Raw genomic sequence first — 55,132 nt, forward strand, 5'->3', positions numbered from 1 at the left:
GATCGGGGTCTACGGTCATGTAGTCCGAGCAATAGATCTCGATCCGATGCCCGTCAGGGTCGCGGACATAAAGGAAAAACGCGTTGGAAATCCCGTGCCGCCCCGGCCCGCGCTCGATATTGGGCAGGTAGCCGGTGGTCGACATCAGATCGAGCAGGTCGATGATGTTCAACGGCGTCGGCACCCAGAAGGCCGTGTGATGCAGCCGCGGGCCGGTGCCGTTGGTAAAGGCCACGTCATGCACGCCGCCCTTGCGGTGCAGCCACGCCGCCCAGACTTTCCCGCTCTCGCTGTCCTCGGTGTATTCGGTCACCCGGAAGCCGATCGAATTATAGAACGCGACCGACGCATCGACGTCCGACGAGAACATGTTGAAATGGTCGATCCTGAGCGGCTTCACGCCCCGGTACAGCTTGTATTGCTGATGAATCGGCGCCAACCGGTCCATGCGGCAGTAAAATTCCAGCGGAATGCCAAAGGGATCGCGGGTGCGGAACGCCCGGCCGATGAACGGCCGCTTCACCCATTCGACCGGCAGGTCTTGTGCTGCGAACCACGCGGCGGCCTTGTCCAGCTCCTCCTCGTCGAACACCTTGAAACCCAACCCGCCGACCGAGGCTTCCTCGGCCTTCAGCAGCGCGATGCAATGATGCCCACGTTCCTCCATCGCCCGAAGATAGATGATCGAGTCATCTTCATCCGTGACCTGCAGGCCCAGCGTATCGACATAAAACGCGCGCGAAGCGGCAAGATCGGTCACGCGGTATTCGACATGGCTGAGCCGGACGATGTTGAACGGCGGGTACAGGTTCGGTGCCGGAATGGGCATGGCGGTTCCTCTCGGACGAAAAACTAGGGGGGAGGCGAGGGCTTACGCCCCCAGCCGCTGGATCTTGTGCTGGCCCAGCGCAAAGGCGGTGTTCTTGGTTTCCATGTAGAAATCGAACGACCAGTCGCCGCCATCGCGGCCCACGCCGCTGGCCTTGACCCCGCCAAAGGGCGACGGCAGGTGGCGCACGTTGTCGCTGTTGACCCAGATCATCCCGGCCTCCAGCGCCTCCGAGAACCGCAGCGCGCGGGTCAGATCATTGGTCCACAGATAGCCAGTCAGCCCGTATGCCACCCCATTGGCGATGCGCAGCGCCTCGTCCTCATCCTTGAAGGTGATCGAGGTCAGGAAGGGCCCGAACACCTCCTCCTGCGCGATGCGCATGTCGGGCGTGGCACCGGTGAACAGGGTCGGCGTGACGAACCAGCCTTTGTCGCCCAGCCGCTCGCCCCCGGCGCGGCAGACAGCACCCTCGTCCTTGCCGATGCCGACATAGGACATGACCTTGTCAAAGTGGGTCTTGTGAATCAGCGGCCCGACCTCGGTTGCCGGGTCCAGCGGATGCCCGACCTTGATGCGCTTGATGCGCGCGGCCAGCTTTTCGTGGAACTCTTCGGCAATCGACTCCTGCACCAGCAGACGCGAAGACGAGGTGCAACGCTCGCCGTTGAGCGAGTAGATCATGAAGATCACCGCATCCAGCGCGCGCTCCAGATCGGCGTCTTCAAACACGATCACCGGGTTCTTCCCGCCCAGCTCGAAATGCACACGCTTCAGGGTGTCAGCACCCTGTTTCATGATCATCGAGCCGGTCTTCGACTCGCCGACAAAGGCGATCGCCTTGATGTCGGGATGTTCGGTCAGGGCTTTGCCCGCATCCTCGCCAAAGCCGTTGACGAGGTTCAGCACCCCATCCGGCAGACCGGCATCGCGGCAGATCTCGGCCAGCAGTCGCGCGGTCAGCGGGCTGAACTCGGCGGGCTTGTGTACCACCGTGCAGCCCGAGGCCAGCGCCGGCGCGATTTTCCAGGTCGACAGCATGAAGGGCGTGTTCCACGGCGTGATGACGCCGACCGGCCCGATGGGATTGCGACTGGTCATGTTCAGCTGACCGGGGGCCTGCAGCGTCTGGCCGTCCCGGGCGCCGGGCGCCATGTCGGCGAAATAGCGAAAGTTTTCGGCGGCGCGCAGCGCGGCCTTGGACATGAAACGCCAGGCCTGACCGGTGTCCCAGCATTCGCACAGCGCGATTTCGTCAGCGCGGGCGACGATTGCATCCGCGATCTTGTGCAACAACGCCTTACGCTCTTTACCCGGCATCGCGGCCCATGCGGGGAAAGCGGCTTTCGCGGCCCTGGCGGCAGTGTCCACATCCGCGGCGGTCGAGCGCGAGACCGAGCAGATCAGCGAATTGTCCACCGGAGAATGGGTGTCAAAGCTGCCCCCCGAGCCGGGCACATCCTGTCCGTTGATCAGATTGACGATCCCGGCATCGCGGAACCGGGCGAGATGGCTGTCGAGCTGGGCGAGGCGGGTGGCGAGATCGGTCATGCTTGCATGTCTCCGGGCAGGAAGCGGCGGATGGAGCTGGTCTTGGGGCTGAGCGCGGGGTCGATGTCACGCATTTCCAGCGAGAGCATCAGCGAGTTGGCGGCGAGGTCGTCGGCGCAGAACGCCTCGGCAGCGGCAAAAACTGCGGCGGTGGCGCGGGCCTTGTCCTCAGGGCTGCGACCGCCCCGCAGACGGATGCCGATGTCGATGAAAGCGTGATCGGATTGGCCATCGGCGATCAGGACATGATCGGCGGCGAAGGCGCGCACCCGGATACCGGCAGGCGGGAAGACGCCGGTCTGCACCGCCGCATCCCGCACCACGCGCAGAAAGCCGGGCATATCGAGCCGCGCCTCCAGATTGCGCGAGTATTCGATCGAGATATGGGGCACGGTTCCTCCTCCGTTATTAATTGCTTTGTTAAGTTATTGCGCGCCCTCTGTCAAGCCTGCAGCAAAATGCTTGATTTGTTCAGCGCGATCCGCCAGAGCAGCGCCATGAGCAAGACGCCCCTGCGCCAGACCTCCCGTTCTCTGCCCATCGCGCTCTTGCGGGCGCGCGAAACCGTCATGGGTCCAGTGCGTGAAATGCTGTCCGCCAGCGGCGTGAACGAGCAGAAATGGCGCGTGCTGCGCGTGCTCGATGAATCAGGCCCGCTGGATCAGAGCCTGCTGGCAGAAAAAGCCTGCCTGCAACTGCCCTCGCTGACCCGGATTCTGAAGGCGATGGACGAACAGGCGCTGGTCACACGGGCCACGGATCCTGATGACAGACGCCGCTCGATCGTAACCCTGTCCGAGGCCGGACGACAGGTCATCGAAGACCATGTCGACGCCAACCGCGCGCTGTTTCAGCGTCTTGAAGCCGCCTTCGGTGCTGAGCGGATGGAAACTTTGCTCGACCTGCTGGAAGACCTCAACCGGACCGACCTCAAAGGGTGAGCAAGGGAAGGGCGGCGCTCGGCCCCATCGAGGGGTCTCGCGCCGCTCGGGGGCGCTGCCCCCGCCGGGCCGTTCCGGCCCGCCCCCGGGATATTTAGAGACAGAAAATGGGGGCGTTTACGTTTGGTTAACCGCCCCCATTTTCTGTCTTCAAATATCCTCGGGGGGTGAATTCGCTGAAAGCGAAGAGGGGGGCAGAAAGCCCCCTTAGAACGCACAGAAAGCAACGCGCGCGGGCGTGCCCGCGCGCTCCGCTGGAATCGTCAGGCAACTTTTTGCAAGGCCACTGTCGGCGTCACACCCAGCGCGTGGCACACGTCGCGGGTAAGGTGCGCGTGGTTCAGCGTGTAGAAATGGAGGGCATCCACGCCCTCGCCCAGCAGCGCGTCGCAAAGTTCGGTGCACAGCGCTGTTGCCAGAAGCTGCTCGCGCCCGTCGCGTGCCGCCTTCTCGAACGCGTCGTCCATCCAGCCCGGCACCGTTGCCCCGGTGGCCAGCGCAAAACGGCGGATGCCGTGCCAGTTCTCGATCGGGATGATCCCCGGCAGGATCTTGTCGCCATCGATCCCCGCCTTTTCCGCCTTGTCGCGAAAGCGCAGGAAGGTTTCCGCCTCAAAGAAGAACTGGGTGATCGCGCTATCCGCCCCCGCCTCGAACTTGCGCTTGAGCCAGGCGATATCCGCGTCGTCATTCCCGGCTTCGGGGTGGCGCTCGGGATACGCGCCGACACGCAGGGTGAAATCACCCTCGGCCTTCAGCGCCTCAATCAATTCCAGCGAGCTGGCGAACCCGTCCTCGCGCGGCTGGAACCGACCCTGACCCTTCGGCGGATCGCCGCGAAGCGCGACGATCTCGCTGACCCCCGCCGCCGCATAGGCCCGCGCGATCTCGAGCGTTTCGGCCCGCGAGGCGTCGACGCAGGTCAGATGCGCCGCCACGTTCAGCCCGAACGAGCGCCCGATGGTGGTGACCGCCTCATGCGTCAGCTGGCGCGTGGTGCCGCCCGCGCCATAGGTGACCGACACGAAGTCGGGGCGCAGCGGGGCCAGCATGCGCGTGGTCTCCCACAGCCGAAAGCTGGCATCCAGCGTTTTGGGCGGGAAGAACTCGAACGAAATGCGCGGTGCGGGCATGGCAAACTCCTGTGTTGCCCTCTTGTTGCATGCGCTCCATTGTGAGACAAATTCATTGTTTTCATCATCTCCATGAGGCTGAGCGCATAATGCATCTGGAATTCCGGCACCTGCGCACCATCCGCGCGATCCATCAGGCGGGCGGCGTCGGGCGCGCGGCCGATATCCTCAACATCACCCAATCGGCGCTCAGCCATCAACTCAAAGGCCTTGAAGAGCAGGCCGGGGTCGAGCTTTTTGTACGCCGGACCAAGCCCTTGCGCCTGTCCGCCGCCGGAATGAAGATGCTGCGGCTGGCCGAAGAAGTGTTGCCGCGGATCGAGGCGCTCGAGGAAGAATTCCGCGCGCTGATCTCGGGCAAGTCGGGCCGTCTGCACATCGCCATCGAGTGCCACGCCTGTTTCGAATGGCTGTTCCCGGTGCTCGAACGCTTCCGACATGCCTTTCCCGATGTGGATGTCGATATCCGCCCCGGCCTTGCCTTCTCGGCACTGCCCGCGCTGGCGCGCGAAGAGGTGGATGTGGTGATTTCGTCGGACCCGGAGTCGCTGGACGGCGTCACCTTTACCCCGCTCTTTGATTACGAGCCGCGTTTCATCGCAGCGTCCAGCCATCCGCTGGCGCAAAAGCCCTTTGTCGTGGCCGAGGATTTCCGCGACGAGGTGCTGATCACCTATCCGATGGACCGCACGCGGCTGGACATTTTCACCGGCCTGCTCAACCCCGCGCGTGTCGAACCGCGCCTTGTGCGTCCGGTCGAGCTGACGGCGGTGATCCTGTTGCTGGTTGCCTCGGGGCGGGGCGTGTCGGTGCTGCCCGACTGGGTGCTGCGCGAGGTCAAGCATTCGGCCGATTACGTGACCCTGCCGGTGACCGAGCACGGGCTGACCAAACGGCTCTACGCCGCCACCCGCGCCGATGAAGTGACCAAGCCCTATATGGCGCAATTCCTGCGGCTGGCGCGCACCGAGCCGGTCAAGCTGCAACGGGGGTGAGCGATGCGGATCGTCATTCTGACCGGCGCGGGGATCTCGGCGGAAAGCGGGCTGGGGACGTTTCGCGATGTCGACGGGCTGTGGACGCGTTATGATCTCAACGACGTCGCTACGCCCGAAGGGTTTGCACGCAACCCGCAGCTTGTGACGGATTTCTACAACGCCCGCCGCGCCAATTGCGCCGCCGCTGAGCCGAACGCAGCGCATGTCGCCTTGGCGAAGCTGGAAGCGGCGCTGCCAGGCGAGGTGCTGATCGTCACGCAGAATGTCGACGATCTGCACCAGCGCGCCGGGTCGCAAGCGGTCATCCAGATGCACGGCGCTCTGATGTCGGCGCTCTGCGCGGGCTGCGGGCACCGCTGGCCCGCGCCGCCACAGATGGCGTTGACGGACCTGTGCCCGGCCTGCGGAAAGGCCCGGACCCGGCCCGATGTCGTCTGGTTCGGCGAGATCCCCTACCACATGGACGCCATCGTTGACGCCGTCACCGGCTGCGAGATTTTCGCCGCTATCGGCACCTCGGGGCAGGTCTATCCCGCTGCCGGTCTGGCGGCTGAGGCCCGCCGGGCGGGGGCAAAGTGCGTTGAACTCAATCTTGAGCGCTCCGAGGTCTCAAGCGCCTTCCATGAGCGCCATTTCGGCCCGGCGACCCTTGTCGTGCCCGAGTGGGTGGATAGGCTGCTGGCTCAATCCTGAGCGAGGAACCTTTCCATGTCCACCGTCCCCCTGCTGACCGACGCCGACGCCAGCCCCGAGGCGCGCGCTGTCTTCGACGACATCCGCGCCAAACGCCACACTGACTACGTCAACAACTTCTGGCGCGCGCTGGCGCATGATCCGGCGCAGCTGTCGGCAACATGGGAGCGCCTGCAACAGGTGATGGGGCCGGGCGCGCTGGACCCGCTGGTCAAGGAGCTGATCTATGTCGCGGTCAGTGTGGCGAATGGCTGCAGCTATTGCGTTCATTCCCACACGGCAGCGGCCAAGGCCAAGGGCATGACCCCCGAAATGCATGGCGAACTGCTGTCCGTCATCGCCATGGCGTCGCAGACCAACGCCCTCGCCACCGCCCTGCAAGTCCCGACAGACGACCGCTTCACCGCCTGACGCGCGATCATCTGTCTCTAAATATCCACGGGGGGTTTCCAAAGGGGGGAGCGTGCTCTCCCCTTTGGGCAGGGGTGCGGGGGCGGCAGCCCCCGCCACCGACTCACACCGTCAGGATCGTGGACCCCGTCGTCTTGCGCGCTTCCAGCGCGCGGTGCGCGTCCTGCACCTGATCGAGCGGGAAGCGCTGGTCGATCTGGATCTTCACATCGCCTGCCAGCACCTTGCCAAACAGTTGTTTGGCCATCGCCTGACAATCCTCATGCCTGGCAATATGCACAAAGAGCGTCGGACGGGTGATCTGCAGCGAGCCTTTGGCGGCCAGTTTGCCCAGATCAAACGGCGGCACCGGGCCGGAGGCATTGCCGAACGAGATCATCATGCCCACCGGCCGCAGGCAGTCGAGCGAGCCTTCAAAGGTCGAGGCGCCGATGGAATCCATCACCACATCCACGCCGCGCCCGTCGGTCAGTTCGCGCACGCGCTTGGCGAAGTCCTCGGTGGTGTAGTTGATCGCGTGGGTCGCGCCATGCTCCAGTGCCATCTGGCATTTCGCGTCCGACCCGGCGGTGGCGATCAGCGTGATGCCTTCGCTCTTTGCCCATTGGCAGGCGATCAGCCCGACGCCCCCGGCGGCCGCGTGGAAGAGCACGGTGTCCCCGGCTTTCAGCGGCACGGTGCGGTGGAAAAGGTATTGCACGGTCATGCCCTTGAGCATCATCGCCGCCCCTTCCTCGAACGAGATGCCGTCGGGCAGCGGGCAGACCTGGGCTGCGGGCATCACGCGGGCTTCTGTATAGGCACCCGGCGGCTGGCAGGCATAGGCGGCGCGGTCGCCGGGTTTGAGATGGGTCACACCCTCACCAACCGCTTCAACCACGCCCGCCGCTTCCATCCCCAGCGCATGCGGCAACGCCATCTTGTAGAGGCCCGAGCGCTGGTAGCAGTCGATGAAATTGAGCCCGACGGCGTGGTGACGGATGCGGATTTCGCCTGGTCCCGGTTCGCCCACGGGGCGGTCGGTGACGGTCAGGACCTCGGGTCCGCCTTGCGTTTTGATGATGACGGTTTTGACCATGGTGCTCTCCCTGTGATGGGGGGAAGATGGTCTGGGCTACCGCTGGTGGCAAGGGGCAAGCCGGGGGGCTGCCGCCCCCCGGACCCCCTGCCCAGAGGAGGGGGCACGCCCCCTCCTCTGGACTCCTCCCGTGGATATTTGCGGACAGATGATGTCAGAGCGGCGCGCGTTTGAAGGTGCCGGTGGATTGGGCGATCAGGGTGCCGGTCTCGTTGCGCGCTTCGCCCTCAACAAAGACGGTCTTGAAGCCACCGCCCAGAATGCGGGCGGTGGCGGTGATTGTGCCCAGCGGCATCGGTGCGATGAAGTTGACTGTCATCGAGAGGGTGGAGAAAGGGATCTTGCCCCCCTCGCCACGCTCAAGGCTGGCCGTCGCCCCCATGGCCGTGTCGAGCACGGTCGAGATCAGCCCGCCGTGCATGTTGCCGTGCCGGTTGGTGTGGTCTTGCGTGACGCGCATCGACACCGCCGGGCGTTCGCCGCTGGTGTCAATGCGCAGGCCCAGCAGTTTCGCTGTGCCGGTGGCATCATGCCAGGGACCGCTCATGCACTCAGGCGCATGAAGCGGGCGAGGTGCCAGTCCTCATCGCCAAAGCGGTGATCGACGGCGATCAGACGGCGGGCGATCGGGGCCAGCGCGTATTCCTCGGTCATGGCGATGCCGCCGTGCATCTGGATCGCCTCTTCGGCGACCAGATGCGCGGTGCGGCCCACCAGGTTCTTGGCGGCGCTGACGTGGCGGTCGCGGGTCGGGCCGTGGTCATGCAGGTGACCGGCGAGGTTGATCACCGCCGAGCGTGCCATCTCGATCTCGATCGCGACATCGGCCATGCGGTGCTGCAGCGCCTGAAAGCTGCCAATAGGCCGGCCGAACTGGGTGCGGGTGCGCAGGTAGTCCAGCGTCATCGCCTTGGCGGTTTCCATCGCACCCAGTGCTTCGGCGCAGACCGCCAGCGTGGCGGCGGCGATGCGGGCGTCGAGTGTCTCGGCGCTGCCCAGTTTCTCGGCCTTCGCGCGGTCGAAGGTGATCTCGCTGATCGAGCCGCCCATCAGCGCGGGTGTGGTGTGCAGCGTCACGCCCGGGTCCGCCGGATCGACGGCGAACAGGCAGGGTTTGGCGTCTTCCAGCGCCGTGACCAACAGCAGATCACAGCCCTCGGCATTAGTGACAAAGCTTTTGCGTCCGCTGATCGTGCCGCCGTCCATGCTGGTGGTGATCGGCCCGGTATCATAGCGCAGCCCCGGCTCGGCATAGGCCAGCGCCGGTTTCAGCGCGCCGCTGATCACCGCCTCGACCCGTTCGGACTGGCCGCAATCGGCCAGCAAGCCGCCTGCCAGTCCGGCCTCGATCACCGGGGCGGTGGCACCGGCGCGGCCCAGTTCCTCGAACACCACGGCGATGTCGAAGCCGTTGCCGCCAAAGCCGCCCTCTTCCTCGGTAAACAGCGCGCCCAGCACGCCCAGATCTGCCAGTGCTGCCCAGTCAGCCCCGCGCGTCAGCGTGCGGCGCAGCGAGTCGGCGAGCATCGTGCGCTCTTCGGTATGTTTGAAATCCATGGTCGTTTTCCTCAGAGCCCGAGAATTGCTTTGGTGATGATGCCGCGCTGCACCTCGTTCGAGCCGCCGTAGATCGAGATCTTGCGGTTGTTGAGATACGTGTTCGTGGTGCGGGCGGCGTATTCAGGGCCCGGGTGGTAGAGGTTGGTGTCGTCCAGCCCCTCGGCCACGAAAGGCTGCGCCCAGGGGCCGATCGCCCGGCGGGCCAGATCGTTGATCTGCTGGCGCAGGATCGAGCCCTTGACCTTGAGCATCGAGCTTTCCGCCCCCGGTGCCTTGCCGCCATCCGCCGCTGCAACGACGCGCAGGTTGGTGGTGGCCATGGCCATCAGGTCGATCTCGATCCGGGCAAGGCGCGCGGCAAAGAGCGGGTCTTCGATCAGCGGGCGGCCGTTTTGCAGCTCACTATGCGCCATGCGCTTGAGGGCCTGCAGCCCGGCATTGGCAAAGCCGACGCCCGCGATGCCGGTCCGCTCATGCGTCAGCAGGTATTTGGCATAGGTCCAGCCCTTGTTCTCTTCGCCGACCAGATTCTCGACCGGGACTTTCACGTCGGTGAACCAGACCTCGTTCACCTCATGCACGCCGTCGATCAGGATGATCGGGCGGACCTCGATGCCGGGTGTGTCCATGTCGATCAACAGGAAGCTGATGCCCTGCTGGGCCTTGGCATCGGGGTCGGTGCGGACCAGACAGAAAATCATGTTGGCGAACTGACCCAGCGTGGTCCAGGTCTTCTGGCCGTTGACGATATAATGGTCGCCATCGCGCACGGCGCGGGTCTTGAGCGAGGCCAGATCCGAGCCAGCGCCCGGTTCGGAATAGCCCTGACACCACCAATCCTCACCCGACAGGATGCGGGGCAGGTAATAGTCCTGCTGTTCTTTCGAGCCAAAGGCCTGCAAGACCGGGGCCAGCATCGCCACGCCAAAGGGCACGATGCGCGGCGCATGGGCAAGCGCGCATTCTTCTTCGAAGATATGCTTCTGGACAGCGCTCCATTCCTGCCCGCCAAAGGCCTTGGGCCACGCCCCGGCCAGCCAGCCTTTTTCGTTGAGCCGCCCGTGCCAGAGGTCATATTCGGCCTTGGTCAGGGACTCGCCGTCGCCGACGTGACCGGCGATTTCCGCGGGCAACTGGTCGCGCAGAAAGTCGCGGACTTCTTCGCGAAAGGCGGTATCTTCTGCGGTGTAATTCAGGTCCATCGTCTTCAGTCCCTCAAAAGATTTCAAACAGGCCGGCAGCACCCGCGCCGCCGCCGATGCACATGGTCACCACGCCCCATTTCGCGCCCCGCCGCTTGCCTTCCAGCAGCACATGGCCCGCCATGCGCGCGCCTGACATTCCGTAGGGGTGGCCGATGGCGATGGAACCGCCGTTGACGTTGAACTTCTCGGGGTCGATGCCGAGCTGGTCGCGGCAATAGAGCGCCTGACTGGCGAAGGCCTCGTTCAGCTCCCACAGGTCGATGTCATCGACGATCAGGCCCGCGCGGTCCAGAAGGCGCGGCACGGCATAGATCGGGCCGATGCCCATCTCATCCGGCTCGCAGCCCGCGACGGCAAAGCCGCGGAACGCGCCCAGCGGTTCCAGCCCCAGCTGCGCCGCGTCTCCGGCGTCCATCAGGACCAGCGACGCCGCGCCGTCCGACAGTTGCGAGGCATTGCCGGCGGTGACGAAATTCCCCTCACCGCGCACCGGGGCGAGCGAGGCCAGCCCTTCAAGCGTGGTCGAGGGGCGGTTGCATTCGTCCTGCCGCAGGGTGACGGCCTTCTCGCTGATCTCGCCCGTCGCCTTGTCCTGAACGCCCATCATCACGTCCATCGGCACGATCTCGTCATCGAAGATCCCGTTGGCCTGCGCCGCCGCGATGCGCTGTTGCGAGCGCAGGGCGTATTCGTCCTGCGCCTCGCGGCTCACGCCATAACGCTGGGCGACGATGTCGGCGGTGTCGATCATCGGCAGGTACAGCTCGGGTTTGTTGGCCAGAATCCACGGCTCGGGCGTGTTTCGCGGCGAGGGTTGGTTCAGGCTGATGCTTTCCACCCCGCCGACCAGCATGGCCCGCGCGCTGTCTTGCGTGATCATCTGCGCGCCCATGGCGATGGCTTGCAACCCGCTGGCGCAAAAGCGGTTCACCGTGGTGCCCGCCACGCTGACCGGCAGACCGGCACGGATGACCACCTGACGGCCCATGTTGTTGCCGGTGACGTTTTCCGGGATCGCGCAGCCCCAGATCGAATCCTCGATCATTGCGGGGTCGATCCCCGCCCGCTCGACTGCGTGGCGGGCGGCATGGGCGGCGATGGTAACGCCGTGGGTCTTGTTGAACGCGCCGCGATAGGCTTTGCCGATGGCAGTGCGGGCGGTCGAAACGATGACAGCTTCTCTCATGGCCGGTTCCTTCAGTTCAGGCTGTTGAAATCGCGACCCTCGGCCACGAGCGTTTTGAGCAGATCGGCCGGTTGCCAGAAGAACGCGTCGTCCTTGGCGGCAGCCTCGATCGTGGCCAGCACATTCGCCAGCCCGATGTGATCGGCGTAATGCATCGGGCCACCGCGGAAGCGCGGGAAGCCGTAGCCATAAAGCTTGGTCACATCCACATCGAGCGGACGCAGGGCGATGCCCTCGCTGACCACCTTCGCGCCCTCGTTGATCATCGCGGCCATGTAGCGCTCGACGATCTCTTCGTCGGTAAAGTCGCGGGCGTTGATGCCCTTGGCCTTGCGCTCGGCGGCGATGATTTCTTCAACCTCGGGGTCGGGGCGGCCCTTGGGCGAGGCGTCATCATAGATGTAATGGCCATGCCCGGTTTTGCGACCCAGACGGCCCAGTTCATAGAGCTTGTCGCCCCAGTCGCCCCAGCGCTCGCCTTTCTGACGGGTGGGCAGCAGCCGTTTGCGGGTCAGATAGCCGATGTCGATGCCCGCCAGATCGGCCACGGCATACGGCCCCATCGCAAAGCCGAAATCGACCAGCGCCTTGTCCACCTGAAACGGCGAGGCGCCTTCCAGCACCATGATATCCGCCGCCGTGCGGTAGGTTTTCAGAATGCGGTTGCCGATGAACCCGTCGCAGACCCCGGCGCGCACCGGCACCTTTTTCAGCGCCTTGGCCAGCGCGAAGCCGGTGGCGACCACCTCGGGCGAGGTCTTGGCGGCCACGACGATTTCCAGGAGCCGCATCACATGCGCGGGCGAGAAGAAGTGCAGCCCGATCACATCCTGCGGGCGGCTGGTCATGGCAGCGATCTCGTCCACGTCCAGATAGCTGGTGTTCGAGGCCAGCACAGCACCCGGCTTGGCCACAGCGTCCAGCTTGGTGAACACGGCTTTCTTGACGTCCATCGATTCAAACACCGCTTCGATGATCACATCGGCGGTCGACAGGGCTTCATAGTCATCGGTCGTCACCAGCTTGTCGGCCAAAAGCTGATCGCGGCCCCCGGCGCTCAGCTTGCCACGTTTCACACTGTCGGCCAGCGTGCGGGCGATGCCGGTATGGGCTTTCTCGACCGCCTCGCCATCGCGCTCGATCAGCGTGACCTGCAGACCGTTGAGCAGACAGCTGACCGCGATCCCGCCGCCCATCGTGCCGCCGCCGATCACGCCGACATGGCGGATGCTGCGTGGGGTGACGCCCTTCAGCTCGGGCAGTTGTGCGGTTTTGCGTTCGGAAAAGAAGGCGTGGATCATCGCCTTGCGCTGCGGGGTGGCCATCATCTCAAGGAACACACCGCGTTCCATCAGCATCGCTTCATCGAACGGTTTGTCGGCTCCGGCGACAGCGACGTCGATGGCGCGCAGATGGCAGATATGGCCGGGATTGGCGCGTGCGACCTTCTTTTTCAGCGCGGCGAGCGAGTCGGCATCGGTCGGCGGCACCGACATTTCCGACAGGCGGCGCACCGGCAGGCCTTCGGCCAGCACTTTGCGGGCGAAGGCCATGCCAGCCTCGAACGGATCGGCGTTCGACAGCTCATCCGCGATACCCAGCGCGAAAGCATCCTCGGCGCTGACCTGCCGGGCCGAGGTGAAGATATCCGCCGCCGAGACAATGCCGACCAGACGCGGCAGGCGTTGCGTGCCGCCAGCGCCGGGGATCAGGCCCAGATTGACCTCGGGCAGACCCACCTTCGCGCCGCGCAGCATCACGCGGTAATGGCAGCCCAGTGCCACCTCGAACCCGCCGCCCAGCGCTGTGCCGTGGATCACGCAGACCACCGGCTTTTCTTGCGACTCGAGCGCCATGATCGCGTCGGGCAGGTAGGGCTCTTTCGGCGTCTTGCCAAATTCGGTGATATCCGCCCCGGCGATGAAGGTGCGGCCCTCGGCCATCAGCACGGCGACTTTCTCGGGGCCCTTGGCGAACGCCTCGGCCGCAGCGACCAGCCCCGCCCGCACCGCGTAGCTTGAGGCGTTGACCGGCGGGTTGTCGATGCGGATCACAGCGATCTCGCCGTGGGATTCATAGCGGACAGGATTGGTCATGACGGGTCCTCTCAGGTCTGTCGGACAGCCGCGCCCGGACCGGGCGTGGCAAATAACGCGCCGCCAATACGGCGGCAGGTGGTGGCGATATCCTCGCCGATGGCGTGGCGTGCGGTGGCGTCGATCTGCCCGGCCAATGTAATGGAAGACACGCCGTAGCGGGCGGTTCCTTGTGCATCGGTCACAATCGAGCCAACGACGTCCACGCCGATGTACAGCTCCCCCAGATCGACAGCGTAGCCCAAGCGCGCCGCTTCGGCCACGGAGTCGGCGTAGGAGTCGAAGCTGGGCGGCAATTGCCAGCGCAAGGCGGCGAAGGGCGCGCGCAGCGCGTCGCGCGTCAGGCCACGATGCGCGGCCAGCGCGCGGCCAACGCCGCCGGAATAGGCGGGCAGGCGTTTGCCCATCGGCAGGTCGACGCGGGTGGCGGCGGGGTCATAGGCACGCTCGATCAGCACGATGCGGTCGTCGCCGGTGATGTGCCAAAGGCACATCAGCGCGCTGTGCTGCAAGGACAGGCGTTCCAGCTCGGGCCGGATCATGTCGGCGGGGTTGGCGCCCAGCACGCCGACCGCCAACTCGACCAGACCCAGGCCGGGGCGATAGGTCTTGTCGCGCTCGTCGAAGACCAGCAGCCCCTCGGCCACCAGCGTGCGCAGAAGGTTGAAACAGGTCGAGCCATTCACCCCGGTCGCGCGCGCGATGACACTGACGCCTTCGGGCCGTCCACGCGCCGAAAGATAGCGCAGGATGCTCAGCGCGTGGACCAAGGCGCCCACGGGTCGGGTCTGGGTGATTTCGTCAGTCACCAGCGGCTATTCTCTCACAGGAATGGCATTCCGTATGCAGAATATCCCTAGCCAGCGCAGTCCGTGCTGTCCAGCGTCATATTACACTGGACCTTTGGTGACGTAGCGCTACGTATTTGTGAACGACCGGCCCCACGGCCGGGATGCCAGGGGGAGGCACCGTGCCGGACGACATCATAGGCTCTTTGTTGCAACGCACCGCAACGCAAGACCGCTCTGCCTTTCAGCAACTCTATTCCGAGACCGCGCCGAAACTTTCCGGCGTGCTGTTCCGTATCCTCGGCAATAGAACCGAGGTAGATGACGCCATGCAGGAAGTTTATATCCGCGTCTGGCAACGCGCAGCGCAGTACCGGCCAGACCGGGGGCAGGGGATCAGCTGGCTGATCGCCGTGACCCGCAATCATGCGCTGGACCGGCTGCGCGCCCGCCCCGAACGGGCAGGGATGCGGCAAGAGGTGGCGCGGGACGAAGACGGGCAAGACCCGCTCGATCGCATCGCCGACCCCACCGCCGGGGTCGAGGCCGGGCTGGTGGCCAAGGGCGAGGCGCGACGCGTCGTCAATTGCTTTGACGAGCTGGAAGAAGACCGTGCAGCCGCTGTCAAAGGCGCTTATGTTCAGGGCCTGTCGTATCAGGATCTGGCCGAGCGTCATGGCGTTCCCCTGAACACGATGCGGACCTGGCTGCGCCGGGGCCTGCTGCGGCTGCGGGAGTGCATGGACAGATGAGCGATACATTTGACGCAGGCGCCTGGCCGCCCGAAGATCACGACGACCTCACCGCCGCCGAATACGTGCTGGGCGTGCTGCCGCATCGCGAACGTCAGGCCGCCCAAGAGCGGGCTGAACTGGATGGCGGTTTCTCGCGCCGGGTCTCGCAATGGGAGGGACGGCTGGCCGTCCTGAATGCCGCCTATGAAGACGGGCCGGTGAATGCCGCCGTCTATCCGCGCATTGAGTCCGATCTGTTCGGCGCGCCACAGGCTGCCGCTGCACCCGCGCGCCGTGTCCCGGCGTGGCGCCTGTGGCTGTCGGGCGGGGTGGTCGCCGCGACCGTGGTGCTGGCCGTGATCTTCTGGCCGCAGACCGAGCCACCGCTCAGCGCTCAGCTGACCGGGGAGGCCGTCGCCTTCAACGCCAGCTTCGACGGCGCGGTCCTGCAGATCGCGCGGGCAGGGGATGCGGCTGACGCGGACCACGATTATGAGCTCTGGGCGATTGGTGCCGACGGCGTGCCGCGCTCGCTGGGTCTGCTGCGCGGCGAGAGCGCGCAGATTGCCGCGAGCGATCTGGAGCCGGGCGTAACGCTGGCGGTCAGTCTTGAGCCACTGGGCGGCGCGCCGGATGGGTCGCCGACAGGGCCGGTGCTGGCAGCCGCGGCGCTGGCGGTCAACTGAGCCAAGGCGGAGTGACTTGGGAAACGGCGTCGGGAAACCGGCGCCGTTTCGCGTTGCGGCGGTTGGCGGAAGGTGCGGTGAAACCGCACCCTACGGGCGCTTCACGCGCTGCCCTAAACGCCACCGTAGGGTGCGGTTTCACCGCACCGTTGCAGGCCTCCTGCCTCTCACGCGACCGTGATCGCCAAAAATCGCCGCGCTGAAACTTGCGCACGAATCCTCCCGTTTCTGGAGCATGGGCCAAACAGCCCGACCAACAGATCCAACGGGAGAACCACCATGAAAACCATCCTCGCCGCCGCTGCCCTTGCCGCCACTGCGCTGGGCTCGACCGTCGCCTTCGCCGCCAACCCCAATGTCGGCGGTGCCGCGATGTTCGAGAACCGCAACATCGTCGAGAACGCTGTGAACTCGGCTGACCACACCACGCTGGTCGCTGCCGTTCAGGCCGCCGGTCTGGTTGAAACGCTGCAGGGTGAGGGTCCTTTTACCGTCTTCGCCCCCACCAACGACGCTTTCGCGATGCTGCCCGCCGGTACCGTCGAGGATCTGCTCAAGCCCGAGAACCTCGAGACCCTGCAGACCATCCTGACCTGCCACGTCGTGCCGACCCGCGCGCTGTGGGGTGACATCAACGGCATGATCCGCGCCGATGGTGGCAGCCATGTGATCAACACCGTCGGTGGCTGCGAATTCACCGCGACCAACCGCAACGGCGTGATCACCATCGAAGACGGCCGGGGCACGCTGGCCCATGTGACCATCGCCGACGTGATGCAGTCCAATGGCGTGATCCACGTCATCGACCACGTCCTGCTGCCCGCCATGTAAACGACCCGGCGGAGGCTTCACGGCCCTGTGATCAAAGAAAAAATCAGAGCCTGAAACTTCCGCCCCCAGCCTTTCGTTCTTAACCCATAGGCCACCGAGCCTGATGACCACTAACAGGAGATCTACGATGAAAACCCTTTTTGCCGCTGCCGCCGTTGCGATGACCGCTCTGGGCTCGAGTGTTGCTTTCGCCGAAAACCCGATGGTGGGCGGCGCCGAGATGTTCGCCGACCGCAACATCGTCGAGAACGCCGTGAACTCGGCTGACCACACCACGCTGGTTGCCGCCGTGCAGGCCGCTGGTCTGGTTGACACGCTGTCGGGTGAAGGCCCGTTCACCGTGTTCGCGCCGACCAACGAAGCTTTCGCCATGCTGCCCGAGGGCACCGTCGAATCGCTTCTGCTGCCGGCCAACCTGAGCCAGCTGCAGCAGATCCTGACCTGCCACGTTGTCGCGGGTGACGTCATGAGCGGTGCGATCCGTTCGATGATCGAAAACGATGGCGGCAGCCACCCGTTCACCACCGTTGGCGGCTGTACCTTCACGCTGATCATGGACCCCAACAACACGATCCAGATCCGTGACGGCATGGGCAACATTGCCGACGTGACCATTGCCGACGTCGAGCAGTCGAACGGCGTGATCCACGTGATCGACCACGTCCTGATGCCGCAAATGTAAGCGGCCAAGGATACCCCGAAAGGGTTGGCTGCCTGTCCCCCAATCACAGGTGGTCGATCCCCGGCCCCGGCGCTCTGCGCCGGGGCTTTTTTATTGATCAGAAGTCCCGGCGCTCTGCGCCGGCATTTTTAATGATCACCAGCCCCGGTGCCGGGTGCCGGGGGGAACATCACTGAAAGGGAAAGATGGTGGGTAATGACGGGCTCGAACCGCCGACATTCTCGGTGTAAACGAGACGCTCTACCAACTGAGCTAATCACCCGCGCGGCTCTCTTAGCGCAAGCCGGGTGGGAATCGCAAGACGTGTTGTTGTTAAGTCTGCGTTAACTATCGGTATGCCAAAGTGCCGGTATGCGTCTTGCCCTTGCCCTTGTTGTCCTTCTTGCCGCCTGTGCCTCGCCTGACCGGGCGTTCTGGGGCAGCGAAGAACAGCGCATCACCATCGACGGGCGCGCCTATGCGGTCTTTGTCCGGCGCACGCCGGGCGAATCGCGCCCGCGTGTGCAGGTGATCCGTCTGGGCTATGCCCGTCGCCCCGAACATCCGGCGATCCTGATCGCCATGCGGCAGGCGGCGGAACAGGTCAGTGGTTGCCTGCTGATAGAAGGCAGCGCCGAAGGGGACAGCGGCGTGATGACCGCGCGGCTGGCCTGCGATGCGACAGGCTGAGCGTCACGTTCCTGCAGATACCTGCGGTCTATTTGCGCGAGATCAAGGAAAACTGCGGCTCGCTGGCCTAGTCTGCTGACTGAACGAGGTCAGGGGACAGCAAAATGCTCAGATTGATGATGCTCATCTACTCGATTGCGGGTGCCACCATGGCCGGGATCGGCGTCATCGTCGCAGTGACCCTGAATCTGTATGACTTCCAGTCGATCATCGTCGCTGCAGCGCTGGGCGCACTACTGGCCCTGCCAGTGTCCTGGCTGGTCGCCCGGAAGCTCGAAGGGATCTGAGCGAATACCGCAATAGCGCGGCCGCGCCAACCACATGGCCGTGCTTGGCGCCGGGGACCTGAGGAGGGGCCCCGGCGTTCTTATTTGGCGGCCCCCAGAAACACCCGCAACGACGCTTCGAAATCGCGCGGTTTCTCGGCATGCAGCCAATGGCCGGCGCCGGGAAGCTTGGCCATCCGCGCCTGCGGGAACAGCGCGCGGATCAGGGGGCGGGCCTCGGCCTGCACATAGTCACTGTCGCCGCCGGACAGGAAAAGCACCGGGCCTTCATAGGGGACAGGGTTCTGCAGATCCGGCCAGCCGGTGATCAGATCCATCTGCCGCTCAAGCGCGTCCAGATTGAGCCGCCAGCATGGCGGTTCGGCCTTGAGATCCAGAGACTGCAGCAAGAACGCCCGTACTGACGGGGTGTCGACCTCGGCACTCAGCCGCCTGTCGGCTTCGGCCCGGCTGTCCAGCCCGGTCAGATCCAGCCCTCGCATGGCGGCGATCAGGTGGTTCTGGCTGTGCGGGTAGCGCACCGGCGCGATGTCGGCCACCACCAGCCGGTTCACCAGTTCGGGCCGGGTCAGCGCCAGCAGCATCGACGCCTTGCCGCCCATCGAGTGACCGACGACATCCATCGCGTGGCCCTCGGCCTCGATCACCGCGGCCAGATCTCCGGCCATCGCGGCGTAGGTGTGGGTGTCGTCCCAGAAACTGCCCGCGTGGTTGCGCATGTCGACGGTGATGACCTCGCGGTCATTCGACATCCGCTTGGCGATCGCCCCCCAATTGCGGGCCGAGCCAAAAAGGCCGTGGACGATCATGAGAGGCGGCAGATCGCCGGGTGTGCCAAAACGGATCAAATTCAGCAGGGGCATGGGCACCTCACAGAGAGTCGCGTGTCACAGGCGCGCGCCGGGTCGCGCCGGGCAGGACGATAAGCGCCACCATCAGCGCCACGCACAGGAACAAAAACCACGAGCCCATGGTGGCCAGACTGACCCACTCATAGGTCCGCTGGCCGTCATAGAGCCACGTGCCGGTAATCGTGCCAAGGTTCTCGGCCAGCCAGACGCCCAGCGCTGACAGGAACAGGGACAGCAACATCGGCATCCACCAGCGCCGCCCGGTGAACGGGGTGAACCAGATCCGCGTTCGGGCGAACAGCGCCACGGTGGCGACGAACAGCGCCAGCCGGATATCGACGAAGAAATGCTGGGTGAAGAAGTTCATGTAGATCAGCGCGGCCAGCCCGATGGCGGCCCAACGCGGCGGGAAGGGGGCAAAGACCATCTCGAAGATGCGGATCATGCGCAGCACGCAAACCCCGACCGCGGCATACATCGCCCCGACGAACAGCGGCACATGCGCAATGGCAAAGACGCCTTCCTCAGGATAGGCCCAGTTGCCGGCGGCGGTGTTGTACCACTCCATCCCCAGCCCGAGCACCGAAAAGGCCACCAGCGCGGCGACCTCTTCGCGCGATTCCAGCCGGAACAGCAAGAACAACGCCTGTGCGCTCAGCGCCACCAGAAACAGCGCGTCATAGCGCGCCATCGGCCAGTCGTTGTTCCAGAACACGGTCGACAGGGCGATGGCAACCATCAGCACGCCACCAAAGAGCCCGGCCCACAGGTGCTTGAGCACGAACATGCCCGGCTCTTCGATGGCGGCAGGAAGCCGCGCGCGGACGAAATCGCCCATCGCGCGTTCCAGTTTCCGTGTGGCCTGACCGCCCAGGATCAGAGACCGGGGTAAAGCGGGAAGCGGTCACACAGGGCTTTGACCTTGGCGCGCACGGCTTCTTCCACCGCACCGTTGTCAGCCTCGCCATGCGCAGCCAGCCCGTCGACGACTTCGACGATCCAGTCGGCGATGTCGCGGAACTCGGCCTCGCCGAAGCCACGGGTGGTGCCCGCCGGGGTGCCCAGACGGATGCCCGAGGTCACGAACGGCTTTTCGGGGTCAAACGGCACGCCGTTCTTGTTGCAGGTGATATGCGCGCGACCCAAGGCAGCCTCGGTCGCCTTGCCGGTCACGCCTTTGGGGCGCAGGTCGGCAAGCATCAGGTGGTTGTCGGTCCCGCCCGAGACGATGTCGATGCCACCCTTCATCAGCTGGTCGGCCATCGCTTGCGCGTTCTTGACCACCTGCGCGGCGTAATCCTTGAACGAGGGGTCCAGCGCCTCGCCGAAGGCCACGGCCTTGGCGGCGATGACATGCATCAGCGGGCCGCCCTGCAGGCCGGGGAACACGGCCGAGTTCATCTTCTTGGCGATGGCCTCGTCATTGGTCAGGATCATCCCGCCGCGCGGACCGCGCAGGGATTTATGCGTGGTGGTGGTGACCACATGCGCATGCTCCAGCGGCGAGGGATGCACGCCACCGGCGACCAGACCGGCGATATGTGCCATGTCAACGTGCAGATAGGCGCCGACCTCATCCGCGATCTCGCGGAAGGCTTTCCAGTCCCAGGTCCGGCTATAGGCGGTGCCGCCGGCAAGGATCAGCTTGGGCTTGCATTCCAGCGCCTGCGCGCGGATGGCGTCCATGTCCAGAAGCTGATCCTGCGCGCGCACGCCGTAGGACACCACGTTGAACCACTTGCCCGACATGTTCACCGGCGAGCCATGCGTCAGGTGCCCGCCCGAGTTCAGGTCCAGCCCCATGAACGTGTCGCCCGGTTGCAGCAGAGCCAGGAATACGGCCTGGTTCATCTGGCTGCCCGAGTTGGGCTGCACGTTGGCATAGTTGCAGTTGAACAGCTGCTTGGCGCGCTCGATCGCCAGCTCTTCGGCGATATCGACGAACTGACAGCCGCCGTAATAGCGCTTGCCCGGATAGCCTTCGGCGTATTTGTTGGTCATGACCGAGCCCTGCGCCTGCATCACGGCCTTGGACACGATGTTTTCGCTGGCGATCAGCTCGATCTCGTCGCGCTGGCGACCCAGTTCGAGGTCGATGGCCCGGGCGATCTGCGGATCACGGGTGGCGAGGTCTTCGGTGAAGAAACCGTTCGAGGGGGTCATGCGCGTCTCCGGCGGTTGGACGGGTCGGGATGTCCGGTCTTTATCGCAGCGTGCGCTCTACGAAAAGCGATGAAAACGCCGCATCGGGCATCGGAAGCGAAATGCCCTTTCCGATTGCGAGCCCGGCGCGCATTTGCGAAACCTGTACCACGGAACGCGAAGGAGAGCGGACAGTGCCAGAGCAGCAGCATCCCCTGCGGGGAGCGATCGTCTTTCTGGCCAGCCAGACCGATGCCGCGCAGCAGGCGCGCGCCGAACTGGTCGCGCTTTACGGCGACGCGCCGCTGTCTCAGGCCGGGGTGATCGTCGCGCTGGGTGGCGACGGGTTCATGCTGGAAACCCTGCACGCGACGCAATCGCGCGACGTGCCGGTCTACGGGATGAACCGCGGCACGGTGGGGTTCCTGATGAACTCGTACACCACCGAGGATCTGCCTGAACGGCTGGCGGCAGCGCAGGAGACGGTGCTCAACCCGCTGGCGATGCGCGCGACGGATCGTAAGGGCCATGTCCACGAGGCGCTGGCGATCAACGAGGTCTCCCTGCTGCGCTCGGGACCGCAGGCGGTGCGGCTGCGGATCTCGGTCGACGGGCGCGTGCGGATGGAGGAACTGGTCTGCGACGGCGCGCTGGTCTCCACGCCTGCGGGCTCGACGGCGTATAACTATTCGGCTCACGGCCCGATCCTGCCGATCGAGGCGGATGTGCTGGCGCTGACCGCCATGGCCGCCTTCCGCCCCCGCCGCTGGCGCGGCGCTTTGTTGCCCAAGTCTGCCACCGTACGCTTTGATGTGCTCGACCCCGAGAAGCGCCCCGTGATGGCTGAAGGCGACGGACAATCGGTGCGCGATGTCGTCACCGTCGAGATTCGCTCGGAACCGGCCGTGCGCCACCGGCTGCTGTTCGATCCCGGGCACGGGTTGGAAGAACGCCTGATCCGCGAGCAGTTCTTCTAGGGGCTCCCGCCCGTCGCGACAGGATCAAAGATCCAGCCGCTCCCGTTGGGCCGGGCGCGCCGCTGACGCGGCGCGCAAAGGGGGGCTTTCCGCCCCCCTCTTCGGCTGACGCCGAATTCACCCCCCGAGGATATTTAAGGCATAAAGTTGTACGGTTAACGGAACGTTGCGCTCCAACTTTATGCTTCAAATATCCACGGGGGGTTTCCAAAGGGGGGCGCGTGCGTCCCCCTTTGGCGAGGGGGTGCGGGGGGCGAGCAGCCCCCCGCTTTCCCGCCGTCGCCGAAATTCGACACGGTCGGCGTCGCCTTTGGAAGCGACAGCGCCACCGCTTTGCGGTCCCGTCGCCGTCGGAGGCCCCGATGTTTGAACGTTCCATTCCCGAGTGGCTGCGCCACCCGCCCTCTGCTGCCGCCCACAAACCCGGCGCGCGGGCCTTTGCCACGCTCTCGGGCGTTGAGGCGATGATTCGCGGCAGTTTGCTCTCGGTGTTTCCGCTGGCGATGTATGCCGCCCTTGGCGATGCCGCCACGGTGTCGACCGTTTATTTCGCCGTCGGGCTGACCTCGCTCTGCGTGGGTCTGTTGTTGCCCTGGGTCAATCGGCTGATCCCGCGGCGCTGGCTCTATACGTTGGGTGCCAGCCTGTATGTCGTTGGCGGGATTTGCGGGGCGATGGGCGGGCTGATGGTCATCGCGGCGCTGGTGTGCTGCACGCTGGCGACGGTGACCTGTTTCATCTGCCTGAATGCCTATGTGCTCGACTATGTCGCCAAGAACGATCTGGGCAAGACCGAGACCCTGCGCATGTTCTACTCGGCGCTGGCGTGGAGCGCCGGGCCGGTCAGCGGCGTTGCCCTGATGAAGCTCTGGCCGCCCGCGCCCTTCCTGCTGGCGGCGGTGTTCGCGCTGGTGCAGATCAGCGTGTTCTGGTGGTTGCGGCTGGGCAATGGCAAGCTGATCCAGAAGGCGCGCGACGCGGCCCCCAATCCGGTGGCGTTTCTGGGCCGGTTCTTTGCCCAGCCCCGGCTGATCGCCGGCTGGCTGTTTGCCGTGCTGCGCTCGTGTGGCTGGTGGGGCTATATCGTCTATCTGCCGCTTTATGCGATCGAGAGCGGGCTGAACCCGGAACTGGGCGGTATCCTTGTTTCGACCACCAACGCCTTCCTGTTCATCACGCCGCTGATGCTGCGCTGGGTGCAGCGGCATTCGGTGCGGACGGCTGTGCGGACCGGGTTCTTTTGCGCCTCGGTCGGGTTTCTGCTGGCGGCCCTTTCGCCGGTGCCCGCGCTGGCCGTGGCCTGTCTCTTCGCAGCTTCGGCCTTTCTGGTGTTGCTCGACGTGTCCGGTGGGTTGCCGTTCCTGATGGCCGTCAAACCGTCCGAGCGCACCGAAATGGCCGCCGTTTATTCCAGCTTTCGCGATGTCTCGGGGGTGATGACGCCGGGTCTGGGGGCGGTGATCTTGCTGTTTGCGCCCATTCAGGGGATTTTCGCCGCCGTCGGCCTGGGGCTGGGGGTGATGTATCTGGTGGCCGGGCGGTTGCATCCGGCGCTGGGCGTTGCCCCTTCGGCGCGGGTGCGGCGGGCGGCCTGATCAGGCGCCCATGGCCACCAGCGCCGCCGCGCAATCCTTGATCGCGGTCTCGACCGGGACAAAGCGCATCCCCAGTTCTTGCTGTGCGCGGCTGGTGTCCAGCACGCGCCGCTCGCCAAGCATGGCTGCGCTCTCGCGCACATCGGCATCGACCAGACCCAGCAACCGGATCACCCAGTTCGGGGCCTCGCGCCGCACCAGTTTGCGGTCGGGATAGGTCTGTTGCAGCAGCCGCGCGATGTCGATCAGCCAGAGCGAGCCCGAAGCCCCCAGATACCGCCCGCCAATGCTGGCGTCCGTTTCCAGCGCCGCCAGATGCATGCGCGCGATGTCACGCACATCGGCGACGGGCAGGCCCATATGGGGCAGGGCGGGGTCTTTGCCGGACAAGAGCCGCCGGATCAGCGCAACCGACGACCCGAAGTTCCCGTCCAGCGGCGGGCCCAGCACCCAGCCCGGGTTGATCGTGCTCAGCGCCAGATCCCGGTCTCCGGCGATCTGCCAGGCAAGGCGTTCGGCGATGGTCTTTGACGCCTCATACGGCCCGATGCGCCGGTCGGCGGGATCGGTCCAGTCCTTCTCGGTCGCGGGTCTGCGGGCGCGCACCTGGCCCCAGACAGCGGCACAGGAGGAGGTCAGCACGACCCGCCGCACCCCGGCATCGGCCGCAGCGGTCAGCGCGCGGCGGGTGCCATCGCGGGCGGGGGCAATGACCTCGTCGGCGTTGCGCGGGCGGGCGACTGGAAAGGGCGAGGCGGTGTGGATCAGCGCATCCTGCCCCGTCAGCGCCGCGCGCCAGCCGTCATCGCGGGTCAGGTCCAGCGCGGCGAAATCAAGCCGTTCGATGGCGCGAAAGCTTGACAGGAAGGGGGCGATGGCGGCGCGGACCTCATCCGCGCGCTCAAGGTTGCGCAGCGAGCCGGTGACGCGATGCCCGGCCTCAAGCGCCTGCAACGCGATGTGTTTGGCAATGAAGCCCGAAACCCCGGTGATGAAAGCCCGCTGTGCCATGCCGTCTCCGCTCGCGGCGTCCATGAAACGCGGAACGCCGGGCAAAAGTGCCCGGCGTCCGGTCTTTGGTCAAGCGTTGCTCAGTCCAGAAGCCGCCGCGCGATGACCTGCGCCTGAATTTCGCCCGCACCTTCAAAGATGTTGAGGATGCGCGCGTCGCACAGGATGCGGCTGATGGTGTATTCCAGCGCGAACCCATTGCCGCCGTGGATCTGCAACGCGTTATCCGCCGCCGCCCAGGCCACGCGCGCGCCCAGCAGTTTGGCCATGCCCGCCTCAAGATCGCAGCGCTTGTCGTGGTCTTTCTGCCAGGCGCTGAAATAGGTCAGCTGGCGCGCCACCATGATTTCGACCGCCATCATCGCCAGCTTGTCGGCGACGCGGGGGAAGTTGATCAGCGCGCGGCCGAACTGCTTGCGGTCCTCGGCATAGCCCATGCCGACCTCAAGCGCGTTCTGCGCCACGCCGATGGCGCGGGCGGCGGTCTGGATGCGCGCACTCTCGAAGGTCTGCATGAGCTGTTTGAAGCCCTTGCCCTCTTCCCCGCCCAGCAGGTTCTCGCCCTTTACCTTGAAGCCGTCAAAACCCAGTTCGTATTCCTTCATGCCACGGTAACCCAGCACTTCGATCTCGCCGCCGGTCATGCCGGGGGTGGGGAAGGGCTCGGCGTCGGTGCCGGGGATCTTTTCGGCCAGAAACATGCTCAGGCCGCGGTAATCCGTGGTGTTGGGATCGGTGCGCGCCAGCAGGGTCATCACATGGGTCCGCGCGGCATGGGTGATCCAGGTTTTGTTGCCGGTGACTTCGTAATCGCCGCTGTCGGTCTTGACCGCGCGGGTGCGCAGGCTGCCCAGATCCGAGCCTGTGTTGGGTTCGGTGAACACCGCTGTCGGCAGGATCTCGGCCGAGGCGATGCGCGGCAGCCAGCTGGCTTTTTGTTCATCGGTGCCACCCGCGAGGATCAGCTCGGCGGCAATCTCGCTGCGCGTCCCCAACGAGCCGACCCCGATATAGCCGCGCGAGAGTTCCTCGGACACCACGACCATCGAGGCTTTGCTCAGACCAAAGCCGCCGAATTCCTCAGGGATGGTCAGGCCGAAGACGCCCATTTCCGCCAGCGATTCGATGATTTCCATCGGGATCAGCTGGTCCTTCAGGTGCCACTCATGCGCATAGGGCACGACCTGTTCATCGGCAAAGCGGCGGAACTGGTCGCGGATCATCTCCAGCTCTTCGTCCAGCCCCGAGGCGCCAAAGGTCGCGCGGCCATGGTTGTCGCGCATCAGGTCGACCAGACGCGCCCGTGCGGCAGGCGCGTTGCCCGCCAGAATGGGTTGACCGGCCAGCGGAGCCATGTCGGCAGGGGTCAGGCCGATGTCGCCGGGGCGCAGGATCTCGCCCTGCGTCATCGGGATACCGCCCAGGATCTGCGCCAGATATTCGCCGCAGCCGATCTGCAGGATCAGCGCTTCCATCTCGCCAAAGCGGCCCTCAGCGTTTAGCTTCTCCGCCCATGCGCCCATCTGCTTGATGCTTTCCACATAGGTCGCCAGCCACGCCAGCCCATGCGCGGCGCGCTGGTTCTGGTCGATCAGCTTTGCCTGCACCTTGCCGCCGTCACTGACCAGCGTGCGCAGACGCTCGGTCGCGGTGGCCAGCAGGGCGGCCAGCGGCGCTTGCAGGGCGGCGACATGCGACGTCAGGCCGTCCATCAGGGCGGTGTCTGCGGTCATGGTCTGTCCATCATGGGGCATGGGCGGCTCCTTTGAATGCTGGTGCAGCGATAGCTTTTTCGCAGTCGCAGCGCAACAATAATTCAACGAGATGCTGTGTTTCGCATGAAAGTGTCGCGCCCATTTTTGCCGTGCAGCCGGTTTTGCCGCGCGCTAAGACGATGCCGGCATAAGGATTTCTGACATGGATACCATCGTCGCGGGCCTCCCGCTCTGGGCATTTCTTGCGGCCTGCGCGGTCACGCTGTTCGCCGGTTTCGTCAAAGGTGCGATCGGTTTTGCCATGCCGCTGATCCTGATCGCGGTGCTGCCGTCCTTCATGTCAGCGCAAACCGCGCTGGCCGCGCTGATCCTGCCGGTGCTGGCGTCAAACTTGCACCAGTCGCTACGGCAGGGGATGGCCCCCGCCTTGGCCTCGGGGCGCAAGTTCTGGCGGATCATTCTGGCGACGATGGTGGGCATCGTGATCTCGGCCCCCTTTGTCGTGGTGCTGCCGCAGCAGATCCTGTTCTTGCTGCTGGGCGTCGCGGTCTTCGGCTTTGCGCTGCTGCAACTGAGCGGCTGGTCGCCCGACATCCCGCCCGGTCGCCGCAACATCATCGAGCTGGGCACCGGGCTGATCGGCGGGCTTTACGGCGGGATCGCGGGCACCTGGGGTCCGCCCGCCATCGTCTATCTGCTGGCCGCCAAGGTCGAAAAGACCGAGATGGTCCGCGTGATGAGCGTGATCTTCACCATGGGCGCGGTGGTGCTGACGCTGGCGCATCTGCGCTCGGGCGTGCTGAACGCGGTGACGATCTGGCTGTCGGCGGCAATGCTGGTGCCTGCGGGGCTGGGCATGGCGCTGGGCTACCGCGCGCATGACGTCATGGATCAGGCGCGCTTTCGCCGCTACACGCTGATCCTGTTGCTGCTCAGCTCGCTTAACCTGCTGCGCCGGGGGATCTTTGGCTGAGCAATGACAGCAGCGCGTCGCCCTGACAGAGCTGCGCGAGGGCAGGGAGTTCGGCGGGCGTGGTCACGGTGAACAGCACCGAGAACAGCAGCTCGCCCCCGGCCTCGGCAGTAAAGGTCCACTCGCCGGGTTGCAGCTCTTCGGTCGTGTCGAACTGGAAGAACACGGTGTCGATGGTGCCGACCACCAGCGAACCGGTCCAGCTTTGCGAGGTCGTCGCACTGGGCGGCATCGGCGGGTGCGTGACGGTGTAGTGCGTCGGCAGCACCATTCCGGGGGCCAGCGACGGGTCCGATAGCTGATAGCGCACGCCAAAGCCCAGACCGATCACGGCAGGGGCCGCGTTGCCTTGCGCGACCATCTCGACCGGGCTGTCAGGCACATGCACCCAACCCGCCATCGTATCGGGGGCAGGGCGGCGGTCGCCTTCGGGCGGCGCGCAGAACAGGCCCGGGGTCAGGTTCTGCACTCGCGGTGACACGGTCCCCATCGGCTGCGCGATGGCCACTGCGCCAAACAGGCAAAGCCCCGCAACCAGTGCGGGGCCTGCCAGAGCGTAGAGCGACCGTGCCAAGGGCTTAGCCAATCGCAGCCGCTTTCACGTCGTCGTCGATATAGGGCACGTATTGCGCGAAGTTCTCGCTGAACATGCTGACCAGCTTCTTGGCCTGCGCGTCATACGCCGCCGGATCGGCCCAGGTGCTGCGCGGGTCGAGCAGTTTGTCTTCGACGCCGGGGCAGGACACCGGAACCTCGAAGCCAAAGTTCGCATCCTTGCGGAACGCGCCCTTGGTCAGCGAGCCGTTCAGCGCGGCGGTCAGCAGCGCGCGGGTTGCCTTGATCGGCATCCGCTTGCCGGTGCCGAAGGCGCCGCCGGTCCAGCCGGTGTTGACCAGCCAGCATTCCGAGCCGAACTCGGCGATCTTGGCTTGCAGCAGCTTGCCGTAGACCTCAGGACGACGCGGCATGAAGGGCGCGCCAAAGCAGGTCGAGAAGGTCGGGGTCGGCTCGACAATGCCGCGCTCGGTGCCCGGCGTCTTCGAGGTGAAGCCCGACAGGAAGTGATACATCGCCTGCGCCGAGGTCAGCCGCGCGATCGGCGGCAGAACGCCGTAGGCGTCGCAGGTCAGCAGGATCACGTTCTTGGGGTGACCGCCAAGGCCGTTGTCCGACGCGTTCGAGATGAAATCGAGCGGATAGGCGCAACGCATGTTCTCGGTCAGGCTGCTGTCTTCAAAGTCCAGATCCAGCGTTTCGGGATCGAAGACCATGTTCTCGACCACGGTGCCGAATTTGGTCGTGGTCGCGTAGATTTCCGGCTCGGCCTCGGCCGACAGGTTGATCGTCTTGGCGTAGCAGCCACCTTCAAAGTTGAAGATGCCCTTTTCCGACCAGCCATGCTCGTCATCGCCGATCAGCGTGCGCGAGGGGTCGGCCGACAGCGTGGTCTTGCCGGTGCCCGACAGGCCAAAGAAGACGGCGGCGTCATCGGGATCGCCAATCGCGTGGTTGGCCGAGCAGTGCATCGCCATCACGCCCTTGCCGGGCAGGATGTAGTTGAGCAGCGTGAAGACCGACTTCTTGTTCTCGCCGGCGTATTCGGTGTTGGCGATCAGGATGATCTTGCGGTCGAAGTTCAGGGTGATGACCGTGTCGCTGCGGCAACCGTGACGCTCGGGATCAGCCTTGAACGAGGGGCAGTTGATGATCGTCCATTCGGGCACGAAGCTGTCGAGCTCTTCACGCGAAGGGCGGCGCAGCAGGTGGCGGATAAACAGGCCATGCCACGCCAGCTCGGTCACGACACGCACGTCAAGACGATGATCGGCATCGGCACCGCCGAACAGGTCTTGAACGAAATAGTCGCGGCCCGCCATATGGGCGATCATGTCGTCATAGAGACGATCGAAAGCCTCGGGGGTCATGGGGCGGTTGTTGTCCCACCAGATGGTATCTTCCACCGACGGGGTGCGCACGACGTGCTTGTCCTTGGGCGAGCGGCCAGTGAACTGGCCGGTCGTCACGAGGAACGAGCCGCCCTTGCCCAGCGTCCCTTCGCCACGATCAAGTGCGGCTTGCACCAGCGCGGGTTCGATCAGGTTATAGGCAACCGAACCCAGTCCGGTAATGCCCTGATCTTCGAGCCGTTGAGTGGGGTTGACGCGTCCTGCAGTCATTTGATCGCTCCTTAGCCTTGCCGCGTGGCTTGGAAATAGAAAAAACCCGGACCAGCCCCCTGCCTTGGGCGTTCCGGCGACTGGTCTCCTCAACCGTCATGTGGCCTATATCATGGCGATTTCGCGGAGGAACAGGACACATTTCCCCCTTTAGCGCCAACATGGCCGTGTTAACGCAAACTGTCGCAGCCAATCGGAACGCGATGTGCCGATAAGCGAATTCTTCACCCAAAGCGCGCTATTTTGGACTCAGTGCGTCACGCACTCTTGACTATTCAGTTGATTCTCTACGCGGAAAACACCACAATGATTAACAAAAAAGACCATTGAGCAGCATACAAGGACAGGCAAATGTCAAAGATAGCCCTTGTCGATGACGACAGGAACATCCTGACGTCGGTGTCGATCTCGCTTGAAGCCGAAGGCTTCGAGGTCGAGACCTACAACGATGGTCAGTCAGCGCTGGACGCGTTCAACCGCAAATTGCCGGATATGGCCGTGCTGGACATCAAGATGCCCCGCATGGACGGCATGGAGCTGCTTCAGCGCCTGCGCCAGAAGACGCAGATGCCGGTTATCTTCCTGACCTCCAAGGATGATGAGATCGACGAGGTGCTCGGCCTGCGCATGGGGGCGGACGATTACGTCAAGAAACCCTTCTCGCAGCGCCTGCTGATCGAACGGATCCGCTCGCTGCTGCGCCGTCAGCAAGCGGTCGAAACCAACGAGGTCGGCACGACCGAAGACACCAAGGTCATGACGCGCGGCTCGCTGTCGATGGACCCGCTGCGCCACGCCGTGACGTGGAAGGGCATGGATGTCACGCTGACCGTGACCGAATTCCTGCTGCTGCAGGCGCTGGCCCAGCGTCCTGGCTTTGTGAAAAGCCGCGACCAGCTGATGGACGTGGCCTATGACGATCAGGTCTATGTCGATGACCGCACGATCGACAGCCATATCAAGCGCCTGCGCAAGAAAATGCGCTCGGTCGACGAAGACTTCTCGTCCATCGAAACGCTTTACGGTATTGGCTACAAATACAACGAAGCCTGAGTTTCAGGTACGCCCACGATAACACAAGGCGGTGGGGGCATAGGTGAGCACGCAGACCGGGGTACCCGGCGCTGAAGTCGTCCTTGGGGACGATTGGGTTCGGCCGCAGAGCGCGGTCGATACGGAAGTACGCATTCACCGTGCCCGCCGTGGGTTGTTCTCGATCTTTCACTCGCCTCTGGCGCGAAAGATCATCCTGTTCAATATGCTTGCGCTTGTGTTGCTGGTGGCGGGGGTGTTGTTTACCAACCCTTTCCGCGACTCGCTGGCGCGTCAGCACGAACTGGGACTGGTCTCGCAGGCCGAGGCGATCGCCGATGTCATGGGCGCGCTGCCCGCGCTGTTGCCCGGTCAGCCGGGCTATGCCAGCGTTGAGGCGCGGCGCGCGCGGGTGCAGGCCGTCGACGGCCTGACCCTGAACACCGAGACCGAGGTTCTGGTGCTGGCCAGCGACAGCACCATCGAGACGGCGCGCCGGGGCACGGGCACCCGCAGCGCCGGCGATCTGGATGAGGGCAGCGCCCCGCACACGCTGATCTCGGACACGCTGGACGCTATCTGGTCCGCCATGTCCGCCGTCGTGCCGGGCGACCGATCACCGCAGCCGGACCCTGCCACCCTGCTGGCCGATCTGCACGCCGAAGCGATGAGCGGGGTTTCCTCGAGCCGCGTTCTGCGTCTGGATGACGGTTTCCGCATGCTCGCCGCCGCCCCGGTTCTGCAAGACGGGGTGCCGGTCGGTGTGGTGATCATGCAGCAGATCCCCGCGGCGATAGAGAACATGCTGCGCTCCGAGCGCGAGCAGGTCTTGCAGATGTTCATTGTCGCGCTGTTGGTGTCGGTCGGCCTGTCGCTGGTGTTGGCCTCGACCATCGCCAACCCGCTGGCCGATCTGGCCACTGCCGCCGAACTGGGCCGCGACAAGAACGCCCGCCGCATGTCGCCGGGCCGCGTACGTATCCCCGATCTGGCCGGTCGTCCTGATGAGATCGGCCGCCTGTCGGTCGCCATGCGCGGCATGGTCACGGCGCTGTATGACCGCATCGACGCCAACGAACAATTCGCCGCCGATGTCGCGCATGAGATCAAGAACCCGCTCGCCTCGCTGCGCTCGGCCGTCGGCACCCTGCGGGTCGCCAAGCGCGAAGATCAGGTCAACCGCCTGCTCGAAGTGATCGAGCATGACGTGCGCCGTCTCGACCGGCTGATCTCGGACACCTCGAACGCCTCACGCCTCGACAGTGAGCTGGTCAAGGAAGAGGAAGAAACCTTCAACCTGTGCAAGACGCTGGAAAACCTCTCGCAACATCTGGGGCAGGAGGCCGAGGCGAAGGGCGTCGAATTCATCAGCGAACTGCCGCGCGAAGCCATCCTGATCCAGGGGCTTGAAGCGCGTCTGGCGCAGGTCTTCGTCAACCTGATCACCAACGCGATTTCCTTCTGCAATGAGGGCGACGCCGTGCGCATCTGGGCGCGCAAACGCGAAAACCGCGTGCTGGTGGTGGTTGAGGATACCGGGCCCGGCATCCCCGACGCGGCGCTGTCCAAGGTGTTCAAGCGGTTCTATTCCGAACGCTTGCAGGATTTCGGCAACCATTCCGGCCTTGGGCTGGCGATCTCCAAGCAGATCGTCGAAGCGCATGGCGGGGTGATCTGGGCCGAGAACATCCGCCCGACCAACGCCGACCGCAATTCGCCGCCGCTGGGGGCTCGTTTCGTCGTCGGCTTGCCGCTGTGAGCGCGGCCAATCTCCACGCCTCGGCGGTGGCCTTTGGCCCCGCGCGCGGTGTGTTGATTCTGGGGCCCTCGGGGGCGGGAAAATCGCGGCTGGCACTGGCGCTGATCGGCTGCGGCGCGCAGTTGGTCGCCGATGATCAGGTCTTCCTTGCCGCCGATAACAACGCCCTCTTTGCCCGCGCTCCGCGCAGCACCGAAGGGCTGATTGAAGCGCGCGGTCTGGGTCTGGTGCGGCTGCTCGCCCGCCGGTTGGCGCGCATCGTGGTGGCCGTTGACCTCGCGGTGCCAGCCGCGCGCATGCCCGAGGCGCAGACGCGGACATTGGCCGGGGTCACGATAGAGTGTCTTCCGGGTCGCCCGGATGGCTCTTTCGCCCGCGCCCTGACACATTATGTGCTGACGAAACGGACTCAAGGCTGACGGATGCAAGATTCTCCCCCTCCCATGCGCGTCGTGATGGTTACCGGCCCGTCGGGTGCCGGGCGGTCCTCGGCGATCAACGCGCTTGAGGATCTGGGTTTTGAATCCATCGATAACCTGCCGCTGTCGCTGATCCCGCGCCTGCTGGACGGACCGCCCCTGCCGCGCCCGCTGGCACTGGGACTGGATGCGCGCAACCGCGACTTCTCATCCGAAGCGCTGATCGAGCTGGTCGACCGGCTGCACCGCTTGCCGGGCGTGGCCTCGGATCTGCTGTATCTGGATTGCGACGCCGACACGCTGGTGCGCCGCTATTCCGAAACCCGCCGCCGCCACCCGCTCAGCCCTGAGGGCGCGCCGATGCAGGGGATCGAGCACGAGCTGGAGCTGCTCCAGCCGGTACGCGAGCGCGCCGATGTGCTGATCGACACGACCAGACTGACCCCGCACCAGCTGCGGGCAGAGATCTCGCAATGGTTCGCCCCGCGCGACGGGCGGCCGATGTCGCTGGCGATCCAGAGCTTTTCGTACAAACGCGGGCTGCCGCGCGGCGTTGATATGGTGTTCGACTGCCGGTTTCTGGCCAACCCGCATTGGGTGCCCGAGCTGCGCGACAGGGATGGCCGTGACCCGGCGGTCGCCGAACACGTTGCCGCCGATCCGCGGTACGACGATTTCTTCGAACGCGTGCGCGGGCTGATTTCGTCGCTGCTGGATGCGTTTGTCGATGAGGGGAAGACCTCGCTCACCATCGCTTTTGGGTGTACGGGGGGAAAACACCGTTCTGTTGCACTTGCAGAAAAAATGTCGCGGGTGCTTGCAGAGCAGGGCTGGCGAGTGTCAAAGAGACACAGGGAGCTGGATCGGCGCGGCCTTATGGCGGGCCCCGGGAAGCAAAGGTAACGGGCGTGATCGGAATCGTGATCGTCGCACATGGTGGACTGGCCCGCGAGTATCTCGCGGCCGTGGAACATGTTGTCGGCAAACAGGCTGGCATAAAGGCGATTTCTATCGAGTATGACCACGACCGCGGCGCCAAATCCGCCGAAATCCGCGCGGCCGCCGATGAGGTGGATCTGGGCGACGGGGTGGTGGTGGTGACCGATATGTTCGGCGGCTCGCCGTCGAACCTGTCGATGCCCGCCTGTTGTGCGCCCGATCGGCGTATTCTGTACGGTGCCAACCTGCCCATGCTGATCAAACTGGCCAAATCGCGCCGCCTGAGCGTCGCCAAGGCCGCTGCCCTGGCGCTGGACGCGGGCCGCAAATACATCAATTCGTATGAGATGAGTGGGGGGGGCGGGGTGTGAGCGCCGAGAAGGTTCTGAAGATCGTCAACGAAAAGGGCCTGCACGCGCGCGCCTCTGCCAAGTTCGTCGAGGTGGTCGAGGCCCATGACGCTGCCGCCGAAGTCGAGAAAGACGGCATGAGCGTTTCGGGCGATTCGATCATGGGCCTGTTGATGCTCGCCGCCTCGCGGGGCACCGAAATCCGCGTGCGCACCTCGGGTGAGCAGGCAGCCCCGCTGATTGCCGCGCTGGAAAAGCTGGTGGCCAACAGGTTCGGCGAACCGTTCTGAGCGTTGTCTGATGAAAAGCGGGGGCTGCCGCGCCCTTTGGACCGCCCCGTGGATACTCAGAGACAGAAAATGCGGCTTAACGCCTCATTAACCCTGCGCCTCTTTGCTCTTCAAATATCCCGGGGGGTGAATGCGCTTTAGCGCAGAGGGGGGCTGGCCCCCTTTCTTTTATCGCGTAGGGACCGGGACCTCGCCGCGGTAGTCATAAAACCCGCGCTGGGTTTTGCGGCCCAGCCAGCCGGCTTCGACATATTTGGTCAGCAACGGGCAGGGCCGGTATTTGGTGTCCGCCAGCCCGTCGTGCAGCACGTTCATGATGGCGAGGCACGTATCCAGCCCGATGAAATCCGCCAGTTCCAGCGGTCCCATCGGATGGTTCGCGCCAAGCTTGAGCGATTCGTCGATCGACCGGACATTGCCGACGCCTTCATAAAGCGTATAGACCGCCTCGTTGATCATCGGCATCAGGATACGGTTGACGATGAAGGCCGGGAAATCCTCGGCGCTCGCGGCCGTTTTGCCCAGTTTTTCGACGACAGCCAGCAGCGTTTTGTAGGTCGGTTCGTCCGTAGCGATACCGCGGATCAGCTCGACAAGCTGCATGACCGGGACCGGGTTCATGAAATGGAAGCCCATGAACCGCTCAGGGCGGTCGGTGCGGCTGGCCAGCCGGGTGATCGAGATTGACGAGGTGTTCGACGTCAGGATCGTGTGCGGCTTCAGATGTGGCAGCAGGTCTTCGAAGATCGCGTGTTTGACCATCTCGCGTTCGGTTGCGGCCTCGATGATCAGGTCGCTGGGGCCGATATCCGCCAGCCGGGAGGTGGTGCGGATCCGCTCCATCGCGGCGGCCTTGACGTCGGCCTCGATCTTGCCGCGCTGGACCTGACGCTCAAGATTGCGATCAATCAGGGCAACAGCGTTGGTCAGCGCTTCTTCCGAGATGTCGTTGAGCAGCACATCAAAGCCTGCAAGGGCAAAGACATGGGCAATGCCATTGCCCATCTGACCCGCTCCGACGATGCCAACACTTTGAATATCCATTCCGGTCCCCTGTCTGACGTGCGGTGACCTTATGCTTGCCGGCGGCGAGGGTGCAAGGGCCGGACGCGGCTGCGCGGTCTGCCGGTAAGCGGATCGTAACGTTTTGCGGCGAGACTCGGTATCGGGTGACGAAAAGGGGACTGGGGTCCATGCAACAAGGTCTGCATCATTTTGCAGGCGACCGCCCGATTGTGCCGATGATGCGGGACACTCGGGCTGAAGTCGTTCTGCGCCATCGCGCGCTATTGCTGATTGGAGAGCGGGGGCCGGGGCGGATTACGCCACGGTTAGCCCGGCGCGCGCTGGATCGCCTGCTGGCACCCACCGCGCAGGTTGAAGGGGTCGACTGGCACCTTGCCGACCCGCTTCTGGCTGAGGCTGCGCAGGCGGCCAGCACCTATGTGCTGGTGCTGCCACCCTTGGGCAACCTGTCCAACGCCTTCTATACCGTGCATCCCCGGCGCAATGATCGCTTCGTGGCGGCACGTCCCGTGCTCAAGGCGCTCTACCCGGACGTGGACTTTGCGCCCTTCACCTTCACCGGGCACGCCCTAGACACGCTGGCAGGCGTTTGCCCTGAGCGCTTCATGCTGATCCGCCGCGCGCTTGAGCAGCATTGGGCCGGACGCATGCGGCACTTGCTGGATCGCTTTCCGCGCCGGGGGGTGTTGATCGAACTGCCGGCGCAGGCCTGGCTGCAACGTCCTGCCATCGCGGGGGAGGGGCGTCACCGCATCCGTCTGGATCCTGACAACCGGGCGTCGGGATGTGACGCCGTCTGTGCTGCGCTGCAACGACGCGCTGCCTGACGCGAAAGGCCCGCCACTGATGGCGGGCCTTGGTGGCTGGCGTAGGGTGGGGTTTCACCCCACCGTGCCTTACAGCTTTTCAGTCAGTTCCGGCAGGACGGTGAACAGATCGCCCACCAGACCGTAATCCGCGACCTGGAAGATCGGCGCTTCTTCGTCCTTGTTGATCGCGACGATGACCTTGGAGTCCTTCATCCCGGCCAAATGCTGGATCGCGCCGGAAATACCGACCGCGATGTACAGCGCAGGAGCCACGACCTTGCCGGTCTGGCCAACCTGCCAGTCGTTCGGTGCAAAGCCCGAATCGACCGCGGCGCGCGAGGCGCCAACGGCGGCGCCCAGCTTGTCGGCCAGTGCTTCGATGATCTTGAAGTTCTCTTCCGAACCCACACCACGACCGCCCGACACGACGATCCCGGCCGAGGTCAGCTCGGGGCGATCAGACGCCGCGACCTTGTCTTCCAGCCAGTTCGACAGACCCGGATTGGCCGCAGCGCCCACGGTCTCGACCGGGGCCGAGCCGCCGTCACCGGCTGCCTCGAAGGTCGAGGTGCGGATGGTGGCGACGATCACGCTATCGGAAGATTTCACCGTCTGGATCGCGTTACCGGCATAGATCGGGCGCTCGAACGTCTGCGCATCAACCACGCCCGAGACATCCGACAGCACCATCACGTCCAGAAGGGCGGCGACGCGCGGCAGCACGTTCTTGGCGTCCGTAGTCGCGGGCGCGAAGATGTGGCTGTAATCGCCCGCCAGCGACACGATCAGCGCAGCGGTCGGCTCGGCCAGACGGTGGCCGAGCGAGGCATCCTCGGCGACCAGCACCTTGGACACACCGGCAATCGTCGCCGCTTCAGCGCCCGCAGCGGCGGCCGAGGCACCGGCGCAGAGCACGACAACATCGCCGATTTTCTTGGCGGCCGTCACGGCCTTCGCAGTGGCGTCGCGGTTCAGCGCGCCGTCGGTGACTTCACCCAGCAGCAGAACGGCCATCAGATTACCCCCGCTTCGTCTTTGAGTTTCGCAATCAGCTCATCGACCGAGCCAACCTTCACACCAGCCTTGCGGGCGGCGGGTTCGGTGGTTTTCACCACCGTGTGGCGCGGTGCCACGTCGACGCCGTAATCGGCGGGCGTCTTTTCATCCAAAGGCTTTTTCTTTGCCTTCATGATGTTGGGCAGCGAGGCATAGCGCGGCTCGTTCAGGCGCAGATCGACGGTAACGATGGTCGGCATCGTCACTTCGATGGTCTGCAGCCCGCCGTCCACTTCGCGCGTGACCTTGCACTTGCCGTCGGCAATATCGACTTCGGACGCAAAGGTGGCCTGCGACCAGCCCAGCAGGGCCGACAGCATCTGCCCGGTGGCGTTCATGTCGTTGTCGATGGCCTGCTTGCCGGCCAGAACCAGACCCGGCTCTTCTTCCTTGACCACCGCGGCCAGCAGCTTGGCGACAGCCAGCGGCTCGATATCGGTGTGCACGTCGTCAGCAGCCACGATCAGGATCGCGCGGTCAGCGCCCATCGCCAGCGCGGTGCGCAGGGTTTCCTGCGCTTGCTTGACGCCGATCGACACGGCGACAACCTCGGTCACGACGCCTTTTTCCTTGAGACGGATCGCCTCTTCGACGGCGATTTCGTCGAACGGGTTCATCGACATCTTGACGTTCGCAAGATCGACACCCGAGCCATCGGCCTTCACGCGGACCTTCACGTTATAGTCGATCACCCGTTTTACGGGCACCAGAACTTTCATGGGTGGTGTTCTCCCTTTCTCAACGCTTGCCGGTCATCGACAGACAAGCTGTTTGACGCTGCCCGTTTTCCTAGCCTCTCTGCAGCGCGGAAAACAGGGAAAAAACGACCCTGCACCCGTTAGGAACGCCGCGTCGGATACCGTTAGCGTCAACGATTGGCGCCGGGCACCCAAAGCACATCGCCCGCGCCGTTTTCATTGGCGGCACGGCTGGCGACAAAGAACCAGTCCGACAACCGGTTCAGGTATTTCACCGCCGCCGGGTTCACGTCGCCCTCGCGCGCCAGCGCCACCGACAGGCGTTCGGCCCGGCGGCTGACGGTGCGGCACAGGTGCAGGTGGGCGGCCAGCGCCGAGCCGCCCGGCAGCACGAAGCTGCGCAGCGGCGAGAGGCTGGCGTTCATCGCGTCGATCTCTGATTCCAGCCGGTCCACCTGCGCATCGATCATCCGCAGGGGCGGGTATTCGGCGGATGCGTCCCCGGCCATATCGGGACGGCACAGATCGGCACCCAGATCGAACAGATCGTTCGAGATGCGCATCAGCGCCGCGTCCATCTCACCGCTGGCGTGCTGGCGGGCCAGTCCAACGGTGGCGTTGGTTTCATCGACGGTGCCATACGCCTCGACCCGCAGATCGTCTTTGGGCACGCGGCTGCCATTGCCCAGAGCCGTGTCGCCCTTGTCGCCGGTGCGGGTGTAAATCTTGTTCAGAACAACCATGAAATGCCCCTTTGTCAGTGCCGCGAACGGATCCAGGCGAAGCCGACGATCAGGATCACGGCAACGAATTGCGCACCCAGACGCCAGCGCATGATCTTGTTGGCGTTGCGCAGGTTGAATGCCCCGCCCTTGGCAAAGCTGCCGATGCCGAACAACAAAATGCCCAGCACGATGAGCGAGGCAATGGCGGCGATGATAAAGAGCGGATCGTTGAGCAACATGGCGGGCCTCCGGGGTTGGTCTTTGACTTAGCGTCTCTGCGCCAAGATACCAGCCCCCAGATCGTCGCGCCCCTATTGTCGCGCCAAAAACCAGCGAATCGTGCGCTCGGGAAACAGGCGCATCACCCAGCCCATCACCTTGGTCGGCGTGGTGATCTTGTAGCTGGGGCGCGGGTTGGGGTGATCCAGTGCGGTGACCAGCGCTGTCGCCACGGCCTCAGGGCCCAGTTCCCAGCGATCCTTGGGGCCGGGCTGGTACAGGCGCTGCAGCAGATCGCCCTCGTATTGCGCGCGGCGCGGGCTGGCGCGCCAGTCCACCCAGCGCTCGAAATGCGGGATCGAGTTCACCCGGATTTTCGAGCTGATCGGCCCCGGTTGCAGCAGCACCACCTTGATCGGCGTGTCGGCCATTTCCAGCTGCAAGATGCGGCTCAACCCCTCAACCGCGTATTTCGACGCGCCGTAAGCCGCCCGCCAGCGGTAGGGCACAAATCCCAGCACGCTGGAGCATTGCACGATGCGCCCGTGCCCCTGCGCCCGCATCACCGGGATCACGCGCCGGGTCAGCTCGTGCCAGCCAAAGACATTGACCTCGAAGATCTCGCGCAGCGCGTCGGTTGGCAGATCCTCGACCGCCCCAGGGCAGGCATGCGCGCCGTTGTTATAGAGCGCGTCCAGCGTGCCGCCGGTTGCCGCCAGAACCTCGGACAACGCGGCCTCAATGCTGGCCGTGTCGGCGTAGTCCAGACGCGGGCTGTCAAACCCCTCGGCGCGCAGGCGCTCGCAGTCGGCCTCGGCCCGGCACGAGGCAAACACCCGCCAGCCGCGCGCCCGCAGGTCATGAGCACAGTGGTATCCGATCCCCGACGATGCGCCGGTGATTAGGATCGCGCGCGGCGATGGTGTCATTTGCGGCCTTCGGCTTTGTCCCAAGCTTCGCGTTTGCGATAGAGGGTCGAGGCTGACACGTCCAGTTCCCGCGCTGCCTTGGGCACGGAATCCCCGTGCCGGGCCAGCGCATCCTCGATCACGATCCGCTCGATCTGGGCCAGCGTGCGCCCGGCCAGTTCGCCCAGACTGATACCTGTCCGCTCTGGCGTGGCCTCGGTCATGCGGGGCTGGTCGGCCAGCAGGTCCGGCGGCAGCATGTCGACGGTGACCACCGGCCCCTCATTCAGCACCACCACGTTGCGCAGCACGTTGATCAGCTGGCGCACATTGCCCGGCCATGGCAGCGTGCGGAACAGCTCACGCACACGCGGCGAGATGCTGTTGAAGACATGCTCTTCCTCAGCCGCCATTTCGGCGACCAGACGCTCGGCGATCTCGTTCACATCGTCGCCGCGGTCGCGCAGCGGCGGCATGTGGATCGGCACGACGTGCAGGCGGTAATACAGATCTTCGCGGAACCGCCCCCGTCGGACTTCTTCCAGCGGGTTGCGGTTGGTGGCGCAGATGATGCGCGCGTTGACCTTGCGCGGTTTGATCGCGCCGACGGGGGTGATGGTCGAGGTCTGCAAGAAGCGCAAAAGCTTGGTTTGCAGGTTCAGGTCCATCTCGCAGATTTCGTCCAGAAACAGCGTACCGCCATCGGCCGCCGCCGCCGCCCCCATCTTGTCCGAGATCGCCCCGGTAAACGAGCCGCGCAGATGGCCGAAAACCTCGCTTTCCAGCAGATCGACCGGGATCGCCCCGCAGTTCAGCGCGATGAACGGCCCGCCCGCGCGGGCCGAGGTGCGGTGAACAGCTTCGGCGCACAGCTCCTTGCCGGTGCCGCTTTCGCCGGTGACAAAAACTGTCGCCATCGAACGCGCAACCGAACTGATCTTGTCATAGACCGCCATCATCGGTGCCGAGCGCCCGATGAAAGGCGGCAGCACCAAGGCTTCGGCTGCATCTCGGGTCGGGGCAGGGGGGCGATGGCGCAGCGATTTGCGCGCATTCTCGATCGCCCCGATCAGGCGCTGATCGTCGAAGGGCTTGACCAGAAATTCATGCGCCCCGGCGCGCATCATCTCGACCGCCTTGTTGATCGAGCCATTGGCCGTGATGACGATCACACAGGTCTGCGGCGCTTCGCGCAGAATGTCGATCATCACCTCCAGACCGGTGCGGTCAGGCAGCATCAGATCCAGCAGAATGATGTTGGACTTCAGTCGCCGGAAGGCCGCCAGACCCTCGGCCGCAGTGCCGCAGGTCTCGACCTCGAAACCGGCGCGTGCCAGTGCCGCCTTGTAGATCATTTGCAGCGACGGCGTATCCTCGACCAGCAGGATCGTATCGGCAGGAAGGGAAGAGTTCATACGTCTGTTGGATCCTGTGCCGCCGCGCGCAAATGCGCCATGACTGCGTCGATCTCTCGTTCGATCGGCACAGCGACGGCATTGCGTGCAGCGGGTGCCATGCCTTCGGCAATGGCGTCGAAACGGCGGGCCATATCCGCCAGACGCATCGCGCCTACGGTTGCGGCAAGGCCCTTGAGCTCATGCGCAGCACGGCTGACTTCCTTGCCGTCTTCCCCCGAAATAGCGCCACGCAGTCGATCGAAATCGATCAGAAACTGCTGGCAAAAAGCTTGCTTGAGGGCGGCATCGCCCATCTCAAACAGGCGTTGGAGCACATTGTCATCCACTGCCGGGGGGGTCTGGCCGTGGGTACTCATGATGAAGCGATCATCCATTTGCGTTTGTATTCACACCTTTAACCCCTACGGTCGGAGATTGCTTTCTTAACGCGACACAATCAAGGGATGAATTGTATTTTCTATATACAAGTGCCCCGCCAACGTGTTGGCAGGGCAACTTTACGCGTGTGGTTTTGCAAAAAGCTTAGCGTTTTGCGTATCCAATGGATTTTAGGGCTGTTTCAATCTCATCCAGGATTGCGGGGTCGTCAATTGTCGCGGGCATTTTGAAAGATTCGCCGTCGGCGATCTTAACCATGGTCGCACGCAGGATCTTGCCCGAGCGGGTCTTGGGCAGGCGGTCCACCACCACCGCCAGCTTGAACGCAGCGACCGGGCCGATCTTGTCGCGGATCAGCGCGACGCACTCCTTGATCACCGCATCGGGGCTACGATCCACACCCTTGTTCAGGCACAAGAAGCCCAGCGGCATTTGTCCCTTCAGCGCATCCGTCACCCCGATCACGGCGCATTCGCCGACGTCGGGATGGCTGGCCAGAACCTCCTCCATCGCGCCGGTCGACAGGCGGTGTCCGGCGACGTTGATCACGTCATCGGTGCGCGCCATGATATAGACATAGCCGTCCTGATCCAGATAGCCCGCGTCGCCCGTCTCGTAATAGCCGGGGAAGGTGGTGAGGTAGCTCTTCTTGAACCGTGCCTCGGCGTTCCACAGGGTCGGCAGCGTGCCCGGCGGCAGCGGCAGCTTGATGGCGATTGCGCCCAGTTGTCCGTTCGGCAGCGGGTGGCCGCCTTCGTCCAACACCTTGATGTCATAGCCCGGCATCGGCACCGTGGGCGAGCCGACCTTGATCGGCAGCAGCTCGATCCCCATCGGGTTGCCGGCGATCACCCAGCCGGTTTCCGTCTGCCACCAATGGTCGATCACCGGCACGCCCAGCTTTTCGGCGGCCCAGTTCACCGTGTCGGGGTCGGCCCGTTCACCGGCCAGAAACAGCGCCTGCAGGTTCTTGAGGTTGTAGTCCTTGATGAACGCGCCGGTCGGATCTTCGCGCTTGATCGCGCGCAGCGCGGTGGGGGCGGTGAAGAAGCTCTTGACCTTGTGGTTCTGGATCACCCGCCAGAACGTCCCGGCATCGGGCGTGCCGACCGGCTTGCCCTCGAACACGATGGTCGTCGCCCCGGCGATCAGCGGGGCGTAGCAGATATACGAATGACCCACGACCCAGCCCACATCCGAGGCCGCCCAGAACACATCCCCCGGCGCAATGTTGTATTTCGCCGTCATCGTCCATTGCAGCGCAACCAGATGCCCCGCCGTCGGGCGTACAACGCCTTTGGGCTGGCCCGTCGTGCCCGAGGTATAGAGAATATAGGCCGGATGATCGCCTGAGACCGGCACGCATTCCGCAGGCTCGACCCCGTATTGAAACGAATGCCAGGCGAAATCGCGACCTTCGATCAGCTTGGCGACTTCTTGTTCGCGCTGAAAGATGACGGTGAAATCCGGTTTATGCGTTGCCGCGTCAATCGCCGCATCCAGCAGGGGCTTATAATGCACCACCCGGCCCGGTTCGAGCCCGCAGGACGCCGCGATAATCGCTTTGGGCGTGGCATCGTCAATCCGCACGGCCAGCTCATTGGCGGCAAATCCGCCGAACACCACCGAATGGATCGCGCCCAGCCGGGTGCAGGCCAGCATCGCTTCCAGCGCCTCGGGGATCATCGGCATGTAGATGATCACCCGGTCGCCCTTTTCGATCCCCTTGGCCCGCAGTGCTCCGGCCAGCGAGGCGACCCGGGACTGCAATTCACGGTAGGTGATGCCTTTGGTCGAATGGGTGATCGGGCTGTCATGGATGATCGCCAGCTGATCGCCGCGCCCGGCCTCGACATGGCGGTCGACGGCGTTCCAGCAGGTGTTGACCTGCGCGTCCTTGAACCATTCGTACAGGGGCGCGTTGTCCGCGAAGAGGGCTTTGGAAGGGGGCTTTACCCAATCAATGGTCTCAGACTGCTCCATCCAGAACCCTTCGGGATCCTCGATCGAGCGGCGATACACGTCTGCATAGGTCATGAAACCCTCCTCCTCGTCCTGAGCAGCAGTTACGCAGCGACACGCTGGCGACGCAACTCTGTTACCGGCTGACAGTCCGGCAGTCGGCGGGAGAATTTGCAGAAAAGGTCAAAGTGTCGCAGCTAATCTTTGCAAAGCCTCAAGGAATGCACGCGGTTCTGTGCGGGGCTTTGCAGGTTTGCAAAGTGTTGCGACGGGAATCACTTTGCCGGGGCTGCGGCATAAAGAAAGGGCGCGACCGGCTGGCCGCGCCCTCTCGGGTCTCAGGTTTACGAGGTCCTGGGATTAGAAGCTGTAGTTCAGGAAGACGCGCGCGGTGTGGATCGAGGCGTCGAAGCCAGCGTTCAGCGTGTCGCTCGCAGCCAGACCGAGGGGGCCGTTGTAAAGCTCGTAGCGGCCCATGTGGTTGTAGCGGTACTCAACACCCAGCGTGGTCCGCGCGCTCAGGCGGGTTTCCATGCCGACGCCGATCGCAGCGCCGTCCATCGAGAACGAATAGTCGTCCGCAAAGACCGACGTGCCGTTGATGCTGACGTTCAGATCGCCCGAGTAGTTGGCGCGGCTATAGCCGAGCAGGCCGTAAACCATCGTGTCCGGCGAGGTCAGATAGCCAACGCGTGCAGCCAGCGTGTAGATCGTGCTCGGCGACAGGTCGTAGGTCGCGCTCAGCGTGTTCGTACCCAGCGTTGCATTCAGCGCGGTATCGTTGGTGATGCCGGTGAAAGTGCCGTCCAGTTGCAGGCCGACGACGATGCGGTCGGACATCTGGTGGTTGTAGCCCGCTTGCAGGCCGACAAACGCGCCTTCGCCGCCGAGATCCGGCAGGTTCAGGTCCACGTTCAGCGGGGGCGTCGGTGCGTCATAGGCGGCGCTCATATCGTAGTTGCTGGCGCCGAAGCCGAGCGACCCACCGAAATACAGGCCTTGCCACGGGGCAGGCGTAGTCATCGCGACCGTTTCAACGACGGTCTCGGTATACAGTTGCGGTCCGCTGGCAAATGCGGCGGATGCGCTGATCGTCAGGGCCGTCGTGACCCAAAGCAGTTGTTTCATGGTTCTACCCTCTCCGAACAAAAATCACCTTGGCCGAATAGCTCGGTGCCTTCGTCCACCCGCGAGAGTTGTAACAAAGAGTTTTGTAAACATTAGTCGCAAAATTTGGCGACAACGCTTGCCTTTTAGGGCGCGCGCACTAAGCGGCCGTGGCGGTGCCACAGCCGCCTGTCGTGTCAGGTGTCACCCGTATTGCGAGACGGGCGTTCCGGCGATGGCCGCCACGTTCAACAGCCCGCGCGCGGTGATCGAAGGCGTCACGATATGGGCGCGGTTGCCCATGCCCATCAGGATCGGCCCCACCTCAAGTGCGCTGCCGCGGGTCTTGAGGGTGTTGCGCACAGCGCTGGCGGCGTCGGTGTTGGCGAAGACCAGAATATTCGCCGGACCTTCCATGCGCGAATTCGGCATGATGCGCTCGCGCACCGCCGGATCCAGGGCGGAATCGACGTGCATTTCACCTTCGTATTCAAAGTCCAGACCCATCTGGTCCAGAATGGCCAGCGCCTCGCGCATGCAGCGCCCTGAGGCCGTGTCCAGCGTGCCGAACTGCGAGTGCGAGCACAACGCGACCTTGGGCGTGACGCCAAAGCGGCGGGCGTGACGCGCAGCGCCCAGCACGGAATCCGCCACCTGTCGCGCGGTCGGTTCGGGGTTCACCTGCGTGTCGGCGATAAACAGCGGACCTTCGGGCTGAATCATCAGGCTCAGCGCGCCGGTCGGGCACAGCCCGTCGCGGGCCAGCACTTGCCGCACATAGTTCAGGTGCCACGAGTATTGCCCGATGGCGCCGCAGATCAGGCTGTCGGCTTCGTTCCGGTGAACCATGATCGCGCCAATGGCGGTCGAATTGGTGCGCAGAATGGCGCGTGCGGTGTCCGGCGTGACGCCGCTGCGCGCCATCAGGGTGTAATACGTCTCCCAATAGTCGCGATAGCGCGGGTCGTTTTCCGGGTTTACCACCTGAAAGTCGATACCGGGCCGGATTGGCAGGCCGAAGCGCTCGCAGCGCCGTTCGATCACCTCGGGGCGGCCGATCAGGATCGGCACCTCGGTGGTTTCTTCCAGCACCGCCTGAGCGGCGCGCAGGATGCGCTCGTCCTCGCCCTCGGCGAACACCAGACGACGCGCGGCGCTGCGCGCGGCCTCGAACACCGGGCGCATCAGCAGGGCCGAGCGGAACACCGATTGGTCCAGCTTCTGCTTGTAGGCCGCCAGATCTTCGATCGGCCGCGTCGCGACGCCGGTTTCCATGGCGGCCTTGGCCACCGAGCTGGCGACCACGCCCATCAGGCGCGGGTCAAACGGTTTGGGGATCAGGTACTCGCTGCCGAATGTCAGCTTCTCGCCCTGGTACGCCGCCGCCGCCTCGGCCGAGGTCGTGGCGCGGGCCAGCTTGGCGATGCCTTCGACACAGGCGATCTCCATCTCGTCATTGATCATCGTCGCGCCGACATCCAGCGCGCCGCGGAAGATGAACGGGAAACACAGCACGTTATTGACCTGGTTGGGATAATCCGACCGGCCCGTCGCCATGATCGCGCCGGGCGCGACGGCTGCAACCTCATCGGGCATGATTTCCGGCGTCGGGTTGGCCAGCGCGAAGATGATCGGGTCTTTGGCCATCCGGGCGACCATCTCGGGCTTGAGCACCCCCGGTCCTGACAGCCCCAGAAACAGATCCGCCCCGTCGATCACCTCGGTCAGATCGCGCAGCGCGCTGGGCTGGGCGAAGGCGGCTTTCTCAGGGTTCATGTCCTGCTCGCGGCCTTCATAGACCAGCCCGTGAATATCGCACAGCCAGACGTTTTCGCGCTTCACGCCCAGTTTCAGCAGCATGTTCAGGCAGGCAATCCCCGCCGCCCCGCCGCCGGTCGACACCACCTTGATGTCTTCGGCTGCGCGATTGCTCAGGCGCAGCGCGTTGACCGCAGCAGCCCCCACAACAATCGCCGTGCCGTGCTGGTCGTCGTGGAAAACCGGGATGCCCATGCGCTCGCGGCAAATTCGTTCAACGATGAAACAATCGGGTGCCTTGATGTCCTCAAGGTTGATCGCCCCAAAAGTCGGTTCCAGCGCACAGACGATATCGGCCAGCTTGTAGGGGTCGGGTTCGTTCAGTTCGATGTCGAAACAGTCGATGTTGGCGAATTTCTTGAACAGGACCGCCTTGCCCTCCATCACCGGCTTGGATGCCAGCGCACCGATGTTGCCCAGCCCCAGCACGGCGGTGCCATTGGTGACCACGCCGACCAGATTGCTGCGGATGGTGTAGCGGGCGGCAGCTGTGGGATCCGCCTTGATTTCGAGGCAGGCCTCGGCCACGCCGGGCGAATAGGCGCGGCTCAGATCGCGGCCATTGGCCAGCGGCTTGGTGGCGCGGATTTCCAGTTTTCCGGGGCTCGGAAACTCGTGATAAAACAGCGCCGCTTGCCGTGCTGCCTGCTTGACGTCGTCCTTGTGTGCGTCGGTCATGAGTCCCTCCTCGAATGTGGTTCAGCCTTAAACCATTTTTCTCAAAATGCCAGTGCCGGGTCTGTGATCCTGCTGGCAAGGCCGGGTTGCAGGGGTAACATAGCCACATCGGACCACCTTGCGCGCAGCGTTCGCGCGACGGGCGGGGCATAAGGTGCCGCAGGGCGTGTCCGTTTCAACCATTCTGCGTCCTTGGGTTCAGACAGCTAGATACCACGGATTTTGGCAAGTCGCGCGGTCTTGCGGTCGGGCAGCACCCCACTCTGAGCGCGACGCGGCAGCGCTGTCAAACGCCGCCGAGGCCCGGTGGTATCGCTTGCATCCCCCTTCGTGCTGGGTAAAGCTCGATCAAATGGTCAATTCTCCGGGGTGTCAGATGTCCTTGCTCGAAGCTGCTCTTGCCGTTCAGAAGAATGCGTATGCGCCCTATTCCAAGTTTCGTGTCGGGGCGGCGATCCGGTCGGGGTCGGGGGCTGTCTATCGGGGCTGCAACGTTGAAAACGTTGCCTATCCTGAGGGAACCTGCGCCGAAGCCGGGGCGATTGCGGCGATGATTGCGGGGGGTGATACGGCGATTGCCGAAATCGTCGTGGTGGCGGACTCGGCCGAGCCGACCACGCCCTGCGGCGGGTGCCGGCAGAAGCTGAAGGAATTCGCCGCGCCCGAGGTCAAGGTCATCATGGCCACGCTCGATGGTGCGTCGCTGACGATGACGGTGGCCGATCTGTTGCCTGGTGCGTTCAGCGCATCGCATATGGACCGTGCGTGATGGATGCGCGCGCGGTCATCGAGGCCACGCGCGACGGACGCGCCACGGCTGAGGGCATGGCGTGGTTCGCGCGCGGGCTTGCCGATGGCGCGGTGACCGACGCGCAGGCCGGGGCTTTTGCCATGGCCGTGCTGCTAAAGGGGTTGAGCGAGGACGCGCGTGTCGCGCTGACCCGCGCCATGCGCGACTCGGGTGACGTGCTGCGCTGGGATCTGCCCGGCCCGGTGGTGGACAAGCATTCCACCGGCGGGGTGGGCGATTCCATCTCGCTGCTGCTCGCCCCCGCGCTGGCCTGTTGCGGGGCCTATGTGCCGATGGTCTCGGGCCGCGGGCTGGGCCACACCGGCGGCACGCTGGACAAGCTGGAAGCCATCCCCGGTTTCAACGTCAATGTCAGCGAGCCGCGCCTGCGCGCGCTGATGCGCGACACCCGGTGCGCGATTGTCAGCGCCTCGTCCCGCATCGCGCCTGCCGACAAGCGGCTCTATGCGATCCGCGATGTCACCGGCACGGTGGAAAGCCTCGATCTGATCACCGCCTCGATCCTGTCCAAGAAGCTGGCGGCAGGGCTGGGCGTGCTGGTGCTGGATGTCAAAAGCGGTTCGGGCGCGTTTCTGCCGGATGCCGAGCAGGCGCGCGCCCTGGCCCGCTCGCTGGTCGACACCGCGAATGGCGCGGGCTGCAAGACTACCGCGCTGATCACCGATATGGACCGCCCGCTGGCCCTGACCGCCGGCAACGCACTTGAGGTGGCCGAGGTTCTCGATACCCTGACCGGCAAGGCTCCCACCACGCGGCTTGTCGATCTGACCTGCGCGCTGGGCGGTGAGATCCTGAGCGTTGCCCAGCTCGCCCCCGACGCAGATGCGGGCGCGGCCAAGATCCGCGCCGCGCTGGAGAGCGGCGCGGCAGCAGACCGCTTTGGCGAGATGATCGAGGCGCAGGGCGGCCCGGCTGATCTGGTGGAACACTACGCGACCCATCTGCCCACCGCCCCGGTGATCCGCGATGTGCCCGCCCCGAGCGCGGGCACCATCGCCCGCATCGACACCCGTGCTATTGGCATGGCGGTGGTGCATCTGGGTGGCGGGCGGCTCAAGGGCGGTGATGTCATTGACGCCAGTGTGGGCTTTTCGGCGCTGGCAGCACCCGGCGCACAGGTCGGCCCCGGTGTCCCGCTCGCCCGTGTCCACGCGGCCAGCGACGCTGCCGCCGATGCCGCGATTGCCGCCTTGCAGGCAGCGTATCATCTGGGCGATACGCCAGCCTCCGTGTCGCTGATACAGGAGCGCATCGCATGAGCCGCGCTTTCATCGTCGTGCTGGATTCCGTCGGCTGCGGCGGTGCGCCCGATGCCGATCAGTTCTTCAACGATACCCGCCCTGATACCGGTGCCAACACGCTGGGCCATATCGCACAGGCCTGTGCCGAAGGCCGCGCCGAAGACGGGCGCAGCGGGCCGCTGAAACTCCCCACGCTTGACGCGCTGGGCCTTGGCCGGGTGATTGCGCTGGCCTCGGACCTGCAAGCGCCGGGTCTGGGCGCGCAGCCCCAAGGCCGCTGGGGTGCCGCGACCGAGGTGAGCCGCGGCAAAGACACGCCGTCCGGCCATTGGGAGCTGGCGGGCGTCCCGGTGCCGTGGAACTGGACCTATTTCCCCGACGCCACCCCCGCTTTTGACGACGCGCTGGTGGCCGAGGTCTGCCGCCTCGCGGGAACCAAGGGCATTCTGGGCAACTGCCACGCTTCCGGCATCGCCATCATGAACGAGCTGGGGGCCGAGCATCTGCGGACCGGCTGGCCGATCTGCTACACCTCGGCGGATAGCGTGTTCCAGATCGCCGCGCATGAAGAGGCGTTCGGGTTGGATCGGCTGCTCAAGCTGTGTACCGACCTTGCACCGCTGTTGCATTCCCGCCGCGTTGGCCGGGTCATCGCCCGGCCTTTCACGGGGGGTGAGGGCGCATTCAAGCGCACCTCGAACCGCCGGGACTATGCCATCGAGCCGCCGAAACCGGCGCTGATGGACTGGGCGCAGGCCGACGGGCGTGTGGTGCATGCCATTGGCAAGATTGGCGATATTTTCTCGCACCGGGGCGTCGGCCAGTTGCACAAAGGCAAAAGCGACGCCGATCTGGTGCAGCATCTGCTGCGGCTGGCGGATGAGGCCGAAGACGGCGCGCTGACCTTCTGCAACCTCGTCGAATTCGACAGCCTCTATGGCCACCCGCGCGACGTGTCGGGCTATGCCCGCGCGCTCGAAACCTTCGATCTGGCGGCCGCCGATTTCCTTGCCCGCCTCAAACCCGGCGACATCGCGCTTTTCACCGCCGACCACGGCAACGACCCCACCTGGTCCGGCACCGACCACACGCGCGAGCGTGTGCCGGTGCTGGTCGCCGGGGCAGGGCAGGGCGAGATCGGCCTGTGCGCCTTTGTCGACGTCGCTGCCTCGGTCGCCACCCACCTTGGCCTGTCTGAAACCGGCCCCGGACGGAGTTTCCTATGAGCGAGAAAATTGATCCGGCCCTGCCCAAGGTCGAACTGCACCTGCATTTCGAGGGCGCGGCCCCGCCCGCCTTCATCAAGGGGCTGGCGCAAGAGAAACATATCGACATTGCCAAGATCTTCACGCCCGATGGCGGCTATGCCTATCGCGATTTCTGGCATTTTCTTGAGGTGTATGAGGCTGCCTGCACCACGCTGCAAAGCCCCGAGGACTTCCGCCGCCTGACCCTCGCCGTGCTCGAAGACCGCGCCAACGACGGCGTGGTCTATGCCGAGACCTTCCTGTCCCCCGATTTCTGCGGTGGTGGCGATGTGAGCGCGTGGCGCGAATACCTGCTGGCCATCGAGGAAGCCGCCCTTGAGGCGCAGAAAACGATGGGCATCACGCTGAAAGGCATCGTCACCGCGATCCGCCATTTCGGCCCGGACCAATCGCGCGCGACAGCGCTCTGCGCCGCCGAAACCAAAAGCGATTTCCTCACCGGCTTCGGCCTTGCGGGCGATGAAAAACAATTTCACCCCAAGGACTTCACCTGGGCCTTCGACTGCGCGCGCGAAGCCGGTCTGCGCCTGACCGCCCATGCGGGCGAATGGGGCGGACCCGAAAGCGTGCGCGACGCGCTGGACCATCTCAAGGTCGAGCGGATCGGCCACGGCGTGCGCGCGATCGAGGATCTGGCGCTGGTCGATCAGTTGGCCGAACAGGGCATCGTGCTTGAAGTCTGCCCCGGCTCGAACGTCTTTCTTGGTGTCTATCCCAGCTTTGACAAGCACCCCATCGACCGGCTGCGCGAGCGTGAGGTCAAGGTGACCATCTCGACCGATGATCCGCCCTTTTTCCGCACCACGCTGACCAGGGAATACGAAACCCTTGCCCGCGCCTTTGGGTGGACAGAGGACGATTTCCGCGCCATCAACCGGGACGCCGCGAATGCCGCGTTCTGCGACGAGGCGACGCGCGCACGCATACTCCAGATCATTGAGGGCCGCGCATGACCGAACACCTGACCGTCGTTACCCACCCGTTGGTGCAGCACAAACTCTCGATCATGCGGGATCAGGAGACCTCCACCTCGAAATTCCGCCAGCTCTTGCGCGAGATTTCGATGCTGCTGGCCTATGAGGTCACGCGCGATCTGCCGCTGACCAGCGTCAAGATCCAGACCCCGGTCTGCGAAATGGATGCCCCCATGCTTGAAGGGCGCAAGCTGGCGCTGATCTCGATCCTGCGGGCGGGGAACGGGCTGCTCGATGGTATTCTCGAGCTGGTTCCGGCGGCGCGGGTCGGGTTTGTCGGCCTGTACCGCGATCCCGAAACGCTGACCCCGGTGCAATACTACTGCAAACTGCCCGCCGATCTGGCGGAGCGCTGGACGATCGTCGTCGATCCGATGCTGGCGACGGGTAATTCCTCGGTCGCGGCGGTTGATCTGATCAAGGCGCAGGGCGCGCAGAATGTGATCTTCCTGTGCCTGCTCGCAGCCCCCGAAGGCGTCAAGCGCATGCACGAAGCGCATCCCGATGTCCGCATTGTGACCGCCGCACTGGATGATCATCTCAACGACCACGGCTACATTGTGCCGGGTCTGGGTGACGCCGGAGATCGTATGTTCGGCACCAAGTAACGGGAAAGATAAGGCTTTACTCTCGCGAATCGGCAAGGCATCCTTCTGTCAAAGGTAACAGGGGGTTCATTATGGTTGCCAAATTTGTTTCGACTGCTGCCTTGATCGCTATGGTTGCAGCCGGGTCGGCCACTGCTCAGACCGGGCGCACGCCCGCCGAGATGCCACCGGCAAGCTATGATCAGTCACAATATGTGGATTCCGCCGGTTGCGTGTTCATCCGCGCGGGCTTTAACGGCGCGACCACCTGGGTGCCGCGCTATGGTGATGACCGCCGCCCGATGTGTGGCTTCGCACCGAGTGCGGCCACCGGGGCCGCGCAGGTTGCCGCCGCACCGATGCCCGCCCCCGTAACCGTCACCGCTGCGGCACCTGCGCCCGCGCGCGCCGCTCCGCGGCCGGCAATGGTCGCAGAAGCGCCGCGCACCCGCCGGCCCTATTCCGTTGCCCCGGAAACCCAGCGCGTCCGCGTTCAGGCCGCCCCGGCGCCCGAGGCGCGCGTCTATCAGGCCCAGTCCGGGCTCGACACCCGCTGGAGCCATTACGACCGCACCGGCCCGTCGCCCTGCACCAACTATTCACCCCACAGCCAGATGTACGCCGTGCCGTCGCCCGCACTGCCGAACCTGCCGCTGCGCTGCGGCCCGCAGGCCCAGCACCCGGCCGACGCCCTGCGCGAGCAATCGCCGCGTGGCAACGTCTGGGAACCGTGGGATGGCGCGAACCCCTATCCGGCGCATAACAACAACGTCTACATGCTGCCGCGCCCCTACGCGCCGCGCTGGCCCCAGCCCTATCTGCAAGGCGCGTCCGAGCAGCGCGGCACGGTGATCCCCTCGACCCGCGCGCCCCGCGCCACGGTCTCGACCATGGGCACCACGGCTGAGATCGACCGCGCCCCGGTGCGCGCTGCCACCTCGGGCGGCATGAGCAACGGTCGCTTCGTGCAGGTCGGCACCTATGGTGTCGCTTCGAACGCGCAGGCCGCGATTGCGCGTCTGCAAGCACAGGGTCTGCCGGTGGCACGCGGCAACGCGACCTCGGGTGGACGCAGCCTGCAAGTTGTGCTGGCCGGTCCGTTCAACAACCAGGCCGAGCTGAACGCCGCCCTCGGTGCTGCCCGCGCCATGGGCTATTCGGACGCCTACGTCCGCTGATCGCTGACCGAAACGACAATAATCGCGCCGTGCCTGCGGCGCGATTTTTCTATGCCTGACAGGCTGGCCCGCATGTCCCCCGTCTTCACCAGCGCGATCTTTGGCCCGGACGGCATGCCTGACCGCGACGACGCGCAGATCTTCCCCTACTGGAGCTTCACCAAAACCGCGCTGGCGATCACCGCCTTGTCGCTGGCTGAGGACGGCGTGCTCGACATCGACACGCCGGTGCTCGACGTCACCCTGCGCCAGTTGCTGACGCATACCGCCGGGATGCCGGACTATTTCACGCTGCCCGCCTACCGTCAGGCCGTGGCGCATGATGAAGACCCGTGGCCCCGTGAGCGCCTGATCCGCGACACCCTCGCCCAGGGCAGGCTCTTTGCGCCGGGCGCGGGCTGGTCTTATTCCAACCTCGGCTACCTGCTGGCGCGCGAGGCGATCGAGACTGCCAGCGGTCAGTCCTTCGCCACCCTCTTCAGCACCCGGATCGCCAAACGGCTGGGGCTGCACACCGCCCGTCTTGCTGAAACCCGCGACCAGTTCGCCGCTGTTCACTGGCCGCAGGCGCATCACTATCACCCCGGCTGGGTCTATCACGGCTGCCTGATCGGCACCGCTGCCGACGCTGCCCGCCTGTTGCACGGCCTGTTCACCGGCAAGCTGCTCAGCCCGTCGTCGCTAACCCAGATGATGGTCACGCATCCCTTGGGCGGCGCGTTGCCCGGCAGGCCGTGGACGGCGTGCGGCTATGCAATGGGGCTGATGAGCGGGCGCATGGGCGCTGCTGGCCGGGGCATCGGTCACAGCGGCGGCGGGCCGTTCAGCGTCAACGCGGTCTATCACTTCCCCGATCTGGACACGCCCGCCACCGTCGCCAGCTTCACCACCGGCCCGCATGAGGGCATCGCCGAACACGCCTGCGTCAATGCTGCGATAGCGCCCTAGTTCGCGCAGATCGCCTGCAAGGTCAGCCATTCGCCATCGCTGAGCAGCGGCGCGGGGATGCGCTCGACCGCCGGACGATCCGCCAGCGCCTGCGCCAAAGCCGAGCGGTCAGCGGGCAGGGACAGCGCATAAGGGGTCGAGGATATGCCAATCCCGTCCAGCCAGCTGCCCAGCGCTTCGGCATCCGGCAGGGCAGGGGTGCGCGCGATGCGCCGCCGCGCGTAGTCGCGCACCGAGCCCTCGGGCAGCTCGCCCGTTGTCAGCAGCGCCAGCGTCGCGCGGGTGCCCGCATAATCCAGCACGTCCAGCAGCGGGTCCGACGTCGCGCGCGCCTGGGCCTCGGCCACCATCCAGCCCGCCAGCGCCTCGGGGCTGTCGAGCCGCGCGATCAGCGCCTCGCCCAGCACGATCACCCGGCCCGGCAGATGCGCTGCCTGTGCGCCCGCCACACCGGCGACAACCGCAACGCGCCAATCGCTTCCCAGCACCCGGTTGCGCAGCGTCGCCATCGCCTGACGCCCCTCAGGATCGGCGCAGATCCGCTCGGTCGAGGCGCTGAGCGTCAACCCGTCCAGCACCATGCGCCCGATCTCGGCGCGCGCAGCGGGGGGGATGATGGCGGCGGTGCGGTTGACCAGCACGGCGGGCAGCCACAGGAACCCGGCCAGCACCAGAACCACCACGCCCGCCGTCAGCCCCAGCCGCAACCAGCGTAGCGGCGGCTTGGGGCTGAGC

At 64.9% G+C, this 55,132-nt stretch carries 57 protein-coding genes and 1 tRNA gene (2 of these 58 only partly in view); 27 read left to right on the forward strand and 31 right to left on the reverse strand.

Annotated features, from left to right (window positions below; all coding sequences use genetic code 11):
* The 3 genes in view from hpaD to EAE28_RS18975 are tightly spaced (at most 42 nt apart) and all read right to left on the reverse strand, a layout consistent with a single transcriptional unit that may run on beyond the window.
* On the reverse strand, window positions 1-829 hold the 5' portion of the coding sequence (gene hpaD / locus EAE28_RS18965) for a 3,4-dihydroxyphenylacetate 2,3-dioxygenase (protein ID WP_127109250.1). The gene continues 152 nt to the left of window position 1, outside the view; the window shows 829 of its 981 coding nt (coding positions 1-829); the start codon lies at window positions 827-829; its stop codon lies off the left edge, out of view.
* A 42-nt stretch (window positions 830-871) separates the two neighbouring features.
* The gene (hpaE, locus tag EAE28_RS18970; protein ID WP_127109252.1) at window positions 872-2,380 is read right to left on the reverse strand and encodes a 5-carboxymethyl-2-hydroxymuconate semialdehyde dehydrogenase; all 1,509 of its coding nucleotides are present in this window, start codon (window positions 2,378-2,380) and stop codon (window positions 872-874) included.
* Entirely contained in the window at window positions 2,377-2,772 is a 396-nt protein-coding gene (locus tag EAE28_RS18975) for a 5-carboxymethyl-2-hydroxymuconate Delta-isomerase (protein ID WP_127109254.1), read from the reverse strand. Before EAE28_RS18975 ends, hpaE begins: the two co-directional genes overlap by 4 nt.
* A 105-nt stretch (window positions 2,773-2,877) precedes the next feature.
* On the opposite strand from EAE28_RS18975, the gene hpaR reads away from it, so the two are divergent.
* Complete coding sequence (gene hpaR / locus EAE28_RS18980; RefSeq protein WP_127109256.1) at window positions 2,878-3,321, forward strand: homoprotocatechuate degradation operon regulator HpaR; 444 nt, start codon at window positions 2,878-2,880, stop codon at window positions 3,319-3,321.
* Between the two features lie 263 nt (window positions 3,322-3,584).
* On the opposite strand, the gene EAE28_RS18985 is transcribed toward hpaR, so the two are convergent.
* A complete protein-coding gene (locus EAE28_RS18985; protein ID WP_127109258.1) occupies window positions 3,585-4,454 on the reverse strand; it encodes a methylenetetrahydrofolate reductase in 870 nt (289 codons plus the stop codon).
* A gap of 89 nt (window positions 4,455-4,543) precedes the next feature.
* On the opposite strand from EAE28_RS18985, the gene EAE28_RS18990 reads away from it, so the two are divergent.
* From EAE28_RS18990 to EAE28_RS19000, 3 genes are read left to right on the forward strand one after another with little or no spacing between them, the layout of a single operon-like run.
* Window positions 4,544-5,449 carry a LysR family transcriptional regulator gene (locus tag EAE28_RS18990; protein WP_127109259.1) on the forward strand — a complete coding sequence of 302 codons (906 nt, stop codon included), beginning with the start codon at window positions 4,544-4,546 and terminating at the stop codon, window positions 5,447-5,449.
* 3 nt (window positions 5,450-5,452) lie between these two features.
* Window positions 5,453-6,145 carry an NAD-dependent deacylase gene (locus EAE28_RS18995; protein ID WP_127109261.1) on the forward strand — a complete coding sequence of 231 codons (693 nt, stop codon included), beginning with the start codon at window positions 5,453-5,455 and terminating at the stop codon, window positions 6,143-6,145.
* Window positions 6,146-6,160: 15 nt separating this feature from the next.
* Complete coding sequence (locus EAE28_RS19000; RefSeq protein WP_127109263.1) at window positions 6,161-6,556, forward strand: carboxymuconolactone decarboxylase family protein; 396 nt, start codon at window positions 6,161-6,163, stop codon at window positions 6,554-6,556.
* Window positions 6,557-6,659: 103 nt separating this feature from the next.
* Here EAE28_RS19000 and EAE28_RS19005 read toward each other — a convergent pair whose 3' ends face one another.
* From EAE28_RS19005 to EAE28_RS19035, 7 genes are all read right to left on the reverse strand, one after another.
* The gene (locus EAE28_RS19005) at window positions 6,660-7,634 is read right to left on the reverse strand and encodes a quinone oxidoreductase family protein (RefSeq protein ID WP_127109265.1); all 975 of its coding nucleotides are present in this window, start codon (window positions 7,632-7,634) and stop codon (window positions 6,660-6,662) included.
* Between the two features lie 154 nt (window positions 7,635-7,788).
* Entirely contained in the window at window positions 7,789-8,181 is a 393-nt protein-coding gene (locus EAE28_RS19010) for a PaaI family thioesterase (RefSeq protein ID WP_127109267.1), read from the reverse strand.
* Window positions 8,178-9,191, reverse strand: coding sequence for an acyl-CoA dehydrogenase family protein (locus EAE28_RS19015; protein ID WP_127109269.1), 1,014 nt, complete (start codon window positions 9,189-9,191; stop codon window positions 8,178-8,180). Before EAE28_RS19015 ends, EAE28_RS19010 begins: the two co-directional genes overlap by 4 nt.
* Before the next feature lie 11 nt (window positions 9,192-9,202).
* Window positions 9,203-10,396 (reverse strand): acyl-CoA dehydrogenase family protein, encoded by a 1,194-nt coding sequence (locus EAE28_RS19020; RefSeq protein WP_127109271.1) that lies wholly within the window; start codon window positions 10,394-10,396, stop codon window positions 9,203-9,205.
* 13 nt (window positions 10,397-10,409) lie between these two features.
* Window positions 10,410-11,585: an acetyl-CoA C-acyltransferase gene (locus EAE28_RS19025; RefSeq protein ID WP_127109273.1), complete on the reverse strand. Its 1,176-nt coding sequence runs from the start codon at window positions 11,583-11,585 to the stop codon at window positions 10,410-10,412.
* A gap of 11 nt (window positions 11,586-11,596) precedes the next feature.
* On the reverse strand, window positions 11,597-13,681 hold the full coding sequence (locus EAE28_RS19030) for a 3-hydroxyacyl-CoA dehydrogenase NAD-binding domain-containing protein (RefSeq protein WP_127109275.1): 2,085 nt from the start codon (window positions 13,679-13,681) through the stop codon (window positions 11,597-11,599).
* Between the two features lie 11 nt (window positions 13,682-13,692).
* Complete coding sequence (locus tag EAE28_RS19035; protein WP_127109277.1) at window positions 13,693-14,490, reverse strand: IclR family transcriptional regulator; 798 nt, start codon at window positions 14,488-14,490, stop codon at window positions 13,693-13,695.
* 161 nt (window positions 14,491-14,651) lie between these two features.
* Here EAE28_RS19035 and EAE28_RS19040 point away from each other — a divergent pair, with 161 nt between their 5' ends.
* The 4 genes from EAE28_RS19040 to EAE28_RS19055 all read left to right on the forward strand — a co-directional run bounded on the left by EAE28_RS19040 (window position 14,652) and on the right by EAE28_RS19055 (window position 17,402).
* Window positions 14,652-15,221 (forward strand): sigma-70 family RNA polymerase sigma factor, encoded by a 570-nt coding sequence (locus EAE28_RS19040; protein WP_246022477.1) that lies wholly within the window; start codon window positions 14,652-14,654, stop codon window positions 15,219-15,221.
* On the forward strand, window positions 15,218-15,889 hold the full coding sequence (locus EAE28_RS19045) for an anti-sigma factor (RefSeq protein ID WP_127109281.1): 672 nt from the start codon (window positions 15,218-15,220) through the stop codon (window positions 15,887-15,889). The genes EAE28_RS19040 and EAE28_RS19045 overlap by 4 nt, the downstream gene beginning before the upstream one ends.
* A 279-nt stretch (window positions 15,890-16,168) precedes the next feature.
* The gene (locus EAE28_RS19050) at window positions 16,169-16,720 is read left to right on the forward strand and encodes a fasciclin domain-containing protein (RefSeq protein ID WP_127109283.1); all 552 of its coding nucleotides are present in this window, start codon (window positions 16,169-16,171) and stop codon (window positions 16,718-16,720) included.
* 127 nt (window positions 16,721-16,847) lie between these two features.
* Window positions 16,848-17,402, forward strand: coding sequence for a fasciclin domain-containing protein (locus EAE28_RS19055; protein WP_127109285.1), 555 nt, complete (start codon window positions 16,848-16,850; stop codon window positions 17,400-17,402).
* A 186-nt stretch (window positions 17,403-17,588) separates the two neighbouring features.
* Here EAE28_RS19055 and EAE28_RS19060 read toward each other — a convergent pair.
* Window positions 17,589-17,664: transfer RNA gene (locus EAE28_RS19060), tRNA-Val, on the reverse strand.
* 89 nt (window positions 17,665-17,753) lie between these two features.
* Here EAE28_RS19060 and EAE28_RS19065 point away from each other — a divergent pair.
* Window positions 17,754-18,071, forward strand: a complete 318-nt coding sequence (locus EAE28_RS19065; RefSeq protein WP_127109287.1) for a hypothetical protein — start codon at window positions 17,754-17,756, stop codon at window positions 18,069-18,071.
* Window positions 18,072-18,175: 104 nt separating this feature from the next.
* A complete protein-coding gene (locus EAE28_RS19070; protein ID WP_127109289.1) occupies window positions 18,176-18,358 on the forward strand; it encodes a hypothetical protein in 183 nt (60 codons plus the stop codon).
* An 80-nt stretch (window positions 18,359-18,438) separates the two neighbouring features.
* On the opposite strand, the gene EAE28_RS19075 is transcribed toward EAE28_RS19070, so the two are convergent.
* The 3 genes from EAE28_RS19075 to glyA are packed head-to-tail and all read right to left on the reverse strand — an operon-like array spanning window position 18,439 to window position 21,372.
* Window positions 18,439-19,221, reverse strand: coding sequence for an alpha/beta fold hydrolase (locus EAE28_RS19075; protein WP_127109291.1), 783 nt, complete (start codon window positions 19,219-19,221; stop codon window positions 18,439-18,441).
* A gap of 7 nt (window positions 19,222-19,228) precedes the next feature.
* On the reverse strand, window positions 19,229-20,047 hold the full coding sequence (locus tag EAE28_RS19080) for a DUF817 family protein (RefSeq protein ID WP_127109293.1): 819 nt from the start codon (window positions 20,045-20,047) through the stop codon (window positions 19,229-19,231).
* Window positions 20,048-20,085: 38 nt separating this feature from the next.
* Window positions 20,086-21,372: a serine hydroxymethyltransferase gene (gene glyA, locus EAE28_RS19085; RefSeq protein WP_127109295.1), complete on the reverse strand. Its 1,287-nt coding sequence runs from the start codon at window positions 21,370-21,372 to the stop codon at window positions 20,086-20,088.
* 173 nt (window positions 21,373-21,545) lie between these two features.
* Here glyA and EAE28_RS19090 point away from each other — a divergent pair, with 173 nt between their 5' ends.
* Together EAE28_RS19090 and EAE28_RS19095 are read left to right on the forward strand one after the other, a co-directional pair.
* Entirely contained in the window at window positions 21,546-22,328 is a 783-nt protein-coding gene (locus tag EAE28_RS19090; RefSeq protein WP_246022479.1) for an NAD kinase, read from the forward strand.
* Window positions 22,329-22,690: 362 nt separating this feature from the next.
* Entirely contained in the window at window positions 22,691-23,923 is a 1,233-nt protein-coding gene (locus EAE28_RS19095; protein WP_127109299.1) for an MFS transporter, read from the forward strand.
* On the opposite strand, the gene EAE28_RS19100 is transcribed toward EAE28_RS19095, so the two are convergent.
* Window positions 23,924-24,934 carry an NAD-dependent epimerase/dehydratase family protein gene (locus tag EAE28_RS19100; protein ID WP_127109301.1) on the reverse strand — a complete coding sequence of 337 codons (1,011 nt, stop codon included), beginning with the start codon at window positions 24,932-24,934 and terminating at the stop codon, window positions 23,924-23,926. It lies immediately after the preceding gene.
* Window positions 24,935-25,014: 80 nt separating this feature from the next.
* A complete protein-coding gene (locus EAE28_RS19105; protein ID WP_127109303.1) occupies window positions 25,015-26,688 on the reverse strand; it encodes an acyl-CoA dehydrogenase family protein in 1,674 nt (557 codons plus the stop codon).
* A gap of 163 nt (window positions 26,689-26,851) precedes the next feature.
* Here EAE28_RS19105 and EAE28_RS19110 point away from each other — a divergent pair, with 163 nt between their 5' ends.
* Window positions 26,852-27,622 (forward strand): sulfite exporter TauE/SafE family protein, encoded by a 771-nt coding sequence (locus EAE28_RS19110; RefSeq protein ID WP_127109305.1) that lies wholly within the window; start codon window positions 26,852-26,854, stop codon window positions 27,620-27,622.
* Here EAE28_RS19110 and EAE28_RS19115 read toward each other — a convergent pair.
* Together EAE28_RS19115 and EAE28_RS19120 are read right to left on the reverse strand one after the other, a co-directional pair.
* A complete protein-coding gene (locus EAE28_RS19115) occupies window positions 27,591-28,208 on the reverse strand; it encodes a DUF3859 domain-containing protein (protein WP_127109307.1) in 618 nt (205 codons plus the stop codon). The two genes, EAE28_RS19110 and EAE28_RS19115, sit on opposite strands and share 32 nt — an antisense overlap.
* Window positions 28,201-29,799, reverse strand: a complete 1,599-nt coding sequence (locus tag EAE28_RS19120) for a phosphoenolpyruvate carboxykinase (RefSeq protein WP_127109309.1) — start codon at window positions 29,797-29,799, stop codon at window positions 28,201-28,203. The genes EAE28_RS19115 and EAE28_RS19120 overlap by 8 nt, the downstream gene beginning before the upstream one ends.
* Window positions 29,800-30,150: 351 nt before the next feature.
* Here EAE28_RS19120 and EAE28_RS19125 point away from each other — a divergent pair, with 351 nt between their 5' ends.
* From EAE28_RS19125 to EAE28_RS19150, 6 genes are read left to right on the forward strand one after another with little or no spacing between them, the layout of a single operon-like run.
* Window positions 30,151-30,852, forward strand: coding sequence for a response regulator transcription factor (locus EAE28_RS19125; RefSeq protein ID WP_127109311.1), 702 nt, complete (start codon window positions 30,151-30,153; stop codon window positions 30,850-30,852).
* Between the two features lie 43 nt (window positions 30,853-30,895).
* A complete protein-coding gene (locus EAE28_RS19130) occupies window positions 30,896-32,590 on the forward strand; it encodes a sensor histidine kinase (protein ID WP_127109313.1) in 1,695 nt (564 codons plus the stop codon).
* Window positions 32,587-33,009 carry an HPr kinase/phosphorylase gene (locus tag EAE28_RS19135; RefSeq protein WP_164736706.1) on the forward strand — a complete coding sequence of 141 codons (423 nt, stop codon included), beginning with the start codon at window positions 32,587-32,589 and terminating at the stop codon, window positions 33,007-33,009. Before EAE28_RS19130 ends, EAE28_RS19135 begins: the two co-directional genes overlap by 4 nt.
* Window positions 33,010-33,033: 24 nt before the next feature.
* Window positions 33,034-33,912 (forward strand): RNase adapter RapZ, encoded by an 879-nt coding sequence (rapZ, locus tag EAE28_RS19140; protein ID WP_246022481.1) that lies wholly within the window; start codon window positions 33,034-33,036, stop codon window positions 33,910-33,912.
* 5 nt (window positions 33,913-33,917) lie between these two features.
* Window positions 33,918-34,319 carry a PTS sugar transporter subunit IIA gene (locus EAE28_RS19145; RefSeq protein ID WP_127109319.1) on the forward strand — a complete coding sequence of 134 codons (402 nt, stop codon included), beginning with the start codon at window positions 33,918-33,920 and terminating at the stop codon, window positions 34,317-34,319.
* Window positions 34,316-34,588 carry an HPr family phosphocarrier protein gene (locus EAE28_RS19150; protein WP_127109321.1) on the forward strand — a complete coding sequence of 91 codons (273 nt, stop codon included), beginning with the start codon at window positions 34,316-34,318 and terminating at the stop codon, window positions 34,586-34,588. Before EAE28_RS19145 ends, EAE28_RS19150 begins: the two co-directional genes overlap by 4 nt.
* A gap of 168 nt (window positions 34,589-34,756) precedes the next feature.
* Here EAE28_RS19150 and EAE28_RS19155 read toward each other — a convergent pair whose 3' ends face one another.
* Complete coding sequence (locus EAE28_RS19155) at window positions 34,757-35,632, reverse strand: 3-hydroxybutyryl-CoA dehydrogenase (RefSeq protein ID WP_127109323.1); 876 nt, start codon at window positions 35,630-35,632, stop codon at window positions 34,757-34,759.
* A 149-nt stretch (window positions 35,633-35,781) separates the two neighbouring features.
* Between EAE28_RS19155 and EAE28_RS19160 the strand changes: the two genes are divergently transcribed.
* Window positions 35,782-36,441 (forward strand): DUF6473 family protein, encoded by a 660-nt coding sequence (locus EAE28_RS19160; RefSeq protein WP_127109325.1) that lies wholly within the window; start codon window positions 35,782-35,784, stop codon window positions 36,439-36,441.
* A gap of 69 nt (window positions 36,442-36,510) precedes the next feature.
* On the opposite strand, the gene EAE28_RS19165 is transcribed toward EAE28_RS19160, so the two are convergent.
* The 10 genes from EAE28_RS19165 to EAE28_RS19210 form a co-directional block, all read right to left on the reverse strand.
* On the reverse strand, window positions 36,511-37,437 hold the full coding sequence (locus EAE28_RS19165; protein ID WP_127109327.1) for an electron transfer flavoprotein subunit alpha/FixB family protein: 927 nt from the start codon (window positions 37,435-37,437) through the stop codon (window positions 36,511-36,513).
* Window positions 37,437-38,198, reverse strand: coding sequence for an electron transfer flavoprotein subunit beta/FixA family protein (locus EAE28_RS19170; RefSeq protein ID WP_127109329.1), 762 nt, complete (start codon window positions 38,196-38,198; stop codon window positions 37,437-37,439). Before EAE28_RS19170 ends, EAE28_RS19165 begins: the two co-directional genes overlap by 1 nt.
* A gap of 149 nt (window positions 38,199-38,347) precedes the next feature.
* Window positions 38,348-38,920, reverse strand: coding sequence for a cob(I)yrinic acid a,c-diamide adenosyltransferase (locus tag EAE28_RS19175; protein WP_127109331.1), 573 nt, complete (start codon window positions 38,918-38,920; stop codon window positions 38,348-38,350).
* A gap of 14 nt (window positions 38,921-38,934) precedes the next feature.
* Window positions 38,935-39,138, reverse strand: a complete 204-nt coding sequence (locus EAE28_RS19180; protein ID WP_127109453.1) for a twin transmembrane helix small protein — start codon at window positions 39,136-39,138, stop codon at window positions 38,935-38,937.
* A 75-nt stretch (window positions 39,139-39,213) separates the two neighbouring features.
* Window positions 39,214-40,050, reverse strand: a complete 837-nt coding sequence (locus EAE28_RS19185) for an SDR family NAD(P)-dependent oxidoreductase (RefSeq protein WP_127109333.1) — start codon at window positions 40,048-40,050, stop codon at window positions 39,214-39,216.
* The gene (locus tag EAE28_RS19190) at window positions 40,047-41,444 is read right to left on the reverse strand and encodes a sigma-54-dependent transcriptional regulator (RefSeq protein ID WP_127109335.1); all 1,398 of its coding nucleotides are present in this window, start codon (window positions 41,442-41,444) and stop codon (window positions 40,047-40,049) included. The genes EAE28_RS19185 and EAE28_RS19190 overlap by 4 nt, the downstream gene beginning before the upstream one ends.
* Window positions 41,441-41,821 (reverse strand): Hpt domain-containing protein, encoded by a 381-nt coding sequence (locus EAE28_RS19195; RefSeq protein ID WP_127109337.1) that lies wholly within the window; start codon window positions 41,819-41,821, stop codon window positions 41,441-41,443. Before EAE28_RS19195 ends, EAE28_RS19190 begins: the two co-directional genes overlap by 4 nt.
* A gap of 148 nt (window positions 41,822-41,969) precedes the next feature.
* Window positions 41,970-43,862 (reverse strand): propionyl-CoA synthetase, encoded by a 1,893-nt coding sequence (locus EAE28_RS19200; protein ID WP_127109339.1) that lies wholly within the window; start codon window positions 43,860-43,862, stop codon window positions 41,970-41,972.
* Between the two features lie 285 nt (window positions 43,863-44,147).
* Entirely contained in the window at window positions 44,148-44,915 is a 768-nt protein-coding gene (locus tag EAE28_RS19205; protein ID WP_127109342.1) for an outer membrane protein, read from the reverse strand.
* Between the two features lie 183 nt (window positions 44,916-45,098).
* Window positions 45,099-47,390 (reverse strand): NADP-dependent malic enzyme, encoded by a 2,292-nt coding sequence (locus EAE28_RS19210; protein WP_127109344.1) that lies wholly within the window; start codon window positions 47,388-47,390, stop codon window positions 45,099-45,101.
* Window positions 47,391-47,766: 376 nt separating this feature from the next.
* Between EAE28_RS19210 and EAE28_RS19215 the strand changes: the two genes are divergently transcribed.
* The 7 genes from EAE28_RS19215 (at window position 47,767) to EAE28_RS19245 (ending at window position 54,397) form a co-directional block, all read left to right on the forward strand.
* Window positions 47,767-48,159: a cytidine deaminase gene (locus tag EAE28_RS19215; protein WP_127109346.1), complete on the forward strand. Its 393-nt coding sequence runs from the start codon at window positions 47,767-47,769 to the stop codon at window positions 48,157-48,159.
* Window positions 48,159-49,460, forward strand: a complete 1,302-nt coding sequence (locus EAE28_RS19220; protein WP_127109348.1) for a thymidine phosphorylase — start codon at window positions 48,159-48,161, stop codon at window positions 49,458-49,460. Before EAE28_RS19215 ends, EAE28_RS19220 begins: the two co-directional genes overlap by 1 nt.
* Window positions 49,457-50,668, forward strand: a complete 1,212-nt coding sequence (locus EAE28_RS19225) for a phosphopentomutase (protein ID WP_127109350.1) — start codon at window positions 49,457-49,459, stop codon at window positions 50,666-50,668. Before EAE28_RS19220 ends, EAE28_RS19225 begins: the two co-directional genes overlap by 4 nt.
* The gene (locus tag EAE28_RS19230; protein ID WP_127109352.1) at window positions 50,665-51,663 is read left to right on the forward strand and encodes an adenosine deaminase; all 999 of its coding nucleotides are present in this window, start codon (window positions 50,665-50,667) and stop codon (window positions 51,661-51,663) included. The genes EAE28_RS19225 and EAE28_RS19230 overlap by 4 nt, the downstream gene beginning before the upstream one ends.
* Entirely contained in the window at window positions 51,660-52,292 is a 633-nt protein-coding gene (upp, locus tag EAE28_RS19235; RefSeq protein ID WP_127109354.1) for a uracil phosphoribosyltransferase, read from the forward strand. Before EAE28_RS19230 ends, upp begins: the two co-directional genes overlap by 4 nt.
* A 71-nt stretch (window positions 52,293-52,363) precedes the next feature.
* A complete protein-coding gene (locus tag EAE28_RS19240; RefSeq protein WP_127109356.1) occupies window positions 52,364-53,449 on the forward strand; it encodes an SPOR domain-containing protein in 1,086 nt (361 codons plus the stop codon).
* Between the two features lie 72 nt (window positions 53,450-53,521).
* Window positions 53,522-54,397 (forward strand): serine hydrolase domain-containing protein, encoded by an 876-nt coding sequence (locus EAE28_RS19245; RefSeq protein ID WP_127109455.1) that lies wholly within the window; start codon window positions 53,522-53,524, stop codon window positions 54,395-54,397.
* Here EAE28_RS19245 and EAE28_RS19250 read toward each other — a convergent pair.
* Window positions 54,394-55,132: the 3' portion of a hypothetical protein gene (locus EAE28_RS19250; protein ID WP_127109358.1), read on the reverse strand. It continues 284 nt past the right edge of the window; only the last 739 of its 1,023 coding nucleotides appear in the window; its start codon lies off the right edge, out of view; the stop codon is at window positions 54,394-54,396. The genes EAE28_RS19245 and EAE28_RS19250 overlap by 4 nt on opposite strands.

The organism is Pararhodobacter zhoushanensis, assembly GCF_003990445.1.
Classification (GTDB): domain Bacteria; phylum Pseudomonadota; class Alphaproteobacteria; order Rhodobacterales; family Rhodobacteraceae; genus Pararhodobacter; species Pararhodobacter zhoushanensis.

Bases quoted from the DNA above. Each gene is read 5' to 3' on its own strand.
- hpaE (WP_127109252.1), bottom strand. From the start codon at position 2,380: ATGACCGATCTCGCCACCCGCCTCGCCCAGCTCGACAGCCATCTCGCC.
- hpaR (WP_127109256.1), top strand. From the start codon at position 2,878: ATGAGCAAGACGCCCCTGCGCCAGACCTCCCGTTCTCTGCCCATCGCG.
- EAE28_RS18985 (WP_127109258.1), bottom strand. From the start codon at position 4,454: ATGCCCGCACCGCGCATTTCGTTCGAGTTCTTCCCGCCCAAAACGCTG.
- EAE28_RS18990 (WP_127109259.1), top strand. From the start codon at position 4,544: ATGCATCTGGAATTCCGGCACCTGCGCACCATCCGCGCGATCCATCAG.
- EAE28_RS18995 (WP_127109261.1), top strand. From the start codon at position 5,453: ATGCGGATCGTCATTCTGACCGGCGCGGGGATCTCGGCGGAAAGCGGG.
- EAE28_RS19000 (WP_127109263.1), top strand. From the start codon at position 6,161: ATGTCCACCGTCCCCCTGCTGACCGACGCCGACGCCAGCCCCGAGGCG.
- EAE28_RS19005 (WP_127109265.1), bottom strand. From the start codon at position 7,634: ATGGTCAAAACCGTCATCATCAAAACGCAAGGCGGACCCGAGGTCCTG.
- EAE28_RS19010 (WP_127109267.1), bottom strand. From the start codon at position 8,181: ATGAGCGGTCCCTGGCATGATGCCACCGGCACAGCGAAACTGCTGGGC.
- EAE28_RS19015 (WP_127109269.1), bottom strand. From the start codon at position 9,191: ATGGATTTCAAACATACCGAAGAGCGCACGATGCTCGCCGACTCGCTG.
- EAE28_RS19020 (WP_127109271.1), bottom strand. From the start codon at position 10,396: ATGGACCTGAATTACACCGCAGAAGATACCGCCTTTCGCGAAGAAGTC.
- EAE28_RS19025 (WP_127109273.1), bottom strand. From the start codon at position 11,585: ATGAGAGAAGCTGTCATCGTTTCGACCGCCCGCACTGCCATCGGCAAA.
- EAE28_RS19030 (WP_127109275.1), bottom strand. From the start codon at position 13,681: ATGACCAATCCTGTCCGCTATGAATCCCACGGCGAGATCGCTGTGATC.
- EAE28_RS19045 (WP_127109281.1), top strand. From the start codon at position 15,218: ATGAGCGATACATTTGACGCAGGCGCCTGGCCGCCCGAAGATCACGAC.
- EAE28_RS19050 (WP_127109283.1), top strand. From the start codon at position 16,169: ATGAAAACCATCCTCGCCGCCGCTGCCCTTGCCGCCACTGCGCTGGGC.
- EAE28_RS19055 (WP_127109285.1), top strand. From the start codon at position 16,848: ATGAAAACCCTTTTTGCCGCTGCCGCCGTTGCGATGACCGCTCTGGGC.
- EAE28_RS19065 (WP_127109287.1), top strand. From the start codon at position 17,754: ATGCGTCTTGCCCTTGCCCTTGTTGTCCTTCTTGCCGCCTGTGCCTCG.
- EAE28_RS19070 (WP_127109289.1), top strand. From the start codon at position 18,176: ATGCTCAGATTGATGATGCTCATCTACTCGATTGCGGGTGCCACCATG.
- EAE28_RS19075 (WP_127109291.1), bottom strand. From the start codon at position 19,221: ATGCCCCTGCTGAATTTGATCCGTTTTGGCACACCCGGCGATCTGCCG.
- EAE28_RS19080 (WP_127109293.1), bottom strand. From the start codon at position 20,047: ATGGGCGATTTCGTCCGCGCGCGGCTTCCTGCCGCCATCGAAGAGCCG.
- glyA (WP_127109295.1), bottom strand. From the start codon at position 21,372: ATGACCCCCTCGAACGGTTTCTTCACCGAAGACCTCGCCACCCGTGAT.
- EAE28_RS19095 (WP_127109299.1), top strand. From the start codon at position 22,691: ATGTTTGAACGTTCCATTCCCGAGTGGCTGCGCCACCCGCCCTCTGCT.
- EAE28_RS19100 (WP_127109301.1), bottom strand. From the start codon at position 24,934: ATGGCACAGCGGGCTTTCATCACCGGGGTTTCGGGCTTCATTGCCAAA.
- EAE28_RS19105 (WP_127109303.1), bottom strand. From the start codon at position 26,688: ATGCCCCATGATGGACAGACCATGACCGCAGACACCGCCCTGATGGAC.
- EAE28_RS19110 (WP_127109305.1), top strand. From the start codon at position 26,852: ATGGATACCATCGTCGCGGGCCTCCCGCTCTGGGCATTTCTTGCGGCC.
- EAE28_RS19120 (WP_127109309.1), bottom strand. From the start codon at position 29,799: ATGACTGCAGGACGCGTCAACCCCACTCAACGGCTCGAAGATCAGGGC.
- EAE28_RS19125 (WP_127109311.1), top strand. From the start codon at position 30,151: ATGTCAAAGATAGCCCTTGTCGATGACGACAGGAACATCCTGACGTCG.
- rapZ (WP_246022481.1), top strand. From the start codon at position 33,034: ATGCGCGTCGTGATGGTTACCGGCCCGTCGGGTGCCGGGCGGTCCTCG.
- EAE28_RS19155 (WP_127109323.1), bottom strand. From the start codon at position 35,632: ATGGATATTCAAAGTGTTGGCATCGTCGGAGCGGGTCAGATGGGCAAT.
- EAE28_RS19160 (WP_127109325.1), top strand. From the start codon at position 35,782: ATGCAACAAGGTCTGCATCATTTTGCAGGCGACCGCCCGATTGTGCCG.
- EAE28_RS19165 (WP_127109327.1), bottom strand. From the start codon at position 37,437: ATGGCCGTTCTGCTGCTGGGTGAAGTCACCGACGGCGCGCTGAACCGC.
- EAE28_RS19170 (WP_127109329.1), bottom strand. From the start codon at position 38,198: ATGAAAGTTCTGGTGCCCGTAAAACGGGTGATCGACTATAACGTGAAG.
- EAE28_RS19175 (WP_127109331.1), bottom strand. From the start codon at position 38,920: ATGGTTGTTCTGAACAAGATTTACACCCGCACCGGCGACAAGGGCGAC.
- EAE28_RS19185 (WP_127109333.1), bottom strand. From the start codon at position 40,050: ATGACACCATCGCCGCGCGCGATCCTAATCACCGGCGCATCGTCGGGG.
- EAE28_RS19190 (WP_127109335.1), bottom strand. From the start codon at position 41,444: ATGAACTCTTCCCTTCCTGCCGATACGATCCTGCTGGTCGAGGATACG.
- EAE28_RS19195 (WP_127109337.1), bottom strand. From the start codon at position 41,821: ATGGATGATCGCTTCATCATGAGTACCCACGGCCAGACCCCCCCGGCA.
- EAE28_RS19200 (WP_127109339.1), bottom strand. From the start codon at position 43,862: ATGACCTATGCAGACGTGTATCGCCGCTCGATCGAGGATCCCGAAGGG.
- EAE28_RS19205 (WP_127109342.1), bottom strand. From the start codon at position 44,915: ATGAAACAACTGCTTTGGGTCACGACGGCCCTGACGATCAGCGCATCC.
- EAE28_RS19210 (WP_127109344.1), bottom strand. From the start codon at position 47,390: ATGACCGACGCACACAAGGACGACGTCAAGCAGGCAGCACGGCAAGCG.
- EAE28_RS19215 (WP_127109346.1), top strand. From the start codon at position 47,767: ATGTCCTTGCTCGAAGCTGCTCTTGCCGTTCAGAAGAATGCGTATGCG.
- EAE28_RS19220 (WP_127109348.1), top strand. From the start codon at position 48,159: ATGGATGCGCGCGCGGTCATCGAGGCCACGCGCGACGGACGCGCCACG.
- EAE28_RS19225 (WP_127109350.1), top strand. From the start codon at position 49,457: ATGAGCCGCGCTTTCATCGTCGTGCTGGATTCCGTCGGCTGCGGCGGT.
- EAE28_RS19230 (WP_127109352.1), top strand. From the start codon at position 50,665: ATGAGCGAGAAAATTGATCCGGCCCTGCCCAAGGTCGAACTGCACCTG.
- upp (WP_127109354.1), top strand. From the start codon at position 51,660: ATGACCGAACACCTGACCGTCGTTACCCACCCGTTGGTGCAGCACAAA.
- EAE28_RS19240 (WP_127109356.1), top strand. From the start codon at position 52,364: ATGGTTGCCAAATTTGTTTCGACTGCTGCCTTGATCGCTATGGTTGCA.
- EAE28_RS19245 (WP_127109455.1), top strand. From the start codon at position 53,522: ATGTCCCCCGTCTTCACCAGCGCGATCTTTGGCCCGGACGGCATGCCT.